At 55.7% G+C, this 53,943-nt stretch carries 64 protein-coding genes (2 of these 64 running past the window's edge); 37 read left to right on the forward strand and 27 right to left on the reverse strand.

The genetic code is table 11. The annotated features are described in order from the left end of the window. The 4 genes from AC2T28_RS15670 to AC2T28_RS15685 form a co-directional block, all read left to right on the forward strand. On the forward strand, nt 1–326 hold the end of the coding sequence (locus tag AC2T28_RS15670) for a glutamine synthetase family protein (RefSeq protein WP_486749571.1). Its footprint begins 1,126 nt before the window's first position; the window shows 326 of its 1,452 coding nt (coding positions 1,127–1,452); its start codon lies off the left edge, out of view; its stop codon occupies nt 324–326. Nucleotides 327–428: 102 nt separating this feature from the next. After that, complete coding sequence (gene gcvH / locus AC2T28_RS15675; RefSeq protein WP_486749572.1) at nt 429–788, forward strand: glycine cleavage system protein GcvH; 360 nt, start codon at nt 429–431, stop codon at nt 786–788. Nucleotides 789–1,010: 222 nt separating this feature from the next. Further along, complete coding sequence (locus tag AC2T28_RS15680) at nt 1,011–2,246, forward strand: acyl-CoA dehydrogenase family protein (protein ID WP_486749573.1); 1,236 nt, start codon at nt 1,011–1,013, stop codon at nt 2,244–2,246. Between the two features lie 135 nt (nt 2,247–2,381). Next, on the forward strand, nt 2,382–2,777 hold the full coding sequence (locus AC2T28_RS15685) for a cupin domain-containing protein (protein ID WP_486749574.1): 396 nt from the start codon (nt 2,382–2,384) through the stop codon (nt 2,775–2,777). Between the two features lie 97 nt (nt 2,778–2,874). On the opposite strand, the gene AC2T28_RS15690 is transcribed toward AC2T28_RS15685, so the two are convergent. Beyond that, complete coding sequence (locus AC2T28_RS15690) at nt 2,875–3,459, reverse strand: hypothetical protein (protein ID WP_486749575.1); 585 nt, start codon at nt 3,457–3,459, stop codon at nt 2,875–2,877. Between the two features lie 68 nt (nt 3,460–3,527). Then, nucleotides 3,528–4,295 (reverse strand): tRNA pseudouridine(38-40) synthase TruA, encoded by a 768-nt coding sequence (gene truA / locus AC2T28_RS15695; RefSeq protein WP_486749576.1) that lies wholly within the window; start codon nt 4,293–4,295, stop codon nt 3,528–3,530. A 122-nt stretch (nt 4,296–4,417) separates the two neighbouring features. Between truA and AC2T28_RS15700 the strand changes: the two genes are divergently transcribed. The 3 genes from AC2T28_RS15700 to AC2T28_RS15710 are packed head-to-tail and all read left to right on the forward strand — an operon-like array spanning nt 4,418 to nt 7,283. Beyond that, on the forward strand, nt 4,418–5,833 hold the full coding sequence (locus AC2T28_RS15700; protein ID WP_486749577.1) for a YcjX family GTP-binding protein: 1,416 nt from the start codon (nt 4,418–4,420) through the stop codon (nt 5,831–5,833). Continuing rightward, nucleotides 5,830–6,297 (forward strand): GNAT family N-acetyltransferase, encoded by a 468-nt coding sequence (locus AC2T28_RS15705; RefSeq protein ID WP_486749578.1) that lies wholly within the window; start codon nt 5,830–5,832, stop codon nt 6,295–6,297. Before AC2T28_RS15700 ends, AC2T28_RS15705 begins: the two co-directional genes overlap by 4 nt. After that, the gene (locus AC2T28_RS15710) at nt 6,294–7,283 is read left to right on the forward strand and encodes a YcjF family protein (protein WP_486749579.1); all 990 of its coding nucleotides are present in this window, start codon (nt 6,294–6,296) and stop codon (nt 7,281–7,283) included. The genes AC2T28_RS15705 and AC2T28_RS15710 overlap by 4 nt, the downstream gene beginning before the upstream one ends. 13 nt (nt 7,284–7,296) lie before the next feature. Here the strand turns inward: AC2T28_RS15710 and AC2T28_RS15715 are convergent, their stop codons facing one another. Beyond that, nucleotides 7,297–7,725, reverse strand: a complete 429-nt coding sequence (locus AC2T28_RS15715; RefSeq protein ID WP_486749770.1) for a group III truncated hemoglobin — start codon at nt 7,723–7,725, stop codon at nt 7,297–7,299. A gap of 47 nt (nt 7,726–7,772) precedes the next feature. On the opposite strand from AC2T28_RS15715, the gene AC2T28_RS15720 reads away from it, so the two are divergent. Together AC2T28_RS15720 and AC2T28_RS15725 are read left to right on the forward strand one after the other, a co-directional pair. Beyond that, nucleotides 7,773–9,092, forward strand: a complete 1,320-nt coding sequence (locus AC2T28_RS15720) for an SDR family oxidoreductase (RefSeq protein WP_486749580.1) — start codon at nt 7,773–7,775, stop codon at nt 9,090–9,092. Beyond that, nucleotides 9,092–9,559, forward strand: coding sequence for a DUF2269 family protein (locus AC2T28_RS15725; protein ID WP_486749771.1), 468 nt, complete (start codon nt 9,092–9,094; stop codon nt 9,557–9,559). The genes AC2T28_RS15720 and AC2T28_RS15725 overlap by 1 nt, the downstream gene beginning before the upstream one ends. A 6-nt stretch (nt 9,560–9,565) precedes the next feature. On the opposite strand, the gene AC2T28_RS15730 is transcribed toward AC2T28_RS15725, so the two are convergent. The 4 genes from AC2T28_RS15730 to lgt all read right to left on the reverse strand — a co-directional run bounded on the left by AC2T28_RS15730 (nt 9,566) and on the right by lgt (nt 13,845). Continuing rightward, nucleotides 9,566–10,348 (reverse strand): Hint domain-containing protein, encoded by a 783-nt coding sequence (locus AC2T28_RS15730; protein WP_486749581.1) that lies wholly within the window; start codon nt 10,346–10,348, stop codon nt 9,566–9,568. A gap of 781 nt (nt 10,349–11,129) precedes the next feature. Further along, nucleotides 11,130–11,885, reverse strand: a complete 756-nt coding sequence (pgeF, locus tag AC2T28_RS15735) for a peptidoglycan editing factor PgeF (RefSeq protein WP_486749582.1) — start codon at nt 11,883–11,885, stop codon at nt 11,130–11,132. Continuing rightward, the gene (locus AC2T28_RS15740) at nt 11,882–12,949 is read right to left on the reverse strand and encodes a class I SAM-dependent methyltransferase (RefSeq protein ID WP_486749583.1); all 1,068 of its coding nucleotides are present in this window, start codon (nt 12,947–12,949) and stop codon (nt 11,882–11,884) included. Before AC2T28_RS15740 ends, pgeF begins: the two co-directional genes overlap by 4 nt. Beyond that, nucleotides 12,946–13,845, reverse strand: coding sequence for a prolipoprotein diacylglyceryl transferase (gene lgt / locus AC2T28_RS15745; protein ID WP_486749584.1), 900 nt, complete (start codon nt 13,843–13,845; stop codon nt 12,946–12,948). The genes AC2T28_RS15740 and lgt overlap by 4 nt, the downstream gene beginning before the upstream one ends. A 97-nt stretch (nt 13,846–13,942) precedes the next feature. On the opposite strand from lgt, the gene AC2T28_RS15750 reads away from it, so the two are divergent. The 5 genes from AC2T28_RS15750 to AC2T28_RS15770 all read left to right on the forward strand — a co-directional run bounded on the left by AC2T28_RS15750 (nt 13,943) and on the right by AC2T28_RS15770 (nt 17,180). Beyond that, nucleotides 13,943–14,191: an accessory factor UbiK family protein gene (locus tag AC2T28_RS15750; protein WP_486749585.1), complete on the forward strand. Its 249-nt coding sequence runs from the start codon at nt 13,943–13,945 to the stop codon at nt 14,189–14,191. Nucleotides 14,192–14,541: 350 nt separating this feature from the next. Continuing rightward, a complete protein-coding gene (locus AC2T28_RS15755; RefSeq protein WP_486749586.1) occupies nt 14,542–15,042 on the forward strand; it encodes a type III secretion system chaperone family protein in 501 nt (166 codons plus the stop codon). Between the two features lie 41 nt (nt 15,043–15,083). Then, nucleotides 15,084–15,899 carry a pyrroline-5-carboxylate reductase gene (gene proC, locus AC2T28_RS15760; RefSeq protein WP_486749587.1) on the forward strand — a complete coding sequence of 272 codons (816 nt, stop codon included), beginning with the start codon at nt 15,084–15,086 and terminating at the stop codon, nt 15,897–15,899. Then, entirely contained in the window at nt 15,892–16,230 is a 339-nt protein-coding gene (locus tag AC2T28_RS15765; protein WP_486749588.1) for a tRNA-binding protein, read from the forward strand. The genes proC and AC2T28_RS15765 overlap by 8 nt, the downstream gene beginning before the upstream one ends. Continuing rightward, a complete protein-coding gene (locus AC2T28_RS15770) occupies nt 16,230–17,180 on the forward strand; it encodes a 2-hydroxyacid dehydrogenase (protein ID WP_486749589.1) in 951 nt (316 codons plus the stop codon). The genes AC2T28_RS15765 and AC2T28_RS15770 overlap by 1 nt, the downstream gene beginning before the upstream one ends. Before the next feature lie 49 nt (nt 17,181–17,229). Here the strand turns inward: AC2T28_RS15770 and AC2T28_RS15775 are convergent, their stop codons facing one another. After that, a complete protein-coding gene (locus AC2T28_RS15775; protein WP_486749590.1) occupies nt 17,230–17,820 on the reverse strand; it encodes a thymidine kinase in 591 nt (196 codons plus the stop codon). Nucleotides 17,821–18,195: 375 nt separating this feature from the next. Between AC2T28_RS15775 and AC2T28_RS15780 the strand changes: the two genes are divergently transcribed. After that, the gene (locus AC2T28_RS15780; RefSeq protein ID WP_486749772.1) at nt 18,196–18,654 is read left to right on the forward strand and encodes a hypothetical protein; all 459 of its coding nucleotides are present in this window, start codon (nt 18,196–18,198) and stop codon (nt 18,652–18,654) included. Between the two features lie 110 nt (nt 18,655–18,764). Here the strand turns inward: AC2T28_RS15780 and AC2T28_RS15785 are convergent, their stop codons facing one another. Beyond that, nucleotides 18,765–19,889, reverse strand: coding sequence for a beta-ketoacyl-ACP synthase III (locus AC2T28_RS15785; protein WP_486749591.1), 1,125 nt, complete (start codon nt 19,887–19,889; stop codon nt 18,765–18,767). Between the two features lie 300 nt (nt 19,890–20,189). Between AC2T28_RS15785 and AC2T28_RS15790 the strand changes: the two genes are divergently transcribed. Both AC2T28_RS15790 and AC2T28_RS15795 read left to right on the forward strand, forming a co-directional pair. Continuing rightward, a complete protein-coding gene (locus tag AC2T28_RS15790) occupies nt 20,190–20,483 on the forward strand; it encodes a hypothetical protein (RefSeq protein WP_486749592.1) in 294 nt (97 codons plus the stop codon). Beyond that, the gene (locus tag AC2T28_RS15795) at nt 20,473–20,742 is read left to right on the forward strand and encodes a hypothetical protein (protein ID WP_486749593.1); all 270 of its coding nucleotides are present in this window, start codon (nt 20,473–20,475) and stop codon (nt 20,740–20,742) included. Before AC2T28_RS15790 ends, AC2T28_RS15795 begins: the two co-directional genes overlap by 11 nt. A 117-nt stretch (nt 20,743–20,859) precedes the next feature. On the opposite strand, the gene carB is transcribed toward AC2T28_RS15795, so the two are convergent. Further along, nucleotides 20,860–24,219, reverse strand: coding sequence for a carbamoyl-phosphate synthase large subunit (gene carB, locus AC2T28_RS15800; protein WP_486749594.1), 3,360 nt, complete (start codon nt 24,217–24,219; stop codon nt 20,860–20,862). 187 nt (nt 24,220–24,406) lie between these two features. Here carB and AC2T28_RS15805 point away from each other — a divergent pair, with 187 nt between their 5' ends. The 4 genes from AC2T28_RS15805 (at nt 24,407) to AC2T28_RS15820 (ending at nt 28,633) form a co-directional block, all read left to right on the forward strand. Next, nucleotides 24,407–25,552 carry an aminodeoxychorismate synthase component I gene (locus AC2T28_RS15805; RefSeq protein ID WP_486749595.1) on the forward strand — a complete coding sequence of 382 codons (1,146 nt, stop codon included), beginning with the start codon at nt 24,407–24,409 and terminating at the stop codon, nt 25,550–25,552. Then, complete coding sequence (locus AC2T28_RS15810) at nt 25,495–26,169, forward strand: aminotransferase class IV family protein (RefSeq protein ID WP_486749596.1); 675 nt, start codon at nt 25,495–25,497, stop codon at nt 26,167–26,169. The genes AC2T28_RS15805 and AC2T28_RS15810 overlap by 58 nt, the downstream gene beginning before the upstream one ends. Before the next feature lie 149 nt (nt 26,170–26,318). After that, nucleotides 26,319–28,172: an aspartate--tRNA ligase gene (aspS, locus tag AC2T28_RS15815; RefSeq protein ID WP_486749773.1), complete on the forward strand. Its 1,854-nt coding sequence runs from the start codon at nt 26,319–26,321 to the stop codon at nt 28,170–28,172. 5 nt (nt 28,173–28,177) lie between these two features. After that, nucleotides 28,178–28,633, forward strand: coding sequence for a thioredoxin family protein (locus AC2T28_RS15820; protein ID WP_486749597.1), 456 nt, complete (start codon nt 28,178–28,180; stop codon nt 28,631–28,633). Here the strand turns inward: AC2T28_RS15820 and AC2T28_RS15825 are convergent. Then, the gene (locus AC2T28_RS15825) at nt 28,630–28,824 is read right to left on the reverse strand and encodes a hypothetical protein (RefSeq protein ID WP_486749598.1); all 195 of its coding nucleotides are present in this window, start codon (nt 28,822–28,824) and stop codon (nt 28,630–28,632) included. The genes AC2T28_RS15820 and AC2T28_RS15825 overlap by 4 nt on opposite strands. A gap of 37 nt (nt 28,825–28,861) precedes the next feature. Between AC2T28_RS15825 and AC2T28_RS15830 the strand changes: the two genes are divergently transcribed. Continuing rightward, nucleotides 28,862–30,142 (forward strand): DUF1800 domain-containing protein, encoded by a 1,281-nt coding sequence (locus tag AC2T28_RS15830; protein WP_486749599.1) that lies wholly within the window; start codon nt 28,862–28,864, stop codon nt 30,140–30,142. Nucleotides 30,143–30,157: 15 nt separating this feature from the next. Then, the gene (locus AC2T28_RS15835) at nt 30,158–31,372 is read left to right on the forward strand and encodes a DUF1501 domain-containing protein (protein ID WP_486749600.1); all 1,215 of its coding nucleotides are present in this window, start codon (nt 30,158–30,160) and stop codon (nt 31,370–31,372) included. Nucleotides 31,373–31,553: 181 nt separating this feature from the next. Here AC2T28_RS15835 and AC2T28_RS15840 read toward each other — a convergent pair whose 3' ends face one another. After that, entirely contained in the window at nt 31,554–31,691 is a 138-nt protein-coding gene (locus AC2T28_RS15840) for a hypothetical protein (RefSeq protein ID WP_486749601.1), read from the reverse strand. Between the two features lies 1 nt (nt 31,692). Then, nucleotides 31,693–32,412, reverse strand: coding sequence for a response regulator (locus AC2T28_RS15845; RefSeq protein ID WP_486749602.1), 720 nt, complete (start codon nt 32,410–32,412; stop codon nt 31,693–31,695). A 178-nt stretch (nt 32,413–32,590) separates the two neighbouring features. On the opposite strand from AC2T28_RS15845, the gene mce reads away from it, so the two are divergent. Together mce and AC2T28_RS15855 are read left to right on the forward strand one after the other, a co-directional pair. Next, nucleotides 32,591–32,995: a methylmalonyl-CoA epimerase gene (mce, locus tag AC2T28_RS15850; protein ID WP_486749603.1), complete on the forward strand. Its 405-nt coding sequence runs from the start codon at nt 32,591–32,593 to the stop codon at nt 32,993–32,995. A gap of 55 nt (nt 32,996–33,050) precedes the next feature. After that, nucleotides 33,051–33,329: a DUF1467 family protein gene (locus AC2T28_RS15855; protein ID WP_486749604.1), complete on the forward strand. Its 279-nt coding sequence runs from the start codon at nt 33,051–33,053 to the stop codon at nt 33,327–33,329. Here AC2T28_RS15855 and AC2T28_RS15860 read toward each other — a convergent pair whose 3' ends face one another. The 3 genes from AC2T28_RS15860 to AC2T28_RS15870 all read right to left on the reverse strand — a co-directional run bounded on the left by AC2T28_RS15860 (nt 33,330) and on the right by AC2T28_RS15870 (nt 35,239). Then, nucleotides 33,330–33,902, reverse strand: coding sequence for an MAPEG family protein (locus tag AC2T28_RS15860; protein ID WP_486749605.1), 573 nt, complete (start codon nt 33,900–33,902; stop codon nt 33,330–33,332). A 69-nt stretch (nt 33,903–33,971) separates the two neighbouring features. Further along, complete coding sequence (locus tag AC2T28_RS15865; RefSeq protein WP_486749606.1) at nt 33,972–34,664, reverse strand: EI24 domain-containing protein; 693 nt, start codon at nt 34,662–34,664, stop codon at nt 33,972–33,974. Continuing rightward, complete coding sequence (locus AC2T28_RS15870; RefSeq protein WP_486749607.1) at nt 34,661–35,239, reverse strand: nitroreductase family protein; 579 nt, start codon at nt 35,237–35,239, stop codon at nt 34,661–34,663. Before AC2T28_RS15870 ends, AC2T28_RS15865 begins: the two co-directional genes overlap by 4 nt. A gap of 175 nt (nt 35,240–35,414) precedes the next feature. Here AC2T28_RS15870 and AC2T28_RS15875 point away from each other — a divergent pair, with 175 nt between their 5' ends. Then, on the forward strand, nt 35,415–35,702 hold the full coding sequence (locus AC2T28_RS15875) for a DUF167 domain-containing protein (RefSeq protein WP_486749608.1): 288 nt from the start codon (nt 35,415–35,417) through the stop codon (nt 35,700–35,702). On the opposite strand, the gene AC2T28_RS15880 is transcribed toward AC2T28_RS15875, so the two are convergent. Continuing rightward, nucleotides 35,678–35,917 carry a hypothetical protein gene (locus AC2T28_RS15880; protein ID WP_486749774.1) on the reverse strand — a complete coding sequence of 80 codons (240 nt, stop codon included), beginning with the start codon at nt 35,915–35,917 and terminating at the stop codon, nt 35,678–35,680. The genes AC2T28_RS15875 and AC2T28_RS15880 overlap by 25 nt on opposite strands. 149 nt (nt 35,918–36,066) lie before the next feature. Here AC2T28_RS15880 and AC2T28_RS15885 point away from each other — a divergent pair, with 149 nt between their 5' ends. The 4 genes from AC2T28_RS15885 to AC2T28_RS15900 all read left to right on the forward strand — a co-directional run bounded on the left by AC2T28_RS15885 (nt 36,067) and on the right by AC2T28_RS15900 (nt 37,813). Next, a complete protein-coding gene (locus AC2T28_RS15885) occupies nt 36,067–36,783 on the forward strand; it encodes a M48 family metalloprotease (protein ID WP_486749609.1) in 717 nt (238 codons plus the stop codon). Nucleotides 36,784–36,786: 3 nt separating this feature from the next. Beyond that, entirely contained in the window at nt 36,787–37,173 is a 387-nt protein-coding gene (locus AC2T28_RS15890; RefSeq protein WP_486749610.1) for a YigZ family protein, read from the forward strand. Between the two features lie 88 nt (nt 37,174–37,261). Beyond that, nucleotides 37,262–37,522, forward strand: a complete 261-nt coding sequence (locus AC2T28_RS15895) for a DUF6455 family protein (RefSeq protein WP_486749611.1) — start codon at nt 37,262–37,264, stop codon at nt 37,520–37,522. 21 nt (nt 37,523–37,543) lie between these two features. Further along, nucleotides 37,544–37,813: a DUF6455 family protein gene (locus tag AC2T28_RS15900; protein ID WP_486749612.1), complete on the forward strand. Its 270-nt coding sequence runs from the start codon at nt 37,544–37,546 to the stop codon at nt 37,811–37,813. A 256-nt stretch (nt 37,814–38,069) separates the two neighbouring features. On the opposite strand, the gene AC2T28_RS15905 is transcribed toward AC2T28_RS15900, so the two are convergent. Then, a complete protein-coding gene (locus AC2T28_RS15905; protein ID WP_486749613.1) occupies nt 38,070–38,312 on the reverse strand; it encodes a CDGSH iron-sulfur domain-containing protein in 243 nt (80 codons plus the stop codon). A gap of 109 nt (nt 38,313–38,421) precedes the next feature. Between AC2T28_RS15905 and AC2T28_RS15910 the strand changes: the two genes are divergently transcribed. Further along, on the forward strand, nt 38,422–38,778 hold the full coding sequence (locus tag AC2T28_RS15910; RefSeq protein WP_486749614.1) for a diacylglycerol kinase: 357 nt from the start codon (nt 38,422–38,424) through the stop codon (nt 38,776–38,778). 86 nt (nt 38,779–38,864) lie between these two features. Here the strand turns inward: AC2T28_RS15910 and AC2T28_RS15915 are convergent, their stop codons facing one another. The 3 genes from AC2T28_RS15915 to rimO form a co-directional block, all read right to left on the reverse strand. After that, a complete protein-coding gene (locus tag AC2T28_RS15915; RefSeq protein ID WP_486749615.1) occupies nt 38,865–39,788 on the reverse strand; it encodes a hypothetical protein in 924 nt (307 codons plus the stop codon). 182 nt (nt 39,789–39,970) lie between these two features. Continuing rightward, nucleotides 39,971–40,210 (reverse strand): DUF1330 domain-containing protein, encoded by a 240-nt coding sequence (locus AC2T28_RS15920; RefSeq protein ID WP_486749616.1) that lies wholly within the window; start codon nt 40,208–40,210, stop codon nt 39,971–39,973. 242 nt (nt 40,211–40,452) lie between these two features. Beyond that, nucleotides 40,453–41,868: a 30S ribosomal protein S12 methylthiotransferase RimO gene (gene rimO / locus AC2T28_RS15925; RefSeq protein WP_486749617.1), complete on the reverse strand. Its 1,416-nt coding sequence runs from the start codon at nt 41,866–41,868 to the stop codon at nt 40,453–40,455. Between the two features lie 353 nt (nt 41,869–42,221). On the opposite strand from rimO, the gene AC2T28_RS15930 reads away from it, so the two are divergent. The 3 genes from AC2T28_RS15930 (at nt 42,222) to AC2T28_RS15940 (ending at nt 44,981) form a co-directional block, all read left to right on the forward strand. Continuing rightward, nucleotides 42,222–42,599, forward strand: a complete 378-nt coding sequence (locus AC2T28_RS15930) for a DUF3969 family protein (protein WP_486749618.1) — start codon at nt 42,222–42,224, stop codon at nt 42,597–42,599. After that, nucleotides 42,596–42,964 (forward strand): DUF3969 family protein, encoded by a 369-nt coding sequence (locus AC2T28_RS15935; RefSeq protein WP_486749619.1) that lies wholly within the window; start codon nt 42,596–42,598, stop codon nt 42,962–42,964. Before AC2T28_RS15930 ends, AC2T28_RS15935 begins: the two co-directional genes overlap by 4 nt. 94 nt (nt 42,965–43,058) lie before the next feature. Further along, nucleotides 43,059–44,981, forward strand: a complete 1,923-nt coding sequence (locus AC2T28_RS15940; RefSeq protein WP_486749620.1) for an AsmA family protein — start codon at nt 43,059–43,061, stop codon at nt 44,979–44,981. A 283-nt stretch (nt 44,982–45,264) separates the two neighbouring features. On the opposite strand, the gene AC2T28_RS15945 is transcribed toward AC2T28_RS15940, so the two are convergent. The 4 genes from AC2T28_RS15945 to AC2T28_RS15960 are packed head-to-tail and all read right to left on the reverse strand — an operon-like array spanning nt 45,265 to nt 49,955. Beyond that, nucleotides 45,265–46,761 (reverse strand): phosphomannomutase/phosphoglucomutase, encoded by a 1,497-nt coding sequence (locus AC2T28_RS15945; RefSeq protein WP_486749621.1) that lies wholly within the window; start codon nt 46,759–46,761, stop codon nt 45,265–45,267. 21 nt (nt 46,762–46,782) lie between these two features. Further along, complete coding sequence (kdsA, locus tag AC2T28_RS15950; protein WP_486749622.1) at nt 46,783–47,616, reverse strand: 3-deoxy-8-phosphooctulonate synthase; 834 nt, start codon at nt 47,614–47,616, stop codon at nt 46,783–46,785. Between the two features lie 4 nt (nt 47,617–47,620). Beyond that, nucleotides 47,621–49,318: a KpsE/RkpR family capsule polysaccharide export protein gene (locus AC2T28_RS15955; RefSeq protein ID WP_486749623.1), complete on the reverse strand. Its 1,698-nt coding sequence runs from the start codon at nt 49,316–49,318 to the stop codon at nt 47,621–47,623. Further along, a complete protein-coding gene (locus tag AC2T28_RS15960; RefSeq protein ID WP_486749624.1) occupies nt 49,296–49,955 on the reverse strand; it encodes an ABC transporter ATP-binding protein in 660 nt (219 codons plus the stop codon). The genes AC2T28_RS15955 and AC2T28_RS15960 overlap by 23 nt, the downstream gene beginning before the upstream one ends. A 306-nt stretch (nt 49,956–50,261) precedes the next feature. Here AC2T28_RS15960 and AC2T28_RS15965 point away from each other — a divergent pair, with 306 nt between their 5' ends. Beyond that, the gene (locus AC2T28_RS15965; RefSeq protein ID WP_486749625.1) at nt 50,262–50,846 is read left to right on the forward strand and encodes a uracil-DNA glycosylase family protein; all 585 of its coding nucleotides are present in this window, start codon (nt 50,262–50,264) and stop codon (nt 50,844–50,846) included. Then, entirely contained in the window at nt 50,843–51,634 is a 792-nt protein-coding gene (locus AC2T28_RS15970) for an SseB family protein (RefSeq protein WP_486749626.1), read from the forward strand. The genes AC2T28_RS15965 and AC2T28_RS15970 overlap by 4 nt, the downstream gene beginning before the upstream one ends. A 33-nt stretch (nt 51,635–51,667) precedes the next feature. Here AC2T28_RS15970 and yghU read toward each other — a convergent pair whose 3' ends face one another. Next, entirely contained in the window at nt 51,668–52,543 is an 876-nt protein-coding gene (gene yghU, locus AC2T28_RS15975) for a glutathione-dependent disulfide-bond oxidoreductase (RefSeq protein ID WP_486749627.1), read from the reverse strand. A gap of 266 nt (nt 52,544–52,809) precedes the next feature. On the opposite strand from yghU, the gene AC2T28_RS15980 reads away from it, so the two are divergent. Further along, the gene (locus tag AC2T28_RS15980; RefSeq protein ID WP_486749628.1) at nt 52,810–53,328 is read left to right on the forward strand and encodes a YHS domain-containing (seleno)protein; all 519 of its coding nucleotides are present in this window, start codon (nt 52,810–52,812) and stop codon (nt 53,326–53,328) included. Nucleotides 53,329–53,377: 49 nt separating this feature from the next. On the opposite strand, the gene speB is transcribed toward AC2T28_RS15980, so the two are convergent. Further along, a protein-coding gene (gene speB, locus AC2T28_RS15985) for an agmatinase (protein ID WP_486749629.1) crosses the window boundary here: on the reverse strand, nt 53,378–53,943 show its 3' portion. It continues 400 nt past the right edge of the window; the window shows 566 of its 966 coding nt (coding positions 401–966); its start codon lies beyond the right edge, outside the window; the stop codon is at nt 53,378–53,380.

Below are 53,943 nucleotides of genomic sequence, written 5' to 3' on the forward strand. Positions count from 1 at the left end.
AGGCAAGCCGGGTGGAAAACCGGGCGCCGGACACCTCGGCCAACCCCTATCTTGCACTGGCTGCACAGCTTGTTTCAGGAGCCGCTGGAATTGAGCAGGGGTTGAAAGCGCCAGCCCCAACACTGTCCCCGTATGAAGGCGAAGGGGATCAGCTGCCGCGTTCACTAGGGGATGCGTTGCAGGCGTTTCAATCCTCCACGCTGTTCCGCCAATCTCTGGGCGATGAGTTTGTGGACTATCTGCTGCATCTGAAGCGGTTTGAATGGAACCGTTATCTGAACACGGTCAGCGAATGGGAACAGGCAGAGTATTTCAACCTGTTTTGAACCCATCGATCAGGGGCTTTCAGCGTTTGCAGCTTGATCGGTGGCATTGCGATTGGTAGCCTATGGGCAACATAAAATCCTTGGATCTGAAGGAAATCGAAGATGAAATTCACCGAAGAACATGAATGGCTGCTGCCCGAGGGCGATTTGATCGTGGTTGGTATTACGTCACACGCCGCCGAGCAGTTGGGCGATGTTGTGTTCATCGAGCTGCCTGAAGCCGGCACCGAAGTGACCAAGGACGAAGAGGTTGTGGTGATTGAGTCTGTCAAGGCCGCGTCAGACATCCTGTCGCCACTGGATGGCGAGATTGTTGAAGTCAACGAGAGCCTGGCCGACACACCCGGTCTGGTGAACGAAGACGCCCAGGGCGGGGCCTGGTTCTTTAAAATCAAGGCCTCGGATCTGTCAGTGATGGATGACTACATGGATGAAGCGGATTACCAAAAATTCATCGGCTAACGCTGGTGCACCGCAGTTGAATTGGAATGATGTGGCGGGCCAAATGGCCCGCCGCTTTGCTTTTTGGCCCTTTTGTCAAAAGGGCGTGTCTCTGGCAGGGATATTTTTGGCCAGATGAAGAGCGGGCTTGGTGTTACGTTTCGTCACTTTGGTAGACAGGTCGGCTGTGTCTGAGACATGCTTGCTTGCAAAGCTTGAGCGGTTGTTGGGAGGCTGGTTCGGATGGATATGAATTTTGGCATGCGGGAGGAAACCCGTGCGTTGCTGGACCGGGTCACGGCGATGATCCGGGATGAGGTGATGCCGCTGGAAGACGATTATCATGCCGAGATCGGTAAAGGTGATCGCTGGAGCTATACCGAGCGACAGGTTGAAATTCTGGAAGGGTTGAAGACCAAGGCCAAGGCGGTCGGGCTGTGGAATTTCTGGCTGACCGACAGTGACAAGGGCATTGGTCTGAGCACCGTGGAATACGCCTATTTTGCCGAACAGATGGGCAAGACCCCACTCGGGGCCGAGGTGTTCAACTGTTCTGCGCCGGACACGGGCAACATGGAGGTGTTTGAGCGGTACGGCTCGGAGGCGATGAAAGAACGCTGGCTGAAGCCGCTGCTGGCCGGGGGGATCCGGTCGGCTTATCTGATGACCGAACCGGATGTGGCAAGTTCGGATGCCACCAATATTTCGATGTCCTGTGTGCGGGACGGCGATGACTATGTGCTGAACGGCGAGAAATGGTGGGCCAGTGGGGCCGGGGATCCGCGCTGTAAAGTCTATATTGTCATGGTGAAAACTGCGGGTGAGGAGATGCCCAAGCACCAGCGCCAGTCGATGATTGTGGTGCCTGCTGATACTCCGGGGATCGAGGTGCTGCGGCCAATGCAGGTCTATGGCCATGACGACGCCCCGCACGGTCATATGCATATCCGGTTTACGGACGTGCGGGTTCCTGCCGAGAATATTCTGCTGGGCGAGGGGCGCGGATTTGAAATTGCGCAGGGCCGGTTGGGGCCGGGGCGCATTCATCACTGTATGCGCGCGATTGGTCAGGCTGAGATTGCCTTGGAACGTATGTGCAAACGGTCCCTGCAGCGCGAGGCCTTTGGCAAGAAGCTGGCGCAGCTGGGGGCGAATTACGATATTATTGCTGAATGCCGGATGGAGATCGAAATGGCGCGTCTGCTGTGCCTAAAGGCGGCTTGGTACATGGATCAGGGGGATGCCCGTGCAGCCGCACCGTGGATTTCGCAGATCAAGGTGGTGGCTCCGCGTGTGGCGCTGAAGGTGATTGATGAGGCGGTGCAGATGTTTGGCGGGCAGGGGATTTCTCAGGATACGCCATTGGCCCAGGCCTGGACCCATGTGAGGACGCTGCGGCTGGCGGATGGTCCGGATGCGGTGCACCGACGCCAAGTGGCGCGGGTTGAGCTGAAGAAATACACGCAGGAGAAGATGTAATATTGGGGCAGGCCAAGTCGCCCCTAACAATCCCAATCTAGAGAAGCCTCACTCGAAAAAAGCATAAAAGTATGATACGATGACGCATCCGTGAGTTCATCGTGTTGAACCGGATTTGCTTTTCAGGAGGACAATATGGCACAGCGATTTATCGCAGCAAGCGTAGCACTTGGCGTTTCGGCAGTTGCTTTTCACGCGCCTGCATTTGCGGAAACGATATCCACCCCTGCGCTTAAAACCTTGATTGAAGGGATGCCGAATACCGAGGCAAATGTCGTTCATTTTGATGTCGACCCAGGTTGGAAAACGGATCACCATTTTCACCCCGGCCATGTGTTTGTCTACGTAATGGAAGGTTCGCTGAGCATAAAATTGGATGGAGAAGATCCAGTGGAATACACTGCGGGGCAGGCATTTTATGAATTGCCAAACGTTGGGATGGTTGGGAGTAACCTGAGTACGACTGAGCGTTCGAAATTTGTCGTGTTCCAGTTTGGTGAAGCTGGCAAGCCACTTATGGTTTCGCAATAGGCTTCTGTTTGACGCCCATTGCCCCCTTAGAGGGATAGCATGTCAAACAAAGGGCGGTCTTTGAAAGCCGCCCCAACTATTGGAAGTGCTGTCTTGCCTATCGCTTGCCCTTGGCAACCTTTGCCACTTCTTGTGAGATAACCTTGCGGATCAGTTTGTCGTAATTCTTGATCTGGGTATCAACCAGTTTGACGTGCCGTTTTTCCATTTCTGAGATGATTTTCTTAAGCTCGGTGATCTTTTTTTCCAGCGTGTTGTCGTGATCGTCGACGTATTTGCGGGCGCGCACCAGAGCTAGACGGTTCTCTTCAGCCTCGGCGGCATTGGCCTTGACCTGAGAACCGATCCCCTTGACCTCGGTGTCGACATATTTTCGCGCCCTGATCAGAGCTTGACGGTTGCCTTCGGTGTCGTCGGTATTGGCCTTGATCTGCGTGTCGTTGGTTTTTAGATGGCTGTCGATCTCGTTGAATTTCTTTACCAATGTTTGCACGTTCTGGGCAGATTGATCCGCCTGACTTACGATCTGGGCTGCGCGTTTGGCATCCTCTTGCTTGTTGGCTTGCAACTTAGCTGTCAGCGTTTTTTCCAGATTTTGAACTTTTCTTTCAAGGGTTTGGATCTCGTCGGGCATGGTCTCACCTGTGGTTTCTATCCCATGTGGTGTTGGCTGTTTGCGCACAGCCTATTGTCTCCAGTTATCGAGATAGCTGGACTTTGGGCGAAGGCAATGCAGGGGGTAAGGAGGGGTTAGTCAAACACCGGTTCAGGGTAGCCAACATGCGCCAGATACAATCCGTGGCCGGGGCAAACCGGGCCACAAGCGGCGCGCTCGCGGGCCTCTAGGGCGTCAGCTACGTCCTGGGGTGTCCACGATCCAGCGCCAACACGCTCCAGTGTGCCGACAAAGCTGCGAACTTGATTGTGTAGAAAACTGCGGGCGCGGACATGGAAATGGATTTCCGGTCCAGAGAAGCCATCAACCTGTTCGATCCGCAATTCGTCCAGCGTTTTGACCGGGCTTTCGGCCTGACAGATGGTTGAACGGAAGGTGGTAAAGTCATGCCGCCCCAGCAACATATCTGCGCCAGCTTGCATGGCGGCAACATCCAGATCGTGTTTCAGATGCCATACCTGGCCTTCATCGTGGGTGGGTTGGGCACGGCGGGTCAGAATACGAAACAGGTACTGGCGCTCCAGCGCTGAAAACCGCGCGTGCCAGTCATCCGCAACCTGAACACAGGCAACGATTGCCACAGGCGCAGGCTTGAGGTGATAGTTCAAAGCTTCGGACAGGCGAAAGGGATCCCAGTCGCGGGTCAGATCACAATGGGCCACCTGACCCAGTGCATGTACACCAGCATCGGTACGCCCGGCGGCGGCAATGGTATGGGGGCCGGGCTCCAGCCGTGCCAAAGCCGTTTCGATCGCGCCCTGCACCGAGGGCTGATCTTTTTGGCGCTGCCATCCGGCAAAAGGCGCCCCTTGATATTCAACTTTCAAAGCAAAACGTGGCATGGCGGGGAATTAGCGCGCCTGACGAAACCGTACAAGCCCCGTCTTTGTTGGTCGTATCGGGCTGGTAACGCGGGCCTTGGCTGACTATCTTAACAGGTAAGGTATTGGGATAGGGTGCTGATTTGGTAATCTCTTCATTGGCCGACGGAATTGCTCGTGGTGTTGAGAGCGTCAGTGATTCCGTTTCGGAACGGTTTTTTGAGCCAACGATCCGGCTGGGTGTGACGGGTTTGGCGCGATCTGGAAAGACCGTGTTTATTACGGCTTTGGTGGCGAACCTGTTGGACCGGGGCCGGATGGTGCAGATGGCTGCCGTGCGTGATGGGCGGGTGAATGCGGCGTTCCTGCAGCCGCAGCCGGACGATACTGTGCCACGGTTTGACTATGAAACTCACCTAGCCATGCTGACCGGTCCTGAACCACAGTGGCCAGACAGTACACGTGCAATTTCTGAGCTGCGGCTGAGCCTGAGGGTAGCGCCTTCTGGGTTGTTGTCTGGTCTGCAGGGGCCGCGCACAGTGCACATCGACATTGTCGACTATCCCGGTGAATGGCTGCTGGATCTGGCTTTGCTGGACAAGAGCTATGACGATTGGTCGGCCGAGGTATTAGAACGGATTCGCAATCGAAGCTGTGCCCGAGAATTTCTGGATTTGGCAAAAACTGTTGATGCCACCAAATCCCATGACGAAGGCACTGCGCAGCAACTGGCAAAAGGGTTCACCGCCTATCTGAATGCAGCGCGCGAAGATGGGTTTTATGATTGCACACCGGGGCGGTTCATTTTGCCGGGGGATCTGGCGGGCTCACCGGTGCTGACATTTGCGCCAGTTCCATTTGTCGGTAAATCGCAGCGCGGATCGATCCACCGTGAAATGCAGCGCCGGTTCGAGGCCTATAAGCGCAAGGTGGTGCAGCCATTTTTTCGCGATCATTTCTCACGAATTGACCGGCAAGTGGTGTTGGTGGATGCGCTCAGTGCGATCCATTCAGGGCCGCGTGCGCTGGAAGATTTGCGCCACGCAATGTCTGATATTTTGTGCGCATTCCGCCCAGGTGGAAATGCATTGCTGTCGCGGCTTTTGCGTGGCAAACGAGTTGAAAAAATACTGTTTGCCGCAACCAAAGCAGATCATTTGCATCATGATCAACACAGAAAAATGACGGATATTATCGAAGCACTAACGCGGGATGCGCGGGATCGGGCGCAGTTCGCTGGCGCCGAAACCGCAGCACTTGCTCTGGCGTCTTTGCGGGCTACAACCGAAGAAATGCGCAGTCACGATGGTGCTGAATTACCCTGTGTGCGCGGCACGTTGCTCGACAGCGGGAAACAGGCAGCATTTTATGCTGGCGCACTCCCCGAAGATCCGGGCCAGCTGCTCGGGCATGCGCGGACGGGAGCCAAAAACTGGTTGGACGGGGACTATCAAGCCATGGCCTTTGCTCCGGCAAAGCTGACTTTGAAACCAGGGGATGGCCCTCCGCATATCCGGTTAGACAGGGCGGCTGAGTTTTTGATCGGTGATCAGTTATGACCAGGGTGATCCGCAAGGCGACAGTGGAAGACGCGCCTTTGGCCGGGGTGATTGTGCATCACTTTCAGCAAAGCACCTTTTGGATGCCCAAGTTGTATTCGGTGGAAGAGGTCACCAAGCTTTGTCGCACCATGATTGAACGCGATTGGGTCACAGTTATTGAACATAATGGGCGGGTGGTAGGATTTCTGGCACGGGACCGAACCGAAGTGTGTTCACTCTATCTGGCAGATGATGTGCGGGGGCAAGGATTTGGCCGCGCATTGCTGGCTGAAGCCAAATCTGTCAGCCCAGAGCTGGTCCTACGCACATTTGAGGCCAATGTGGCCGCGCGCCGGTTCTATCAACGGCAGGGGTTCATCGAAATTGGCCGTGGCGACGGATCCAAGAACGATGAAGGGCTACCGGATGTCTTCTTGCAGTGGGCCCAACATGGTGGCTCTGGAGAGGATGTTAGTGAATGAGCCATAAGCCCGTCATTTTCAACCTGGAAGACCACGAGGCGGTACCGGATGTGACAGCGGCCCCGGTGGTGCCGGATCTGACTGATGTACCTGAGACGTCCGCTTTGCAGCAAGCCGCCCGGCTTGCTGCACGTAAGCCCTCGCGTCTGGCGCGATGGTTCTGGGGGGTACTGGTTGCACTGATGGGCGCGGTGGTTTCCGTGGCTGCCTGGGATTTTGCCACAGGGTTGATCCTGCGCGTGCCTGTGTTGGGTTGGGCGGTAACTGTTGGGCTTGGCGTTGCCCTGATACTGGCTTTGCTTATGGGCGCGCGCGAGCTGGCTGCACTGGCGCGGTTGCGCCGGGTAGATGGAATGCGCCAACGCGCGACCGAGGCAAACAAGGATTTGGTTGCGGCCCAGACCTATGCCGCCGCGATGAGCCGGTTTTACGCCCATCGTGATGAGTTGTCTTGGGGAGGGGCAAGGCTGACCGAGCGACGGGACGAGTTGATGGATGCAGACGCAGTTTTGCAATTGACCGAGACAGAGTTGCTGCTGCCCTTGGATGCCATGGCGCTGCGAGAGGTAGAAGCCGCGGCGCGGCAGGTCGCCACAGTAACGGCGCTGGTCCCACTGGCCTTGGCGGATGTTGTCACTGCGCTGGTGTCTTCGATGCGGATGATCCGACGCGTGGCTGAAATCTACGGCGGGCGTGGTGGGTTCTTTAGCTCGTGGAGATTGACCCGCGCGGTGTTGTCTCATTTGGTTGTAACCGGTGCGGTAGCGGTGGGGGATGATCTGCTGGAGCCCGTTCTGGGTGGAACCGTGCTGTCCAAACTGTCACGCCGGTTTGGAGAGGGGTTGGTCAATGGCGCCTTGACAGCCCGTGTCGGGATCGCAGCGATGGAGGTTTGCCGCCCCATGCCGTTTGGCAAGGATCGCAAGCCAAAAGTACGGGCTGTGGTGAAGCGGGCTCTGACAGGATTGTTCGGCAAGGGCGACTAAGCGGGTTTGATCTTTAGAACAGCTTGGGCGGTTCATCCTTGGGTTGGCGCATCGAAACAAGCCCGGCTCGAAACCCTTCGCCAATGCGGTCAGCAAGGGCACCCCAGCTGTGCGCCAGATGGTCTGGCAAATGTGCGTGAAGGACCTTATGAAACAGTTCCAGCCACAGTGGAAAATGCTCGGCTTTGACATCCGGGCGGGTCAGATGCACCCGCATTGGATTGCCGTTATAGCTCTTCTCACGCAGAATCGCATTGCGCCAAAATCGGGCAATCTTGTCTTCATGCTCGGGCCAGTCATCATCGGCGACGTGGTTGGCAAACACCGGACCCAATACAGCATGGCGGCGAATTCGCGCATAGAATACAGTCACCACGTGATTGATTTGATCCGCGGTGATATCAAAGCGTTTCAAGGGGTTGTCCAGGGTGGTGTCGGGCATGGGCTGGCCTGCATGTGTATTTCGATTGGGCATAGATAGGGGGCCGCATGGCCGAGGAAAAGAGACAAAGCGCCGCGCGTGTTCTGGTGCTGGGGGGCTATGGCTTTATTGGGGCCGAGGTTGTTCGGGCCCTGATGCGCAAAGGGGTAGATACCTGTGCGGCGGGGCGCGACCAAGGGACGGCAGCCCGGGTTTTGCCGGGGGTGGATTTTACCCACCTTGATATGCGCCAGATGCAAGCGGTTGGCGACTGGGAGAGGATGCTCGCGGGGTTTGACTGGGTGGTGAACTGCGCCGGGGTTCTGCAGGACAGTACCCGAGATGATCTGGATGCGGTGCATTTCCAGGCGGTTAAGGCGCTGGGAACAGCAGCTGCGCAGCTGGATATTGGCGTGGTGCAACTGTCGGCCGTGGGGGCCGATAGGGCGGCCAGCACCGAATTCATGCGCAGCAAGGGGCGTGGCGACCAGGCGTTGCGCGAAACGGGTTCGCCAGTTTGGATCTTGCGGCCGGGGTTGGTGATCGGGCAGGGGGCCCACGGCGGTACGGCCCTGCTGCGGATGCTGGCAGCTGTGCCGGTTCTGCAACCCATTGCGCTGGCCAAAGTTCCAGTGCAGTCCGTGGCCTTGACCGAGGTTGCCGAAGCGGTGGTTGCTGCGGCCAGTGGCACCCTGCCGCCGGGGATTTATGATCTGGTTGAAGACGAGGCGCAAAGCCTGTTGCAGGTGGTGGGGGAAACCCGCCATTGGCTGGGATTTGCACCTGCTAAACTGAGCCTGCCAATTCCAAACTGGATGACACGCCTGACTGGGCGTGGGGCAGATTTGCTTGGGAAGCTGGGATGGAGATCGCCGTTGCGGTCCACTGCCATTCAGGTTTTGGAACTGGGCATCAGCGGTGATCCGGAGCCTTACAAGCGTGTCACGGGGCAACAGATGAGCCCCTTGGCAAAAATCTATGCTGATCTGCCAGTGGGACGTGAGCAGAGGCTGGCTGCGCGGATGGATCTGTTGATGCCCGTTTCAGTTGCTGTGTTGTCCCTATTTTGGCTGGTGTCGGGAATCATTGGGCTGTGGAAGGTTGGTGTTGCTGCGGGCACTTTGACGGCAGTGGACTGGCCTATGTGGGCAGCAGTGGCTTCGGTTGTGGCTTGGTCGTTGGTGGATATCGCACTCGGGGGCTTAATCTTGTGGCGCCCTTGGGCGGCTCGGACTTGCTTGGTAATGACTGCGGTATGTCTGGTTTACATGGTCTCGGCAGCTGTGCTGACACCGGGCCTGTGGGCCGATCCGCTGGGGCCGATGGTCAAGGTTCTGCCAGCCATGTTGTTATCTCTGATCACCCATCAACTGGTGCAGGCCCGATGATGGAACTGGATCTGATCCTGCGCTGGCTGCATGTGCTGGGGGCATGTGTGTTGATAGGCACCGGGGCGGGGATTGCGTTTTTCATGCTGATGGCCCATCGCAGCAAGCAGCCCGAGATTATTGCCCATACGGCCGGTGTGGTGGTGTTGGCAGACATGCTGTTCACGGCCAGCGCTGTGATCGTGCAACCGATTACCGGAGCATTACTCGCCTGGCGGTTGGGTTGGAGCCTGACCGAGGGATGGTTGGCGATGTCACTGGCGCTCTATGTGCTGATCGGGCTGTTCTGGTTGCCGGTGGTCTGGATCCAGATCCGCCTGCGCGACCTGGCCCTGCAGGCGGTGAAATCGGATACCCCCTTGCCAGCGGATTACTACCGCCTGTTCGCGATTTGGTTTGCCTGTGGCATCCCTGCTTTTGTCGCCGTCTTAGCCATCGTTTGGTTGATGTTGGCACGTCCATTTTAGGGAGGCTTAGCCGGTCAATGCGTCGATCTGGCCGTCACCAGCCCGTGCGTGGATCAAGGGGCCAAAGTCCGCGTGCTGCTCGATGTGGCTAAACATGTTCAAATAGAGCGTACGCATGGCGTGACTGATCAGCTGCAGCGTTTTGGGACCTGGATGATAGGTTTCAAATTCTAGCCCGCCAATTTTGATGATTGCATGGTTTTCAAGGCAGAGGTGGAACATTTGCACCGGAGCTGGCGGTGCTGTTTCTACTATGTGCATGCCATCGTGAAACTCATCGACTGGGGTCAGCAATGGATCACTGCCTGCGACTGCACGCAAGTGGGGAGGTGTGCGTAGCAGTCGGGCCGCCGGGCCAACCATCACACAGGACATCGGTTTTTGCATGCCGAAACTGTCGGCCATGAAACTGGTGAGCTTATGATTGCGGCCGCGATTGTCGGATCGCCCAGGGATCAGGCTGGTGCTGCCTTTCCACATGAGTGTCTGCAGACTGCCATCTTGGGTCACAAGATCATCGCCAGGCAAAAGATCTTCGACGGCAATGGGACCATTGGCCGTGTCGACCACCGATCCGCGGCAAAAGGCGCAAAACGCTTCTTCGAACAGGGGGAGCGCTGGAGCAATATGTCGGGTTTCGACAATGTTGCCATTGGGCAAAAGGCTGCTGACTTCGTAACGCCGCAATTGGGGGCGGTTGGTCGCGCGCAGGGATGCAGGATCCTGCAACAGGGCCGTTGTTTCAGCTGCGTTTTTCGCTGCCCGCTGCAGCGACTGGGGGATGGTCATAGTAATTGGACCTCACTTATAAGGCATATTCAGATCGGCCCCCACCGAAAATCCAAACTGCACACGAAAACTGTAGGAATGGTTGAGATAATGGGGGCATTTATGTCGAATTGTCAAAAAAACGAGACGATATTGGTTAACGTGTGTTCAAAAACTGGGTGCCTCGTCTGACTGTTTCTTCTTTGCCTAGACTATCGCCAAAAATTCCTAAGATCTGGTTGTTGCGGGACCCCCCCCCGATTGGACTGGAGTGGGCCCCGGATCCCGCTTCGCAATGGGCAGCTTCCGAAGCAGGGCCCTGGCGCAATTGGCACCAGGGAAAACTTGGGTAACGCTAAGCGCTTTTGGCAACCGGGGATGTACTCATTGTAACGTTCAAAGATTTCCCACGGCGGCGGTTAATCGAAACTCGGCGGACCTGTCCGCGTGTCCAAGGCATTGCAATTTCACTGCTTTTTGCAGTTGTAATGATCGAGTTTAAGAACCGTTTTTTTGCGGTCATTGCTCTTCTCCTGCCGGGCATCTAGCCCGCCTGTTGCTGTGACTGCCTTGGTTATGAAGGGGCAATACGCCGCCAATGTGGCCGGTAAAGGGAATTTTATTAAAATTGGATTAACAAGAAGGGCTTGGTGCTAGGCCTTGATAAACAAAGATTTCCCTCGCAAAGCGACACAAACGATGTCTCGGCGCTATGAAATGTGGCGACAATTTTACAAAAATGCCCCATTCCATTGTGCATATCTGGCAGCCAACTGGTCGTTTTAGGCGTTCAGGGGGAACGCTAGAGGCAGATGCAGGAGATTAATCTGCCGTAGTCAGCCTCTTTGGCATGAGTTGCACGACGATAGGAATAAAACCGGTCCGGGTCGGAATAGGTGCAATGACGCGTCCATTCGGCGCTGCTCACTCCGGCTTGGCGTAGCTTGTGCAGCCCAAGTCCTGGAAGGTCGAACAGATATTTCCCGGTGTTCCCATTGGCAAAGAACCTTCCGTACTCTGGGTCCTGTGCAATGAAATCCTCAAAAAACTCTTCACCAACCTCGTAAGAGCGTTGGGAAATAGTTGGGCCGATGACCGCAACAGTGTTTGCGCGCTCCGCTCCGAGAGCTTCCATCGCGTCGAGAGTTGCCTCAAGCACCCCATCTAATGCGCCGCGCCAGCCAGCGTGGGCTGCTCCGATGACACCAGCAGCGGTGTCCGCAAACAGAACCGGCTGGCAATCAGCCGTGAGAATGGACAGGGCAACGCCGGGCACATTTGTCACCAAAGCGTCTGCCTTGGGGCGGTCAATGGTGGGGGCGGTTATTGTGACCACGTCAGGTGAGTGAACCTGGTAGAGGCCAACAAGCGCAGTTGGATCAACCTGCATCGCCTGCGCAACCCGGGTGCGGTTGAGTTTGACCGCTTCGGTCTGATCAGTTGACCCGGCCCCACAATTCAGTCCTTCGAACACACCAGAAGAGGCCCCACCTCGGCGGGTGAAAAAACCATGCCGGATCGGCAATAGGGTTTCAGAGGTGAGAATTTCCAGCGTCATGCGTTCAATCCCGGTGGCGGTGTGGCTTGGTCTGGATAGAGAGCCAGTACTTTGAACAGATTTCCCATTTCTTGCGGATGCGTCAAGCGCCGATGTGCTGAGATAAGGTTATCCAAAGCATCACCTGACAGGGAGGCAGCCAAGGTCTGAGCGCGAGTGGTTATGCCGAGGCGCTCAAGAAAAACACCTTGGGGGGTCACGCGGCTAAAGGCGCAGCCTGCGGATTTAGCGGCTGTTGCCAAGGCTTCAAAGTCGACATGGGCTGTCAGGTCTGCCTCGCCAGGAGAGGTCAGCGCATCGGCGGGTTTGTGGCTGCGCAGCGCTTGCAAGGTATCGCCCAGGGCGCGCCAATCCCCATAGTCGATAATCAGAGCGGCACCGCCATGTTGGGCGATGTGTTTTGAGATTGTCGCAACAATGGGAACTGCTGCTTCGCAGACTTCTACCAAATCGCCGTCTTTGGTGTCGTCCTGCCGGTGGGACAGCGCAGGTTGTGCTGTCAGCGGGCCAAGTCCAAAGGACAGCTCTCCCTTTTGCAGGCCAATGCGTTTTTCTCTCCAGTCTGGGCCGTCACGCAGGAATTGGCGAATGGGGAGGGCATCAAAGAATTCGTTTGCGATGAGCCACAAAGGCTGGTCAGGAAGTGATGTAACCTCATCCTGCCATTGAACATCATAATCGACGAGTGCCTGTTGCTGGGCCGCTTGCAGTGTGGGAGAGGCTTCAACCATCACAATCTGTGCTGCAGCGTGAAAGTCTGGCACGGCTTTGGTTGCGCGCAAGAGGTCGGCCATCAGGGTGCCACGTCCAGGGCCCAGCTCAGCCAAGGTAAATGTGCTCGGTGATCCTTGATCCCGCCAGCTTTGCGCCAGCGACAGCCCGATTAACTCGCCGAACATCTGGCTGATTTCCGGTGCGGTGATGAAGTCCCCGGCGGCCCCTAGCGGGTCGCGGGTGGTGTAATAGCCGTATTTTGGGTTCAGCAGGCATTCATTCATATAGTCCGCAACCGAAAGCGGGCCGTCAGAGTCGATCCGGGCAATCAGATGGTCGCGTAGGCTCATGCCAGCCTCGTAGATTTAGTCAGCGCACGTTGAATGAAGATGATGCCGAGTATGATCATCGGCAGCGAAAGTGCCTGTCCTTGTGTGAGACCAAAGCCATCAATCTGCCAGGCCAGCCCAAGCGGGTTGCCTGGGGTGACAAACTGCGCATCTGGCTGGCGGACAAATTCCACCAGGAAACGTGCTGCGCCATAGGTTGCCATAAACGCCCCAAGCACTAGGCCGGGCTTGTGAAATGCGCCACGGCGATAAGCCAGCCACAGCAGCAGAGCACCCAGCACAAGACCTTCCATCAGGGCCTCGTACAGTTGCGATGGATGGCGCGCGCAAAATTCGCCCAAGGCCTGACCACAGTTTTGTGCCGCTGAACCGGGAAAGCCGACGCCCCATGGCAGGTCAGTAGGTCGGCCCCACAATTCCGCATTCACAAAGTTGGCGAGCCGTCCAAGTAGCAAACCTGGAGCAACCGTGTGGGCGACAAGATCAGCCATGGCCAGTTTGGAGATGTTGTGACGGGCGGCATAGATCCAGCAAGCCGCGATGACACCGACAAAACCGCCATGAAACGCCATGCCGCCTTCCCAAACGCGCAGAATTTCAAGCGGGTCTGTGAGGTAACTCCCGGACCCATAAAACAGGACATATCCCAGACGCCCGCCCAAAATCACGCCAATAACGATCCATGTCAAAAGGTCTTCGACCTGTTCAGGGCGCATGGGCGGGTTTTGGTTTGGCCAGAGAGTGGGCCGCTTCAAGGCCGCCACTGCCAACCGCCAGGCAATGACAATGCCAACGATATAGGCCAGCGCGTACCAGCGCAGGGCAAACTCCATGCCGCCTATGGAAATTGAGAAAATCTCGGGCGAAAGGTCGGGAAATTGGATCAATGCTTGCATGGATGAGTGAATGCCTGTGCTGAGGTAATAAAGTCAACGTCTTGTCGTCGGTCGATTGCTTGCCCATATAGGGGTTAAGCCGGATATGGAGAAGACGATGCAGACTCGAAATAAGATCATGGATGACATTTCGCAGCTTATGACCAACGCCATGGGCGTGGCCCAAGGGGCTAAGGATGAAGCAGAAACCGCGATGAAAAGCCTGATGGACCGTTGGTTGGCTGATCGCGACTTTGTGACCCGTGAAGAGTTCGACGCCGTGCGTGCAATGGCCCAGAAAGCCCGGGAAGAGAACGAAGCGCTCAAGGCGCGTCTGGATGCAATCGAGGCAGGCTCCAAAAGCTGACGCCTGCCAGCGCTGCCTGTGCCCCCTATGAATTGCCCACTGGGGAGATGGCAGCGCTTGGTCCAGCCTGCAAAGGTTGGAAATGAGTACTTTTGGCAAAAGAATTGCTGGGCGTGCCCCTCATAACGTGGCAAGAGTTGTAAATTGAGCCGCTTGCCCGTATATTGCGCTTAAAAGCCAGTCATCCACAACTTATTGCAGTTATCCCCAAGATTAAGGGTTGCCACAGAGCCGCAGTAGCTCCACCATATTTGGTATGGATACGGGGACTAAACCCCGGCCAATAGAGTAATCACCTAGTGATTGAGGGCATCGGTGCCCTTGTATCTAGAGATTCAGTGAGGTGGCTCATGACCCTTTCCGAACATCATTTGGAAGATGATATTCACCCGATTGATATCGTCGAACATCTGGCATCCAATCACGATTGGGAGTTTGATCGTCTTGGTGACGATCAGATTGCCATGGCGGTTGAGGCGCAGTGGCGGACCTATTCGCTCACGCTGGCCTGGTCAAACTATGACGAAACGCTCCGTATGGTTTGCAGCTTTGAAATGGATCCGCCCGAGGACAAAATTCCCAAGCTGTACGAATTGATCAACTGTATGAATGATCAGTGTTGGACAGGGTCTTTTACCTATTGGCCCGAACAAAAGCTGATGATCTATCGCTATGGGTTGATGCTGTCAGGTGGGCAGTTGGCTGGACCAGAACAGATCGATACCATGATCAACAGTGCAGTCAGCAGCTCTGAACGATACTATCCAGCCATTCAGATGATGGTTTGGGGTGACCAATCGCCCAAGGAAGCGATGCAAGTCGCCATTGCAGAGGCCTATGGCCGCGCGTAACACTCTGCCCTGAGCTAATAAGTACAGGGAAGGGCGATCAAATGGATATGTCAGATATTGCAGCACGGGGGCTGGTGCTGCTGGGCTGTGGCAAAATGGGCTCAGCGATGCTGGCGGGATGGTTAGAGGGTGGATTGCCCGCAAGCTCGGTCTCTGTGATTGATCCCTACCCATCCGACTGGTTGCAGGCCAGCGGTGTACATATCAACCAACCTTTGCCAGATTCTCCGGCCATCGTTCTGATCGCTGTCAAACCACAGATGATGGGCGCGGCGCTGCCGAACCTTCAACTGCTGGGCGGCGGCAAGACTTTGTTTGTATCTGTTGCGGCTGGCACATCAATTGCCACCTACGAGGATATACTGGGAGCAGGCACGCCAATTGTGCGAGCCATGCCCAATACGCCCGCGGCGATCAGCAAAGGGATATCGGCGATTATCGGCAACGGCACCGCAACTGTCAATGATCTGGACAGCGCCGAAATGCTGCTGAAGGCCGTAGGGCAGGTTGTACGCCTGGACAGCGAAGCGCAGATGGATGCGGTGACCGGCGTCAGCGGCTCTGGTCCGGCCTATGTGTTCCACCTGATCGAAACCCTGGCTGCTGCGGGTGAGGCTCAGGGGTTGCCTGCTGAACTGGCGATGCAATTGGCCAAGGCAACGGTTGCCGGGGCAGGGGCCTTGGCTGAGGCGGCAGATGAAAGCCCCAGCCAGCTGCGCGTGAACGTGACTAGCCCCAATGGCACCACTCAGGCCGCACTTGAAGTGCTGATGAATGAAGAAAATGGCTTTCCTACGCTACTGAATAACGCGGTCACCGCCGCTACTGAACGGTCCAAGGAGCTGTCTCGTGGCTGAAATTGCATTTGACGATTTTCTGAAAGTAGATGTGCGTGTGGGCAAAGTGATACGTGCCGAACCCTATCCGGAGGCACGCAAACCAGCGATCAAACTGTGGATCGATTTTGGCGACGAGATTGGCGAGAAGAAGACCTCGGCCCAGATCACCGCACACTACCAGCCCGAAACACTGGTCGGGAAGCAGGTGATGGCTGTGGTGAATTTCCCACCGCGCCAGATTGGCAAGTTCATGTCCGAAGTATTGGTGCTGGGGCTGCCGGATGAAAGTGGTGAGATCCGATTGATAGGCCCAGATGGGCCGGTCCCATTGGGTGGAAGGATGCACTGATGCGGGTTTTGATTGCACGCCCGATGACGGATGCTGTTGAGGCACGGGCCAGAGCCGAATTTGATGTTGAGATCCGCAACGATACCACGGTGATGACGACCGCCGAGATGGTCCGCGCCTTGTCTGAATTTGATGTGGTGATCCCCACACTGGGGGATGCATTTGATGCGGGTATCTTCTCTCAATTGCCAGAGCCACGGTGCAAGCTGCTGGCCAATTTTGGGGTTGGTTACAATCACATCGACGTGGCTGCTGCCATGGCGGCGGGGATTGAGGTAACAAACACGCCAGGCGCCGTCACCGATGCGACGGCGGATATTGCCATGACCCTGATGTTGATGTCGGCCCGGCGTGCGGCTGAGGGCGAGCGGTTGGTGCGATGCGGTGACTGGCAGGGCTGGCATCCAACTCAGATGCTGGGGCTGCATCTGACCGGCAAACACGTTGGCATTGTGGGTATGGGACGCATTGGTCAGGCTATTGCACGGCGTTGTCATTTTGGCTTTGCCATGAGCGTGAGCTACATCGCCCGCAGTCTCAAAAATCTGGATTTCGACGCGACACGTGCCAACAGCCTGGCCGAGATGGCCTCGGCCGTAGATGTGCTGGTTGTGGCGGTGCCCGGTGGCGCGGAGACACATCATCTGATCAACGCCGACGTGCTGACGGTGATGAAACCTTCAGCGCATCTGATCAATATTGCCCGTGGCGAAGTTGTGGACGAGGCGGCGCTGATTGCAGCGCTGCAAGATCGTCGGATCGCAGGTGCAGGCCTGGATGTCTATGAGTTCGAGCCAAAGGTTCCATTGGCCCTGCGCGATCTGGATAATGTTACGCTGCTGCCGCATCTGGGCACCGCAACCGAGGAAGTGCGCAGCAACATGGGCCACATGGCGTTGGACAACGTTGCCGCCTTTGTTGCAGGCCAAGAACTGCCCAACCGGGTGTGAACTGGAGCTTAAGCGCAGTTGATCTTGTGACCTGCCTAACGCGCCAGGGTTAGGTGGCAGGCAGGTCCCCGACGGCTTCGCGCCAGTGGCGACGGCACAGCGAAATATAGGTCTCATTGCCACCAATCTGCACCTGATCACCTTCGGTAATGGCATTGCCGTCATCATCCTGGCGGATCACCATGGTGGCCTTGCGACCACAGTGACAAATAGTGCGGACCTCACGCATTTCATCGGCCAGAGCCAGCAAGGCGGCTGAGCCGGGGAACAGTTGTCCCTGAAAATCAACGCGCAGCCCGTAGCATAAAACTGGCAGTTTCAGATCGTCCACCACCCTGGCCAGTTGCCAGACCTGATCATGTGATAGAAACTGTGCCTCGTCGATAAAGACACAGGCAACTCTGCCCAGCATCAGTCGCTGTTCTACCATTGCATAAAGATCGTCGTCAGTACCGAACAGATCAGCGTCACAGCCGATGCCTATGCGCGAGGCAATTCGGCCTACGCCTGCACGATCATCGAACTGCGCAGTCAGCAGATAGGTGTCCATGTTGTTTTCGCGGTAGTTATGCGACGCCTGCAACAGCACCGTCGACTTGCCCGCATTCATGGTCGAGTAATTGAAGTAGAGTTTTGCCATGCCGGGGGTTTATCGCCAGACGCGAAGGGATGAAACAGCAATTAGCAGCGAACTCAGAATTGCGGGGGGAAATAAGAGTCAAAGCAAGCGCTGCCTGATTGCACTTCCATACCGGGCGGAACGACCCTGGGGATGGACGGAATAGGGCAAAACAAGCAGCGCTCTAAGGCCAAAAATCAGCCTAGGATCAGGATACTCACTCACTCCCTGTCCCTGTTGGGTACCAAGATGGAGAAATTCCACCATTGCACTCTTCAAAAATCCCTGAAAACCTGAGGGATAGCAAAGGTATCGCATTTAGCATAGAAGACCATAATGGGAAAAAGATCGGGCGGTTCCCCATGGGACGCCGCACCGCAAGCCGGGATATTATTAATGGCGGAAATTGGCACTTATCTGAAAAAGCACACCGAGGCTCTGGTCAAGGATGTGGGCATTGAAGCGGCCTGTCAGATTACTGGGAAATCCAAGGCAACATTAGGCCGTTACTACTCGGATAACGCTGAACATGCGGACCGATTTATGCCGGTGGATGCCGTTGCCAAACTGGAAGAGGCCTCCTCTTATCCTCATGTCACCTCAGCGCTGGCGGATCTGAAAAACATCACTTTGTCCTACGATGATCGCAAACCGAACTCACCCAGTACAGGTGGGGTGAATGCGGATGTCATTGCCCTGAGCCAGCGATTCGCCATGTTGATGAGCGAATATCAAACGGCGATGGAAGATGGCATCATCACTGTCAACGAGGCCAAGCGCCTGTTGCGCGAAACTGTGAATTTGCAACATGTGCTGATCGACATGAAACTGCACTTGGAAGAAGAAAGCGGCTGAAACGTCTAATTCGATTGCTCAGATCGCAAAAAGCATTTTCAGTTGTTATTAAAGAAGCCGTCCGGGATTACACGAGGACGGCTTCTGGATATTGAATTCCGGTAGAGACTTTAGTCGTGGCGACGCAGAATCACTGATCCGACCGAATAACCAGCCCCGAATGAGCAGATCAGCCCCAGATCATCAGCAGTCAGATCCTCGGAATTCTGCGAGAAGGCGATGATCGACCCGGCCGAGGATGTATTGGCATAGTCCTGCAGGATATTGGGCTGCTCGCCCGGTTCTGGCGTGCGACCCAGCACCTTTTTGCCAATGAAATCATTCATCGCCTTGTTGGCCTGATGCAGCCACAGCCGCTTCAGGTCGGTGTTGGAAATACCGTTGTCTGCCATGTGCTCAGAAATATGCTGGCTCACCATGGGCAGTACTTCTTTGAACACCTTGCGACCGTTTTGCATGAATTGCATGTCGCGGCGGTCTTGTACCCCGTCAGGGCGTGAACGGCGCAGATAGCCGTTGTTGTTGCGGATATTGTTCGAAAATTGGGTGGCGCAACGGGTCGACAAGATTTCGAAATGGGCGCCGGTGGCGTCTTCCTTTCGCTCAATCAGCGTCGCAGTGGCCACGTCGCCAAAAATGAAATGGCAGTCGCGGTCGCGCCATTCCAGATGGCCCGAGCATATCTCAGGGTTGACCACCAGCGCCGCGCGAACCGAGCCCGAGCGTACCATATCCGCTGCGGCCTGAATGCCAAAGGTGGCCGAGGAGCAGGCGACGTTCATGTCAAAGGCAAAGCCGGGGCAGCCCAGAAGCTGCTGGATTTCGATTGCCACAGCCGGATAGGCCCGTTCCAGGTTCGAAGCGGCACAGATCACCAGATCCACATCCGCCGCCGAGCGCCCAGCCTGCTCCAGTGCCTTCTTCGCCGCATCCAGCGCCATTTCAGCCATGATCGACGGCTCGTCATCGCTGCGCTGGCGCAACTGCGGGTACATGACGTCCGGATCCAGCACGCCAGTCTTGTCCATCACATAGCGTTGTTCAATACCGGATGCCTTGAGAATAAACTCCTCAGATGAATGCGCCATCGGATCCATCTCACCTGCGGCAATGGCCTCGGCATTCTGGTTGTTCATCTTGTCGGCATAGGCATTAAACGCCGTGACCAGTTCAGCGTTGGTGATGATCTGAGAGGGGGTAAAGACCCCGGTGCCGGTAATGGCTGGAGTAAACATAGCTTGGCGCTCTGGTTTTTTAAAAGTGCTTACGATTTGGTCATTTTAGAAGGTGGAGGTCAAGGTCGGCAGCAAGGTTCCGCTGGGGAAGGCTACAGGTTTGCTCTGTAGTTAGGTCAGGCGCAGCCCGGCGGTGCCGAGTAGGTGGCATGTTGAGAGCGAAGGCGTACGGCGAGGCTGGAGGAACTCAAGTTCAGGCACTCTAACATTGACAATTATCCTGTATGGATGAAGTGTTCGACATCGTCACACTAATGCACAAGCACGTGCCATACGGTAGCCATTGCGTACCGATCACCTATGCCGAAAAATCGCTATGACGCGTTGTTGGACTTTGTTTGCACCAAACATGGGTTCTGTGGATGTGTCAAAAATGGAAAAAGGCTGCACGTCAATCACTTCACGCCAAGTAGTGGGCCTGTAACCGCAGCTCAGTTTGCTGAATGGGTTTTGTTGGCTGACGATGTAAATCCGAATAGCCCGTCACCAAGAGTACAAAAATGGAAGCGAACCGTCAGAGACGGATTTGTAGAGCATATGGGCGTTGAAATTGTAGAGGCAGGTGAGCTTACTTGGAACTATGATGAACAGTAGATCGGAAAAGAACGTCATTGCCTCTCTGAAGCTGGTTTTGGAACAATGTGAAGAGACTGGCCAGTTTACCGCCAATAGCCGCCGATTTTATGGCGTTGGCGAGTGGCTGCTCGCATTTGAGGGGATCTATAGGTTTGTAGAAGGAAACGTTGCATTCAAAGCCTTCGTTGAACCGGCTTACGGTGAGTTGCTTGAGCTTTTTCGCGATGATTTAGACTTGTCGAGACTACCACCCCGGGCTTGGAAGTGGCGCAAGTGAAGGCATGAAGTTCGATGCTGGAGTCGAGCTTTGAAAACTTGCCTAGAATGCCCGTTGACAATGAAAACCCCGGCCACATGGACCGGGGTTTCTTTATTTTTCAATTGGGGTGTTTGTTTACCCCTGAAGCGATTTTACCTCAACTTCACCCTCGGCCTGCGCCTTGATCGCCAGCGCGGCTGCATTAGAACCGGCGGCAGTGGTAAAGTAGGGGATCTTGTCGTACAGCGCGACCGAGCGCATGTCTTTGCTGTCCTCAACCGCCTGCGCACCTTCGGTGGTGTTCATCAGCAGCTGCACATGGCCGTCTTTCAGCAGGTCCACCACGTGGGGGCGACCCTCGTAGACCTTGTTGACCAGCTCACATTCGACGCCATGACCGGTCAGCCAGGTCTGGGTGCCGCGGGTTGCGATCAGGGTAAAGCCCTGCTCGACCAGAACCTGCGCCGCCTCAAGCATCAGGGCACCCTTGTCGGCGTCCTTGATCGAGATAAAGGCCTTGCCTGTCGACGGTAGTACCATGCCAGCACCCATCTGCGCCTTGAGGAAGGCGCGGGGGAAGTCACGGTCCCAACCCATGACCTCACCGGTCGAGCGCATTTCTGGACCCAGGATGGTGTCAACGCCGGGGAAGCGGGCAAAGGGCATAACGGCCTCTTTGACCGAGAACCAGGGCATGTTGGGATCTGCCAGTGTCATTGGATCACCCAATGGCAGCACGTCGTCATATTTGGCGTCGGCCTTGTAGGGTTCACGCATCGGGAAGTTGCTGAGCGGCTCACCTGCCATGACACGCGCCGCAATCGAAGCGATGGCGCTGTCGGTGGCTTTGGCCACAAACGGCACGGTCCGGCTGGCGCGCGGGTTCACTTCGATTAAGTAGATCACACCGTCTTTGATGGCGAACTGAATGTTCATAAGGCCGACAACGTTCAACCCTTTGGCAAGGGCATAGGTTTGCTCCTTGATCTCGGCCAGAATTTCATCTGACAGCGAGTAAGGCGGCAAAGAACAGGCGCTGTCACCCGAGTGCACGCCAGCTTCTTCGATGTGCTGCATGATGCCTGCAACATGCACGTCTTTGCCGTCACAGATGGCATCCACATCAAGTTCAACCGCGCCAGACAGGTAGCTGTCGAGCAGAACAGGGCTGTCGCCGGACACCACAACCGCCTCGGCGATGTAGCGTTCCAGCTGCGCCATGTCGCGGACGATTTCCATCGCGCGGCCACCCAGAACATAGGAGGGGCGGATGACCAACGGGAAACCGATTTCACCGGCAATTGCCAATGCTTCCTCATCAGTCGAGGCGATGCCGTTGGTGGGCTGTTTCAGGCCCAGCTCATTGACCAGTGCCTGGAACCGCTCGCGGTCTTCGGCCAGATCAATCGCATCAGGAGTAGTTCCAAGGATCGGGATACCTTCGGCCTCAAGCGCATTGGCTAATTTCAGCGGTGTCTGACCGCCGAACTGAACAATCACACCGTGCAGGGTTCCGTTTTGCTTCTCGGTCTCAAGGATTTCCATTACGTGCTCAAATGTGAGCGGCTCAAAATACAATCGGTCCGAGGTGTCATAGTCGGTCGACACGGTTTCCGGGTTGCAGTTCACCATGATGGTTTCATAACCAGCGTCGGTCAGTGCGTAGCAGGCGTGACAGCAGCAATAGTCAAACTCGATCCCTTGGCCGATCCGGTTGGGGCCACCACCCAGAATAACCACTTTCTTGCGGTCGCTTGGGCGTGCTTCACATTCCGCCTCGCCCATCATTGGGGCCTCGTAGGTGGAATACATGTACGGCGTTTGCGCTTCGAACTCGGCGGCACAGGTGTCGATGCGTTTGAATACCGCTGTGACACCCAGCGCGCGGCGGGCCTTGCGCACATCTGATTCGGCTGCTTCTGTCAGATTGGCCAGACGGGCATCGGTAAATCCAAGCATCTTGAGATTGCGAACACTGCCTTCGTCTGTTGGCAGGCCATTGGCTCGGATCTCAGCCTCGGCATCGACGATTTCGCGGATACGTGCCAAAAACCAAGGGTCGAACATGGTGACGCCGTGGATTTCCTCATCTGACAGCCCGTGACGCATGGCCTGGGCAATGGTGCGCATGCGGTCCGGGGTCTGCTGGCTGATCGCCTTGATCACGGCAGCCTTTTCAGAACCCGCGTCATCCCACAGCCCAACCGAGACACCGGGAATGTCGACTTCGTCAAACCCAGTGAGGTCGGATTCCATCGACGCCAGTGCCTTTTGCATTGATTCATGGATGGTACGGCCGATGGCCATGGTCTCACCCACCGACTTCATCGCGGTGGTCAGGTAGGGTTCTGAACCCGGGAACTTTTCAAACGCAAATTTCGGGATCTTGGTGACAACATAGTCGATGGTTGGCTCGAACGAGGCTGGGGTCACCTTGGTGATGTCATTGTCCAGCTCGTCCAGTGTGTAGCCAACCGCCAGTTTCGCGGCGATCTTGGCAATTGGGAAACCGGTTGCCTTGGAGGCCAGAGCGGAGGAACGTGAGACCCGTGGGTTCATCTCGATCACAACCATGCGGCCGTCAGCTGGGTTTACCGCCCACTGAACGTTTGACCCGCCCGTTTCCACACCGATTTCACGCAGAACATTGACCGAGTGGGTCCGCATGATCTGGAACTCTTTGTCGGTCAGGGTGAGGGCAGGGGCCACGGTGATCGAATCGCCGGTGTGTACACCCATCGGGTCGATGTTCTCGATCGAGCAAACGATGATGGCGTTGTCGGCGGTGTCGCGCACAACTTCCATCTCGTATTCTTTCCAACCCAGCAGGCTTTCGTCGACCAGGATCTGGTTCACTGGCGAGGCATCCATGCCGGTGCGGCAGAAGTGAACATAGTCGTCGCGGTTATAGGCTACACCACCACCGGTGCCGCCCATTGTGAACGCTGGGCGGATGATGGCGGGCAGGCCAATGTCTTCCAGCGATTCAAGGGCAATGCGCACACCTTCATCCAGGTCTGCTTTGCCGTCTTCCAGCTTGGGGGCGGTGACGATTGTAGCTCGCGGGTTTTCGATACCCAGGCGGTCCATAGCTTCGCGGAACAACTTGCGATCTTCTGCCATTTCAATGGCATCGCGGGTGGCGCCGATCATCTCAACGTCGAATTTCTCCAGCACACCCATCTCTTCGAGCGCCAGCGAGGTGTTCAAGCCTGTCTGCCCGCCCATGGTCGGCAGCAGCGCGTCGGGGCGCTCTTTTTCGATGATCTTAGCAACAACCTCGGGGGTGATCGGCTCGATATAAGTCGCATCAGCCAAGCCAGGGTCGGTCATGATGGTGGCCGGGTTCGAGTTGACCAGAATGACCCGGTAACCTTCTTCACGCAGCGCCTTACAGGCCTGTGCGCCCGAGTAGTCAAATTCGCAGGCTTGGCCAATAACAATGGGCCCCGCACCAATGATCATGATCGATTGGATGTCGGTTCTTTTTGGCATGGCCATGTTCCTTCGATTTTGCGCGAGTCAGCGGCGCCCCCAAGCGCCCAAATTGTCCTGCGTTATAGGGACCGCGCGGAAAGGTGCAAGAGGGATCGTAAATAGGTTCGAAATTGCCGCAATCACCTCTTTGTGCGATATGCGAACATCTATATAGCGTGGTTACAGACTAATGGAGTGCAACTAAGTGCGAATCCGCTTTGATCAAGGGCCCATGGGGGCGGGAACAGAATTCGAGTCACCGCGACGGATTATTCGTGCGGATGACCCAGGTGCCGTGCCCGCAGCGCTGGAAGCGTTGGATACGACGCGTGATGATGGTCTCTGGCTGGCGGGATATGCATCGTATGAGTTGGGCTATGCACTCGAGCCGAAACTGGCACATTTGATGCCCGCCAAACGTCGTCTGCCACTGATCTGTTTCGGGGTTTATGATGCGCCTGCGAATATACGGCCTGACACCGCGTTGCCAAACTTCGACGCAGGGCTGGGGCAACTAAAACCGCGCTGGAGTTTTGACGACTACCTTGAGCGGTTTTCGACGGTGAATCGCTATATTGGAACCGGTGACATCTACCAGGCCAACCTGACCTTTCCAATTGACGCGGCAGCTTATGGCAGGTCCGAAGATCTATTTGCTGCATTGAGTGGGGTGCAGGCCGTTGGTCATGGCGCACTGGTGTTGCAAGATGGGTTGCCCGATTTGCTATCGCGCAGTCCCGAATTGTTCTTTCGCACCGATACTGCCGGAAATATCGAAACCCGCCCGATGAAAGGAACCCAGCCACGCAGTGCTGATCCGATCGAGGATGCCCAACGTCGTGCGTTTTTGAGATCGGACGAGAAAAACCGGGCTGAAAACCTGATGATCGTAGATCTGCTGCGTAATGACATCAGCCGAGTTGCTGAAATAGGCAGCGTCCACGTACCCGGTCTATTTTCGGTCGAAACCTATGCAACCGTACATCAGATGGTTTCAACTGTACGGGCCAAGTTGCGCCCGGATGCCGGATTGGGTGACATCTTGCGCGCGCTGTATCCCTGCGGTTCAATCACTGGCGCGCCGAAAATCCGTTCCATGGAAGTCCTGAGCGAGTTGGAACCCTCGCCGCGTGATATCTACTGCGGTTCGATTGGCTGGGCGGCTCCGGATGGGCGATCAGAATTCAATGTGGCGATCCGCACCCTAATGGTCGAAGATGGCCGCGCCACTTTGAATGTTGGCGGCGGCGTCGTTTGGGACAGCACCGCCGAGGCGGAATATGAGGAAGCCCTATGGAAAAGCCGATTTGCCCAATTGAGGCAGTCAAATCCGATCCGAGCTTCCGCCTGATTGAAACCTTTGGCTATCATCCAGGGCTGGGGATCGTTCGGGGCAAGATGCACGTAGCGCGCATGGTGGCCTCTGCCAAGGCGCTCGGATTGCGGTGTGATAAAAAGGCCATCGAAAACAAGCTTGGCGAGGTTGTTGGTGATGAGGCGCTCCGTTGTCGATTAACGCTTTCACAGAATGGTCAGTTGGACCTGACATCTGGCCCAATACCCGAAAAGGCAGGCCATTGGCGGGTGCAGATTGCCGAAAATCGGGTCAAGTCAAATGACATTTGGCTGCAACATAAAACAACCAATCGGCATATCTATGATCAAGAACGCGCCAGTCTGCCGGATGGTGTTGATGAACTCTTGTTCCTCAATGAACGTGATGAAGTCTGTGAAGGCACGATAACAAATGTCTTTGTGAAGCTTCGAAACGGACCAACTGTCACTCCACCTCTGGAAAGTGGATGTTTACCAGGAGTGTTTCGTCAGCGGATGCTCGACCGAGGCACGGTGAAAGAAGCAGTCCTTACTGTTCGTGACCTAAGGCACGCCCAATACATCTATTTGGCAAATTCTCTTCGAGGAGAGATCGCTGTGGATTATGTCGGTCCAAGCGGGCCGCTAATTTAAACACGGCTTCACAGTTTCTCCGCTTGAATATGGCCCATTTCACCCGCTTTGCTTGACATCTGAGCCGCAACCCTGTGTATCGGCCCAGACGAATTCCGCGCCCTGAGGCGCATACTCCGAATGACGACCCGATGACGAAAGGTCACGCCATGCACGCCTATCGCAGCCATACCTGCGCTGAACTGAACAAATCCAACGTTGGCGAGACCGTTCGCCTGTCCGGCTGGGTCCATCGTATCCGCGATCACGGCGGATTGCTGTTCATCGATCTGCGCGACCATTATGGCATCACCCAGGTCATGGCTGACCCAGACAGCCCAGTGTTTGCTGATCTGGAAAAAGTGCGCTCGGAATGGTGCATCAAGATCGAAGGCAATGTTCTGGCCCGTGACGAGAGCCTAATCAACAAGGCGATCCCAACCGGTGAAGTCGAAGTCTTTATTCGCGGTCTCGAAGTTCTGGGCCAGTCCGAAGAACTGCCGCTGATGGTGTTTGGTGATCAGGAATACCCAGAAGAAACCCGCCTGAAGTACCGCTATCTGGATCTGCGCCGCGAGGCGATGCAGACCAACATGAAGCTGCGCTCGGACGTTGTGACTTCGATGCGCAAGCGCATGTGGGAGAAAGACTTCCGCGAGTATCAGACCCCGATTATCACTGCATCGTCGCCCGAAGGTGCGCGTGACTTCCTTGTGCCATCACGTCTGCACCCGGGTAAGTTCTACGCGCTGCCGCAGGCCCCACAGCAGTTCAAACAGTTGATGATGGTTGCCGGGTTCGACAAGTATTTCCAGATCGCGCCGTGTTTCCGCGACGAAGATCCACGCGCCGACCGTTCGCCAACCGATTTCTACCAGCTGGATCTCGAGATGTCGTTTGTTGAGCAGCAGGATGTGTTCGACACCATCCAGCCAGTTCTGCAGGGCGTGTTCGAAGAGTTCGGTGGCGGCCGTAAGGTTGATCAGGACTGGCCGCAGATTTCCTACAAAGACGCGGCGCTGTGGTACGGCTCGGACAAGCCCGACCTGCGCAACCCGATCAAGATGCAGGTTGTGTCTGACCACTTCCGTGGATCTGGTTTTGCGATCTTTGCCAGCCTGCTGGAAAACGAAGGCACCGAAGTACGCGCCATTCCAGCCCCCGGTGGTGGTGGCCGCAAGTTCTGTGACCGCATGAACAAGTTCGCCCAGGGCGAAGGCCTGCCGGGAATGGGTTACATCTTCTGGCGCAAGCAGTCTCCGGATTCGATTGCTCAGGAGCGTGGCATCACCGTCAAAGAAGTGAATGCTCTGGTCAAATCCGGCGAGATCACTCTGGGTAACGAAGCCGCCGGTCCGCTGGCCAAGAACATCGGCCCCGAGCGCACCGAGGCGATCCGTCAGCAGCTGGGTCTGGATGTGGGCGATGCGGCCTTCTTCCTGGGTGGTAAGCCCAAGGCGTTTGAGGCGGTTGCCGGTCGTGCCCGTACCGTCATTGGTGACGAGCTGGGTTTGACCGACAAAGACCGCTTTGCCTTTGCCTGGATCGTGGATTTCCCGATCTACGAAGCAGACGAAGAAACCGGCAAGATTGATTTCGAGCACAACCCGTTCTCGATGCCACAAGGTGGCATGGATGCGCTGCTGGGCGATCCGCTCAAGGTGCTGGGCTATCAGTACGATCTGGCGTGTAACGGATACGAGCTGGTGTCGGGTGCGATCCGGAACCACCGCCCGGAAATCATGTTCAAGGCCTTTGAAATTGCTGGTTACGGCAAGGACGAAGTCGAAAAACGCTTTGGCGGCATGGTCAACGCATTCCAGTACGGTGCCCCGCCACACGGTGGTTGCGCTGCGGGTGTCGACCGCATCGTGATGCTGCTGGCAGACGAGGCGAACATCCGCGAAGTGGTGATGTTCCCAATGAACCAGCGCGCCGAAGATCAGATGATGAACGCCCCAAGCAATCCGACCTCGGATCAGCTGATGGAGCTGGGTCTGCGGGTCATTCCACAGGATCAGTAAGCGACATGCGTTTGCTTTCAACACTCACATTTGGGGCTGCCGCTTTGGCAGCCTCTTTTGTTTGGGCCGGTCCGCAAAACACTGGCTTTAATGACGCCGGTATTGAATGGCACGATTTGTCCGAAGGTCTGGCCAAGGCTCAACAAGATGACAAACAGATTTTCCTGTTGGTGCACGCCACATGGTGCCCCGCATGCCGGGAGTACAGGCAGGCCTTTTTCCACCCTAAGATCGAACAGATGGCCGAGCACTTTGTTTTTGTCCTGGTAGACCGCGATCTAGAGCCCGAGGCCAGTGCCCGTTATGCGGAAGATGGTGAATATATACCGCGTTCGATGGTTCTGGATTCCGCGGGTCAAGTACGAAGTGAATTCAACTCAGGCAGACAGGATTTTCGATATTTCCTGAATCCATCCAACCACAAACATTTGTTGAGCGTTCTTAGTCAGGCACTGGACTAAAGCCGTCGGACTGTTGGGGCGAAAATAAGCAGAGATTTGCGCATGTACCAGAGCTGGCTGCCATGCCGCCACAGGTCTGGTACTGTCATGCCAAACAGATTGATTGGTAGGCTATAGATGTTTTCGCCTGAACTTTCGGAAATCCGGTTTGGATGCGGGCTGTCTCCAGACTTGCCTGTTGGCGAGACCATTCAGGGACTTTTGCACAGCACCGCCGGTCCCGACCATATGGCAGCAGCTTATCCTATTGAAGCTTTTAAAAATCAGCTTCCGAAGCTGGCTGCCTTTAATGAAATGCGTCGCAAAGTGCGCAAGGCGCGCGGAACCGCGGCTCATGCCGAACTCAAAGATCAGTTTGATGCTCTGCACGGCATGATCCGACAAGACCGCTTTCACTGGTTTGGCCAAACCTTACTGCGATACAGCCGAACAACCGACGGATTTCGCGAGCGATTGACCTTATTCTGGGCGGATCACTTTACGGCAGAGGGCAAAGGCGGGCTGCTTCGCTACACTGGGGCGTCTTACGTTGAAAGCGCTATCCGACCTCATCTGACAGGTCAATTTTCCGACCTGCTGATTTCTGCGGTGACCCATCCGACGATGCTGCATTATTTGGATCAAACTCGCTCAATTGGTCCCGGCAGCATCCGGGCAAAGCAGCTGCAGAACCGCAAGGGACCGGTTGGGTTGAATGAAAACCTGGCGCGTGAAGTGATGGAGTTGCACACGCTTGGTGTGGATGGTCCATATTCGCAGCAGGATGTCAGACAACTGGCCGAGCTGTTTACCGGGATGATCTTTAACGGAAAACAGGGATTTCAGTTTCGTCCCAAGCTGGCGGAGCCGGGGTCAGAAACCATATTGGGAATTGAATACGGTGGCGACCCGGCGCAATTGGAACCCATTCATGCGTTATTGCGGGACCTGGCCGTGCACCCTGCGACGGCAGATCATATTGCCCGCAAACTGGTGGTTCATTTTGTTGGCGATACCCCAGATCAGGGATTGGTCGATCATGTTGCCGCTCGGTTTCTCCAAACGAACGGGGATTTAATGCAGGTCTATGCTGCTCTACTGGAACATCCTGCGGCTTGGGTGCCTGAGTTGCGCAATGTCAAACCACCATTTGATTTTGTCGCGAGCGCCTGTCGGGCGCTGGCCTTTCGCAGACCTCATTTCTTAGGAATGAAGCCTCGCATGATAAACAGAACACTAATCAGGCCACTGACTATGATGGGGCAAAATTGGGAGCATCCAGGTGGGCCTGATGGGTGGCCAGAAGATGATGCAGCCTGGATTACGCCACAAGGTTTGGCCGCGCGAATCCGTTGGGCCATGTTAGCTCCACAGCGGTTGGTCAAGCCGCTCCCCAAGCCAGATCGGTTTGCCGAGACCAGCCTGCGTGACTATGCGGATGGCCGGGTTCGGTTTGCGGCCAGATCTGCCGAAACACGAGCCGAGGCCATTGGCCTTGTGTTGTCTTCCCCTGCGTTTCAGCGTCGCTAACAGGAGAATATGGACATGAACCTGACACGCCGTAAATTCCTGATCCGTTCGGCCTTCACCGGATGTTCGGCAGCGGCGAGCCCCTTGTTGACACCTGTCAGTTTTGCGTCCGCCCCCTGGGAGACCCGGCTGGTGGTTATTGTTCTGCGTGGTGGTGTTGATGCCCTGGATATGCTGCAGCCTTATGGAGACCCGAACTATGCCGGTCTTCGCACCAAGCTTGCAGGTGGTCCGGAAAATGGTGGGGTGGATCTGGATGGGTTCCACGCGTTGCATCCAGGGTTGCAGCCATTGATGCCACTATGGCGCAAAGGCGAGCTGGGGTTCGTCCAGGCCGTTTCTACGCCCTACCGTAACCAACGCAGCCATTTTGAGGGACAGGACCTTCTTGAGGCGGGGAGCTCTGGTATTGGGCAAGTCCGCGATGGCTGGCTAAATCGCGTGTTGCAGCAGATGCAAGGAGTTGAAAACCGCACCGCTTTTGCCATTGGTCACGGAGAAATGAAACTGCTGCAAGGTGGCGCGCCCATGTCGGACTGGGCACCTGACGCTGCCTTGGTCATGAGCCCTCAAGCTGAATTGCTTGTCGAGCAGCTCATGCATGACGATCCGTTGTTCCAAGCTGCGTTGTCCGAGGCGCTGGAGCTGTCAAAAGATGAAGTCATGGGGGCCGGACTGGCGGGAGATGAATCGGGTATGATGGAGATGACCATGCCGTTACCTAGCCAGGGTAAGTCGCATCTCAAAATCGCCGAGTTTGCCGCCAAACAGTTGCGTGCCGAGACACGGGTTGCGGCCTTTTCGATCAATGGTTGGGATACCCATTCCCGGCAGGCATTCGGGCTGAAGTCGGCGATGGGGCGATTGTCGGACACGATTATTAGCCTGCGCAACGGCGTGGGGGGCGCAATTTGGGAAAAGACGGCTGTTTTGGCGATGACTGAATTTGGCCGTACCGTGCGTGAAAATGGGACAGCTGGTACAGATCATGGCACTGGCGGTGCCATGTTGCTTGCTGGTGGTGCCATTCGTGGAGGGCGCGTCTATGGCCGCTGGCCGGGATTAAGCGAGGTGGACCTGCTTGATCGGCGCGATCTGATGCCAACAGCAGATGTGCGCGCGCAGGCCGCCTGGGTTATTCGGGGTTTGATCGGTGTTGACCAACAGATTCTGGAACAGGTTGTGTTCCCTGGACTTGAGATGGGGGCAGATCCCGGTCTTGTTTTGTAGGAGGGCAATTTACTGAGCGATCGCGGGATGTTCGCGGGCGCAGTGTTTTGCAGTAGAGCTCGCCCGTGCAGGGTGATTCGCAGCTGCATAAGATCTAGACCGAACCCATCGCTCCACATCATCATGTGAAAGCGGGGAAACCACACCAAATTCAAAGGGTGTGGTTTCAAGAGAGGTTTTTCTAGAGATCTTTCGCCAGGTGATCCAGCGGGATAAGACACTCTGATCGGTTACGGCGAATTTCGCCCGCCGCATGGCGGGCTTGACCATACAGAACAATGGCCAAGGTTACACCAACGACCAAGACGACTTCAAACATGTTAGATCGCCAGTTTTTGGTTCAATCGGTCCTGTACCAAACCGGCAATTCGTGCCGCTTCGGTTGTGACGGGATGTCCTGCAGACAAGGCATGTGTCAGCCTAGCCGCGGCATCGGCCAGCGAGGTGTCGCCAACACTGCGGGCCACTCCACCCAGAAATTGGGCAACATAATCAAGAATTTTATCTTCTTGGGAATCGTTCAGCACATCGGCGACATGGGCCATGTCATCCTGAAAGGCCAGCAGGTCTGGATGAATGACTTCATCCTTTAAATTGCGTGGTCCAACCGGTTGGCGATCAGCTGGAAGACGTGACAATATTGCTTCTTGGAACGATGCAAGTGACGTCACTGGTTTTGCCAAAAATCCATCAGCGCCTGCTGCCATCGTGGCGTCTTCGCCTGTGTCATCGCCCGAGGTTCCCAGGACAACGCTAACACGCGGGTTGGCCGACACGGCTTCATTGATCAGATCGGCGCCTGACCCATCAGGCAATCCCAGATCCACGATCAGAACTGATGGGCGATAGACCTGTAGATGCCGTCGCGCTGACTTCAGGCTGTCCGCCCGGCGAATACGCGCGCCACTTCGCAGGCACAGCAGGCGCATGGCTTCACATGCATATCGGCTGTCCTCAATCACCAGAATGGTCAACCCCAGCAGGGGGCGTCGCGACGTAGGCTGGCGGTGGGCAGCGGCAAACAGTTCCGAATCGTCCATAAGTCTTGCTCCTATCGGCAGATGCCATGACGCTAGGGAATCTAGGCTAATTCTGAGTTAACGCGCCGCACGCTTCTGAAAATTGGACGTGTTAACTGAAATGGGCGCTTTGGCGCACTTGCCCCGGCACCAGCGAGCCCGCATAACCTCAGCGTAGTTATAAACGGGAGAAATGATAATGATTGGCAGGTTGAATCACGTGGCTATTGCAGTGCCGGATCTTGAGGCGGCTTCGGCGCAATATCGTGACACCCTGGGGGCCGTTGTCGGCGCACCACAGGATGAACCTGACCACGGCGTGACAGTTGTGTTCATCGAACTTCCAAACACCAAAATCGAGCTTTTGTACCCTCTGGGCGAGGCCTCGCCGATCAATGGCTTCCTTGAGAAAAATCCGGCTGGTGGTATCCACCACATCTGCTACGAGGTCGATGATATCCTGACCGCACGGGACCATTTGCTGGCGCAGGGCGCACGGGTACTTGGCACGGGTGAGCCAAAGATTGGCGCTCATGGCAAGCCAGTACTGTTTCTGCATCCCAAGGATTTCAACGGCTGCCTGGTCGAACTTGAACAGGTCTAAGACTATTTCATCCCGCACGATGAACGCGGGATGACTCAATACGGAGACGCGCGACATGGCAATTACATCGGCACTGGTCCTATATGCAGTGATCTGGTTTCTGACCTTTTTGGTGATTATTCCCATTCGGTTGGAAACCCAGGGTGACAAGGGCAAAGTGGTGCCGGGCACACATTCCAGTGCACCCGAAAACCACTACCTTAAGCAAAAAGCCATTATCACCACCGTTGTCGCTGCAGTATTGTGGGCGGTTATTGCGGGGATCATCCTGTCAGGTGTTATCAGCATCAGCGATTTTGATTGGATGGGCGTCTATAACGAGCCCAACCTGTAATCAGGTCTGGATGATCAAGCTCAGCACAAGGTAGCTGGCCATGCCAAACATGGCCAGCAGGCTCAAACTCATGAATGCACCGCGCATATTATCCCGTCCTGATATATAGCTGTAGGTGTAGCCCAACCGCGCCAAGGCAAATCCAACAATCCAAACCTGAGCCGCCAGGATTACTGGCGTGGTTATCGCCAGAACCCCGGCTAAGAACGCAAAATAGACAGTGTTTTCAGTCGTATTTCGGTGCGCATTGTGGCGACGTTCCAGTTCCTGCAACCCCAGCTCAGGGGCATCCTGAGGCGATGTTTTGCTGTTTTCCCATTCCTCGGGTGTCGCATACATCCGGAATTTTAGCCGCGTCAGTTCGGTTGTTGTCATCAGCCAGGCATGATTGAGGACAAGCAAAGCCCCTGCAATAACCAGTGCTGAAACAATGTCGTACGCGGGCAGGGCAATCACTGCAGGGGCAATACCGAACCCCCACAGGTTTATCGCAAGCCCCGCAATAAGAACCGCAATGGGATAGCCGATCACGATCTTTGCAATGCGGGCTCTTCTGGTATCGGTATTAGCCATGGGTGCTTCTCAAATCAATTACTCTGCAAACAAATCAATGCCGCACCCTAGCAACCCATCAGCTAAGCGTCATCCCCGCCGTTGGAGGGCATGGAAAACATGCGTGAAGGTTGCCGCACCCAGGATCGGAATGACCAAGTTGATCAACGGGATAGTCAGTGGCATCGCCATCAAAATACCGGCCATCCAAATGGTTCCCGCATATTTGCGACGCATTTTTTGTGCCTCAGGCATACCCAAACGGCGTGCTGCAACCAATGTGAAGTACTCACGGCCTAGCAAAAATCCGTTCATGCCCCAGAAGATGAACAAGGCAGCTGGTGGAAAAATCACATAAAGGATCAGTGCCAGCACGTTGGCCGTGACCAGCACGCCCAGAAAGTTCACGGTATCCTTGGCCGCCTCCACAAACGGGGTCTTTTTCACCTTGGGCAAATGCGGGAAATGTTTGTCTTCAACGGCCTGCGCCACATCGTCCAGAAACATCGATGTAATCGCCGAGGCCACCGGGACCATGAGGAAAATCGATAAGATCAACATAAAGATCAGCGAGCCGATGGACAGCAGGTCATCCAGCCAGCGAACTTCACCCAGTACCGGCACCACAGCATCGGGGCCAACCATCCATTGGATCAACACCAGAAAGCTGGCATAGGCCGCAACCAGCAACGCTAGCGTCAGGCCAACGCCAAGCAGCAGAACCTTGCGAAATCGAGGGTCGCCAATTTGCGAGACCGCCTTAAAAAATGAGTCAAAAATCATTCCGATACCCAGGTCGTTTTTGCTGCCAGATCCGGGCGTGGCCGTTCAGGAGGGGTTGCTCGTTCGGTGGCGATATGGATCAGCCCGGCTATGCGCTCATTCTTGGCCAGGTCAAAAGCTTCTTGGCAAAAGCCGCGGTCATGGCTCGCCCAGCCTGACAACCAGTTGGCGCCCCATCCAGCAGCAAGGGCCGCGTTGAGCAGGCTCAGACAAACGGCTCCAGCAGAATAGCTTTGCTCGATCGCCGGTACTTTTTCACTTGGGGTTTGGATTTCAACAACAACCACCGCCAGTTGGCCCAGTTCGAACTGGCTCTGGGCCTTGGCAATATCTGCGGTCGACTTGCCCAGTCGTTCACCGGCCTGAGCCGTTACATCTGCCAACCGCGCCATGGCACCGCGTTCGACAACGATAAACCGCCAGGGTTCCAGCTTGCCATGATCCGGGGTCCGTGCGGCGGCGGTCAGCAACGGCTCCAACTCTTCACGGCTTGGTGCGGGGGCAACCAGAGTTTTGGCGGGGCGCGACCTGCGGGTCAGCAAAAAGTCCAGCGCGGCAGAATTCTTAGGGGGCATATGTAAAGCCTTATTACATCAAGTGGTTCCCATTTCGGCAGCCACGGGCAGAAATTCAAGTGAGAAACGTCAAAGCGCGGCCAAAATTGAGGATCTGCTTCATTTGGCAGAAAATATCCCCGCCCAAGACATAAAGTCCATGTTTTAGATGGCCAAGACGGGCAACAGTCCCATCATGGGAAAGCCGAGACAGAAAGACCTGCCCAACCTTAGGCATCTGGCGCAGCCGGGCGCGGAAATTGCTGTACGCGCCACCCCCAAGGCCAGGCGCAACGCGGTTGAGCTTCGAGACGGAGTGATACGGATCTCTGTCACCGCAGTGCCCGAGAACGGCAAGGGCAACGACGGTGTGCAAAACTTGCTGGCTCACGCCATGAATGTTGCTCCGTCGCATTTGGTACTAAAGCGGGGGCAAAGCGCGCGTGATAAGCTATTTGTCTATTCCGGCGTTTCCCGCAGCTGATACACGCCCTCGGGCAGGTCCAGCGCCACCGACAGATCCCGTAGCTGCTCTTGTGACATGGTAATCACCTGAGTGCGGTCTGTGCGTGGGTCATACTGCTCGATGGTGACACATTCGGCAAAGGAATTGATGATGATATCTTCCTGCAAAGGGGCTTCGCCTTCGTCCAGCAGGGTGATCACAGTGGCGTCAAATTCATGCTCTATGGTAAACATAACCCCAGCTTGCCCTGTGAAAATGGCGCTGGCAAGCCTTCGCGACATTGCGGTGTTTTTGCTCGAAAATGAACATAGGCAAACCAAGCGCGATTGAAGCCGGCGCAAAACACCCTCTATTATGAACCAGAGTAACCAAAGGGTTTTGCATGCGCCGCTTAGTGTTGTTGCTGGTTTTAGTTGTTGCAGGCTGTGAGATCTCGGCACCGCCGTTTCCGGGGCAGGGGGCTCGGGGAGCGGCCAAGCAACAAGGGCTGGGTCAGACAGGACATCTGGATAGTGCGGGTTTTGCAGCGGTGGTGCGGTCGGTTGAACCCGTGGCCGAACGTGAGTGTCAAAGCCGAACAACGGGGCTGAACTGCGACTTTTTGATCCGGGTTGATCCCAACTATAGGGCACCGGCCAATGCCTATCAGAGCCTCACCCGTTCAGGGCGTCCGGTGATCACTTTTACCCAGGCTATGTTGGCGGAATTGTCCAATCGGGATGAGCTGGCTTTTGTGATGTCTCACGAAGCAGCTCACCACATTCGCGGTCATTTGGCACGTCTGCAGCAGAATGCAATATCGGGGGCAATCATCTTTGGTGGCTTGATCACTGCTGCGGGGGGGAGTGTCGGCGACATAGCTGATGCACAAGACCTAGGCGCAATTGTTGGTGCCCGCAGTTACTCCAAGGATTTTGAGCTGGAAGCAGATGAGTTGGGCACAATCATCACCCATAAGGCAGGCTATCGCCCCAGCGTCGGCGTTAAATTCTTTGCACGACTACCGGATCCGGGCGATACCTTCCTTGGCTCTCATCCCTCGAACTATGATCGGGTACAGGCGGTGCAGGCGACCATTCGAAAATACAGGCTGAATTAATTTATGACACAACTTTCTAATTCTGAGCCCGCGCTGGTGCAGCTTGGCGTGGTCCTGACCGATCGCGGCTCAAAATATGCGGTAACGGGGGCTAAAGTGACCACGCGCGCCGAGATCGACGCTGTATTGGCGCAACTGAAATCCGACAAATCCTATGCCAAAGCCACCCACAACACCTGGGCGGCTTTGCTGCCCACTGGCGGGCTCAAGGCGGATGATGGCGAAAGCGGCGCTGGCATGGTGATCTTGCGGATGCTGGAACGTGCCGACCTGCAGAGCCATGTCATCATCGTTACTCGCTGGTATGGCGGCAAGAAACTGGGCGGTGATAGGTTTCGCCGGGTGCAGGATGCAGTGCGCGAATACATGACAGATCAAGGCTACGACTAACCGTACAAATGCGCGATTGACCTGAATCAAGGTCAATTTCCCTCGTGCTGCTATCCAATCTGGGACGCAACCGGACCAGGAGAGAGCTATGCACGATACAGAAACCTTGAAAAAGCACGCGGCGCTTTTTGACGAGATGGGCCGATCTGTGGGGCTGGATCTACAGCAGCAAGCACTTGAGGGCAGGTTGCTGCTGGACGAGATTTCTGAGGCCGTTCTACGCTGTGCCAAATGCTCGCAGCCGGATCACTGCGCTAGTGTCTTGGCCGACCCTGAGACGCAACTGGCCACGCCTCCAAACTATTGCCGCAACCGTGATCTGTTTGATTACCTGCACGAGCAGGTTTGACCGGTTTGGGTGGACTAATACATGCAAGTTTTGGGCAACCCCTTATTGCACCTGCGCCTTCTGGGCCGAATGGGCAAAACCGTTGGCGCCGATTTGGCTCAGGCCTTTGAGGACAACAAGATAGATAACGAGGCCTGGGCCAAGATGATCACCAAATGCCGTGGCTGCGATATTCCTCAGCAGTGTCAGGCTTGGTTGGAGGTCAATGCGCAGGCCGAAACCCCTCCGCAGAGCTGCCGCAACGCTGTGGCCCTGATGCGACTTAGGGGTGAGCTGGGCAAGCGCGAGTAGAAACGTGGCACCGGTTCACAGCTGTACAATGATCTAGAGGTGTACGTTCGGCTCTTTGTCATAGCTGTAATCAAGTGTGCCGCTTCTGTACTGAATTTGGCCGACTGATATTTCCTAAACCAATGGCTCCCGCCCTCGCGCCGTGCCTTGGCTTTGCCAAACCCCGTTGCGATGTTGGGCATGGCGCCGCAAAGCGGCGCTGGGCCCAACGGCTGTAGGCATCTGTGATGCCGCACAGCGGGCGGGAGGGGTGTGTTCATAACCTGCTGTGAGTGCCGTCGCAGAGTGGGGCCTTGCTGGAGTGTTTGCAGCCGCAAAAGAACAGCTTTCCGGTTTTCTCAGCTGTGAATTTCTGAGGGCTGAATTCAGTGTCTTTGTGGGAGCCATCGCAAAAGGGCTGCTTGGAGGACTTGCCACAGGCGCACCAGAAATAGGTTTTCCCTTCAGTCACTTCGACGGCAAAGGGCGCCTTTTGCGCGATGGTTGGCGGGGATGACATGGCTGGGGATCTCCCTTGTTGTTGGTGTTCCACATTGACGTGATATGACTGCGCCCATCGTCAAGTCAGTGGGCTTGTAACTGCCGTGCCTCCACGCCAGTCTGCTGCCATGAAATATTTTTTGAACCGATTGAAATACCGCATTGTCTGGAGCTGGGCTGGCTGTCGTGACGCCTGGATCAACGAACACAGTTTTCGCAGCTGGGTCTGGGTCAATCTGGTCTCGGGCGGTTTTGCCCTGTGGCTGCCGCTGGAAACGGGCGAGCGTGCGCTGATCCTGGCGCTGGGTGTGCTGGTACTGGCGGCCGAACTGTTCAACACTGCGATTGAGCGGATTGTGGACAATATTTCTAGGGAGCAGCACCCGCTGGCCGGGCAGGCCAAGGATGCGGGCAGTGCCGGGGTGGCCGTGGCAGCGGTTGCGGTGGGCGTAGCCTGTGTGGTGGTGTTGGTGGGGTTGGTTTGAGGATCCTGCCGGTTGAAGGTTTCCACTCTTGAAGGAGAGGGATTAATTTGAAAACCTAAAAGTTTACCGTAGTTGCAACAGAGACTTTATTCGATTGAGAAACCAAACTGCATAAGTTTTCTTTTGTTGTTTACACCAATGGCTTGCAGAAATTCGAATTGCTTTTCTGGTGGGACAGCGTTGTGAGGCGCAGGCAAAAGTTCGATGATGTCAACATCATCACTAGTCAGATCCTCACTTGCTGCACCCTTTGTAATTTCGTCAAATCGCTTCTCGTCAACTAATAAAACCAATATTCCAATGCAATAAAGTTCACAGTAGTACCTGAAGTTCTTGATATCCAACTTATCTCTCAGCTTTTCCGGATGGAGAAAAGCGAAGTAACTTCGGTTGGCGAACCTGCGGTGTGAAATTGCCTCAAAAATAAACTGTTGCCAATTTCCACTAGATATCTTGGCTTCGATAGACGTAAGCTCAATAGCTGTACCGTCGAATGTATCCAAAACTCTAATGCCTAGTACGTCAGGGTTACCCCACTTTCCATTCCCCTTTAAACTGGAAATGTCTTTTGCTTGATACTCTTGAGTAATTAACCAGCTCTCAATAACTGGATAAATTCGTTTTTCGCGCTCAACTTTCGGAGCTCTACCAGAAGTGTCGGCGGTATTCGAAATCGCTTCTGGTTCATCGACGATTTCAACGGCAGTACGCTCTTTAAGCCAGTAGTAACCTTTTCGTTTTCCGGCAGAAAAAAGGTGGGATTCAGGCTCTTTAGCTAGATTGGAGAGGTATTGTGAAAAGGTGTTGTCAGCAACACTTCGGAATGCTTCTGGAAACAAACTTCTTGCTTCGGTGCGAATTTCAGGGCCGCTTAATGTTTTGCTTTCAGAGGATTTTTTCTTAGCAATCAGTATGTGTTCAACCGCAGACTTAACGCGTTCAAAAGTGCTCAGTTGAACGAGGGAGTCATCTGTAATATTTTCAAACTGTTGGCTCTCAGAGCTATTCATTTTGTGACCCTTTTAAAGCGTTTCCGAGAGTTATAATTACCGTTTGAATCCGCTTCAACAGTAATCTGTCTCGTAAAATTCACCCACTAGCCCCTCCTAATAAATTGTCACTCACTCATGGATACCGGCCTTGATACAACATTTGACCTTGGCATTCATTGTTCAAACCCAGCAATACCCTTCTAAACCCCTGCCACAATCACCACATGCCCCATCGAACAGAGCTGCCTTAACTCCTTCAACGGAGCATAAGCGTCTGAGCTGAACAGGGCGCGGGCACTGCCCATGTCAGGAAATTGAAACAATACGCTGCGGGTGGGGTTCCAGTTGCCTTCCAGAACCTCGTAGGTGCCAACATGGGCCAGATAGGTGCTGTCCCACTCCTCCACCAAGCTGCCAATGACAGAAATACAATTCCACATTTCCGGTGGAACACCGGGCAGCACCCGCCCGCCCCCCAGGCGGGTGCGTTTGCACCCACCTCGGTCGGGCGCTGCCCTAGGCTTAAAATTTAAAGGCTGAGCATTGGTTGGCGGTTTTAGCGTTGGGATTTGAAGTGGTTAGGCGAGCGTGGCTGAGCTTGCTAAATGTGAGTAAAGCGTTGTTGGGCCAATGTCTTGGGCTCCGCCCGTAAACTCGGGAAATGGCCTTCCAGACCATTTCTTTATCCGAGTTTACCCCATAAATCATATTCTCCAGCCTCATCGACCTCGACAGTGACCAGATCACCGACGTTCAACCCGTCGGTGCCTTCGTCAATGAACAGGTTGCCATCAATCTCGGGCGCGTCGGCCTTGGTGCGGCAGGTGGCGATGCCGTCGGCGTCGATGTCATCCACAATGACCTGCATGGTCTGGCCAACCTTGGCCTGCAGCTTGGCCTCGGAAATCGCCTGCGCCTTCTCCATGAAGCGTTCCCTGCGCTCTTGCTTGATCTCTTCCGCCACGTGGTCGGGCAGGGCGTTTGACCGCGCGCCGTCGACGTTTTCGTATTTGAAACAGCCGACACGATCCAGCTGCGCCTCGTCCATCCAGTCCAGCAGGTGCTGGAACTCGGCCTCGGTTTCACCCGGGTAGCCAACGATGAAAGTCGAGCGCAGGGTGATGTCGGGGCAGATCTCGCGCCAGGCGGCGATCTCGGTCAGGGTTTTGGCACCGGCCGCCGGGCGGGCCATGCGTTTCAGCACATCAGGGTGCGAGTGCTGGAACGGGATGTCCAGATAGGGCAGCACCGCGTTGTCCGGGTCGGCCATCAGCGGGATCAGCTCGCGCACATAGGGGTAGGGGTAGACATAGTGCAGGCGGATCCACAGATCCTGCGCCGCGCCCAGTTTGCCCAACTCGCGGGTGAGGTCGGTGATGTGGCTGCGCACCTCGCCGTCTTTCCACGGATTCACATCATAGCGACGATCCAACCCATAGGCCGAGGTATCCTGCGAGATCACCAGCAGTTCCTTGACGCCAGCGCCGACCAGCTTCTCGGCTTCGCGCAGGACTGCATGGGCTGGGCGTGACGCCAGCTTGCCGCGCATGTCGGGGATGATGCAGAATTTGCACTTGTGGTTGCAGCCCTCGGAAATCTTTAAGTAGCTGAAATGCCTGGGGGTTAGCTGTACGCCAGTGGCTGGCAGCAGGTCCACAAACGGGTGCGGATCAGGCGGCACGGCCGAGTGTACAGCGTCCAGAACCTGTTCGTATTGATGAGGGCCAGTCACCGCCAGGATGCGAGGGTGGTGTTCGCGGATGTAATCCGGCTCGGCCCCCAGACAGCCGGTGACAATCACCTTGCCGTTTTCCTTGAGCGCCTCGCCAATGGCATCCAGGCTTTCGGCCTTGGCACTGTCGAGAAACCCGCAGGTGTTGACGATTACCGCATCGGCGCCGGTGTAGTCGGGCGAGATGCCGTACCCTTCGGCCCGCAGTCGGGTCAGGATCCGCTCGCTGTCGACCAAGGCCTTGGGACAGCCCAAGGACACCATGCCCAGCGTCGGTTGGCCGTCACGCGGTGCCTCACCGATTTGCAGTTTCGGGGCAAGATCGGGGCGGAGCTCTGGCGGATTGCTGGATGGGTTCTGGGTCATGAGCGCGCATATATCAGGAATGCCGCAATAGGCAAGAAATACGGGGGTGATATGTGTGCACCATGCGTGCACCACCTGTGCACCGGGGTGTTGAATTGTGTTTTGGTCTGAGGGTAGGCACTGCGCCAAATTTTGGTTGACCACGCGCGATGCGCACCTTTAACGTGTGGCCCAGGTCCATTTGGGATGACGAGGCAGATTGATGTGGCCTCGATTGCTAAAGCAGCGAAACAGTTCTGCTTCTCATCCACCCTGCACAGCAAAACTGAAATCTTGTCGGTCACGGTTCTCTTATGAAACCAGTCGATCTCAGTGCCTATTCATCAACCATTACCTTTGCACAAAGGACATCAATGACAGATCAATTGAACATAGCCGCTACCGAAAAAACCGTTGCCACTCTGATCCTTGGGATGATCGAGGCGATTAGAACAGGAGCAATTGAACTACGGGATGCAGAGATGCTCATTTTTTCACCAGCTTCGATGCAGACTTTGGAGATGCTAGAGGTAAGCGAAGACCTCATAGATCTTGTTCATCTGGGGACCGAGCTTGAGGATCTCGATGAATATGGACCTAGCGTTTTTGAAGAGTGCTTGGATGAAATAGCGTTAGGGACAACGTCGTTTTTGAAGTCAAACAAGGAATTGAAGTTAGATCATTCGATGTGGCTCATGAGAAAGCTCTTGAGCGATGCTGAGTACAAAGGAAACCAAGGACCGACCAATTGAATATAGCCGCTACCGAAAAAACCGTTGCCACATTTGTCCTTGGTATGGTCGAGGCGATCAGAACGGGAGCAACCGAAATCGATGATGCAGAGTGTCTCATTTTCTCACCGGCCACCATGCGTATTCTAAGAGAGCTTGAGGTAAACGAAGAACTTATCGATCTTGTGCATTTGGGGACTGAGCTTGATGATGTAAGAGAATTTGTGCCAAACGCTTTTGAAAAGAGTTTGGATGAAATTTCTACAAGGGCAATTTTGTTTTTGAAAACAAAAGACGAACTGAAGCTACGTCACTCGTCGTGGCTCATGAGAAAGCTGTCGAACAATGGCGACCGCCTTGGAAGTGGGCGAGGCTCAACCTCTTGATCTGGAAACTGGTTTCCTATTGACCATACCTGCTCCTCATTGCACCCATTTCTCAGCAGGTTAAGCTAGCCTCAAACTGACAAGGAATTGGGTCATGCGATTGTTGTTTCGGATATTTGTTGCCTTGGTGATCACCGCAGTGGTGGTCATTGGCGGTTTGCTGATGCTGCCCGGCGACAAGCTGGCCGAGCTGGCAGCGGATCAGCTCGAGGCGCAGACCGGGCGCAAGCTCGAGGTTCGTGGTGAAGTGGCGTTGAGCCTTTGGCCGGTGCTGGGCGTTAGGGCCGAGGGCGTGAGCCTGTCCAATGCGGATTGGGCCAGAGATCAGCCGATGCTGACGGCCAAGACCCTGTCGATTGGTGTCTCGGCTCCAGATTTGTTGCGCGGTGATGTTCGGATCAAGTCGCTGACCGCCGTGGCCCCGCATCTGAACCTGAGCACCAATGCGGCGGGTCAGGGCAATTGGTTGCTGACCCCGCAAAGCAGCGCTGCCTCTGCAACCGGTAACACGGCCACGACGGACAGTTCACCCACGTCGATGAGCATTGAAAAACTGATGCTGAGCCAAGCCAGTGTCACCTACACAGGTCATGGCGACGCATCGGTGACGCTGCAGGATATGGATCTTGTGCTGAAGTGGCCCGATCCCGAAGGTATCGTTGATCTGTCGCTGACGCTGCGCCCTGCGGGGGAGGTGGTCAAAGTTGAGGGTGAGATTGGCAGCTTTGCAGCCTTCCTTGGCGGTCAGGTGTCCTCGGTTGGGGCAACGCTGATGGCACCGGGGGGGATTGCCCGGTTTGATGGTCGCGCTGGGGTCTCGGGGCAGGCCGAAGGGAGGTTTACCGCCAAGCTAGACGATACAGAACAAGTGCTGCGCGCCGCTGGGCTGGGCCAGGTCGATCTGCCACGTGGTGCTGGGCAGGTCGTGGTTCTGGGAACGGATTTGACCGTAACGCCAGACGGGCGGATTGCGATGCGCGATCTGAGCCTGGATCTGGATGGCAACACCCTGCAAGGCGCGGTAGACCTGCAATTGGGGGCGGTACCCTATTTCACAGCCAAGCTGGAGGCGGGGGATCTGGATCTGTCTGACCTTGCAAGCTCTGGCGGCGGGGATGCTACGGGTGACAGTGGCGACACTGGCTGGTCGCGCGATCCCATTGATGCCTCACCCCTCGCTCTGGCAAATGGCACGCTGGATCTGAATATTGCCAGTCTGAACACCGGCAGCGTTAAACTGGGCACCAGTAAGCTGAGCCTGTCGCTGGACAATTCACGAGCCGTTTTCAAAATGCATCCTGCCTCGGTTTTCGGCGGCACAGTGCAGGGGCAGTTGGTGGCCAACAATCGCAATGGGCTGTCAGTTGGCGGCAACCTGACCTACTCTGGTATCCGGCTGGAACAAGCGCTGGGGCAGTTGGGCGGTTATGACCGTTTGAATGGCGAGGCGCTGGGGGAGTTGCAGTTTCTCGGCGTTGGGAACTCACAGGATGCCATCATGCGCTCGCTCAGCGGCAAGGGCTGGCTGGAAATTGGCAAGGGGTTCTTTACTGGCTTTGACCTCGAAGGGCTGATGCGCTCGGGCAGTGGCAATGGCGGCAGCACGGTGTTTGACGGGCTAACGGCCAGCTACACTTTGAGTGACGGAAACCTGAACAATGACGATCTGCTGACCTCGCTGAAAGGGGTGCGGGCAGATGGCAAAGGGCGCATTGGTTTTGGGGCTCAGGATCTGGATTATCTGTTCACACCCACATTGCTCAACGCAAACAGCGGCAAGGGATTGTCGGTCCCGGTCAAGATCACCGGGCCTTGGGCTGATCCCAAAATTCGCCCAGACCTTGAAGCCGCGCTAGAGAATGAGGCCGCAAGCCAGTTGGAAGAAGAACTGCGTCAAAAATTGAGCGAAGAGCTGAACACCGAAATAACCCCGGACCAAGACGTCGAAGAGGTGATCAAGGACGAGCTGGAGAAACGCGCCAAGGATGCCTTGCTGAACCTGCTCCAGGGCAACTAGGCGTTGTCTAATGCTCGGCGGCGGGTCAAGGATCGCTCAGGCCAGCCTGGGCGACCGGGCAAAGCCCGGCTTGTCCTTGACGCGACATAGGGCTCTCCAAAATTGCAATGGCGCGTGTTAGGGCAGAATGCCCCTTACACCGCCTCCCCAGCAAATTTTGAAAACCTTCGTTCAAGCGCAGCGGCTTTTGTTCTGAGATGTCACCTGCACAAAACAAGCGCGCCCGCCAAAGGCGGGCGCGCGAATCGCCTGCCGCAAGGCAGGGGAAACTATTGTTCAAATATCAGAAGGTCTGATCATATTCGCCAACCGCTGGCTCGGTGCGGATAACGGCGTCGATGTCGGCAAAGATCGCGCGTAACTCTTCCTCGCTTTCGGAGCTTTCACAGACCACCACCAGATTGGGCGTGTTTGACGAGGCCCGTACCAGTCCCCAAGAGCCATTATCAAGGATAACGCGGGCGCCGTTTACGGTGACAACTTCCTTGATGGCGCGGCCAGCTAGGGTTTCACCGGCCTTAACTTTGGCAACCAGTTTGTCGACCAAGCGGGCCAAAATGTCATATTTTTCGGTGTCTGCCGCATAAGGGGACATGGTCGGGGTGGACCAGGTCTTGGGCAGGGCTTTGCGCAGGTCAGACATTTTCATGTCCGGGTTGCGGTCCATCAGTTTGCAGATCTCAACAGCCACCCGCATGCCGCAGTCATAGCCGCGCCCAATTGGCTCAGCCAGGAAGTAGTGGCCGGATTTCTCGAACCCTGCCAGCGCGCCCAGTTCTTTGACGCGCCGCTTCATGTGGCTGTGCCCGGTTTTCCAGTAATCCGCGGTGACGCCGTTTTTCTGCAACTCAGGGTCAGAGGCAAACAGCCCGGTGGATTTCACATCCGCTACAAAGGTGGCGTTGGGATACAGCTTGGACAGATCGCGGGCCAGGATGACGCCAACCTTGTCGGCAAAGATCTCTTCGCCTTCGTCATCCACCACACCGCAGCGGTCACCGTCGCCGTCAAACCCGAGTGCCATATCGGCACCCGAGGCTTTGACGCTGTCCGACATGTCGTGCAGCATTTCCATTGCTTCGGGGTTGGGGTTGTAATGCGGGAAGGTATAGTCGAGCCGGTTGTGGCTATCGACCACTTCGACGCCGATGCGTTCAAACAGCTCGGGCGCGAATGCTGCGGCAGTGCCATTGCCGGTGGCGCAGACAACCTTGAGCGGGCGGGACATTTTGAAGTCACCAACCAGATCGTCAAGATAAGCCTCTTTGACGCCGTCAACAAATTCGTATGAGCCGCCAGGACGCGCCACGCCTTCACCATTCAGCACGATGTCGCGCAGCTCACCCATCTCATCCGGGCCGTGGGTCAGAGGCTTGTCAAAGCCCATTTTAACCCCGGTCCAGCCATTGGGGTTGTGGCTGGCGGTAACCATGGCGACTGCAGGCACATTCAGGTGAAACTGCGAGAAATAAGCCATGGGGGAGACTGCAGGGCCAATGTCTTTGACCTGAATACCAGCCTGCATCAGGCCCAGGATCAGCGCGTTTTTGATGCTGAGCGAATAGTCGCGGTAATCATTGGCGACGGCAATGACCGGATCGATACCACGGGCGTGCATCTGTGTGCCCAGTCCCAGACCCAGCGCGGTGATGCCGGGCAGGTTGATTTCATCCGGGTATTTCCAGCGCGCATCATACTCGCGAAACCCGGTTGGGGTTATCATTGGGTCGCGCAGAAAGTTCCAGGTGTTTGGTGTCACCGGGGCGGTTGGTTTGGTCATGAAAAGCTCTTTTCTCTGAACTTAGATGGAAATGGGGTTGGCCTTAGCAAGTGCGTCAAAGGCCATCAGGGTTTCGATCAGTTTTGGCATCTGGTCGAGATAAATCATGTTGGGGCCATCACATGGCGCATTGTCTGGATCTTGGTGGGTTTCAGTGAAAACCCCGGCAATCCCGGTGGAGACAGCCGCGCGCGCCAAAACCGGGGCAAACTCGCGCTGACCACCCGAGGCACTGCCAAGCCCGCCAGGTTGGGCGACGGCATGGGTTGCGTCCATGATCACCGGATAGCCGGTACGCGCCATTTCAGGCAGGCCCTGCATATCAACAACCAGCCGGTTGTAACCAAACGACGTGCCGCGCTCGGTCAGCATGATGCGTTCGTTGCCGCTGCTTTCGATTTTGGTGACCACATTGGGCATTTCCCATGGCGCCAGGAACTGACCTTTTTTCACATTGATCACAGCACCAGTGCGGCCAGCTGCGAGCAAAAGGGAGGTTTGGCGGCACAAAAAGGCAGGGATCTGCATGATGTCACAGACCTGAGCCACCGGCTCACATTGGTCCGCTTCATGGATATCAGTCAGCACTGGAACACCGATGGTGTCCTTGACCGATTGCAATACGGCCAGCCCTTTATCGAGACCCAGCGCAGGCTTGGCATTGATCGAGGTCCGGTTGGCCTTGTCAAATGAGCCCTTGAACACATATTGCGCCCCGGCTTTGTCACAGGCCTCTTTCAAAAGGCCTGCGATCATCTGAGCGTGATCGGCGCTTTCCAGTTGGCATGGACCGGCAATGAGAGTCAGAGGACGGTCATTACCGATGGTGAGATCGGCGACTTGGATATTTTTCATGATCTTAAGATGAAACCTGTTCACGGAGGATGGACGCTGTAAGCGAAATCATCAGATAGATACCGGAAAAGATCAAGAAAGCCAAAATCGTATTTTCGAACTTACGCGGATATGACGGTTCTTCGCTCGGCACGGGCTGCACCGAGGTGGTCAGATAACGTACCTGCCGGTTAGCCTCTAAACGGGTTTGTTCCACTTGCTGCAAAGCCGATTGCAGCATCAGATCCCTGGTTGCCAGATCCGCCTGAGCCATCTGGATGCGCACGCTGTGACTGGCCAGCGAATTTTCGCCTGCCGAGGCATTGATCATCCGTTGGTTCAGTCGTTCAATGACCGCTTGAAGGCGCGCGATATCAGCACGCGTGCCATCAACCTTGGCCTTGTTGGGCCGTGCGTTGTCCAGCAGCGCAGCCAGTTCCAGCTCATTTTCCTGAACCTTCAGTTCAAAGGTGCTGATCTGCGACCGCAGCGACATGATCACACCCTCGGGATCCAGCACCGACCCTTGTTGCTGCAGCCGAACCAGGGCCTCTTGTGCGTCGCGACGTTTTTGAAACGCAATTTCCATCGCCTGTTCGGCGTCCTTCATTTGATTGCCGCGTTTGTTGACGGACAAACCGTTTGCCATTTCCTCGGCATAGGCAATCAGGCTGCGCGAAAACTGGGCCGAGACCTCGGGATCAGCGGCGGTCACTTCCATTCTGATCGACCCTTCGGTCTGATCATAGCCAACTCTGACATTGCGCTTGTAGACTTTATAGGCCTCTTCGTTGGTGGGTTCAGGGTCCAACCGTTGGATCGGGTCGATCGATTCTTGGGTGAAGTGGGATTTATACCCAATATCTGCATCCAAGCGGAGCATCGCTTCTTTTGATTCCAAATAGCTTTGTACCGCTATGGAATCTTGACTGGTGGCAAACTGGGTGCCACTCAGTAGTCCCCCCATGCCGGAACCACCTGCGTTGTCTGCCTGCAAGATCAAAAATTCTGAGTTGGCGGCGTACATCGGGGTTGCCACTTTGTGGAAATAATACCCGGCAAGGATCGTCGGGAGCATGACGAAAAAGGACAGGCGTGCGGCCAGCAATACCAGTTTGCGGCGGCGGCGTTTGCTGATGTCGCGCTGAATCGTCTGGATGTCACGATCTCGCCGCTCTGCCGGGCTGAGTTCGGTTGAGGGCAGGTTGGTCTTGGCTGCTGGAACGGTTTGCGGCAGCTGGACTGCGCCAGGTGCTTCGGGGCTGCCATCGGGTTGTGCGCTGTTCGGCGGCACAACAAGTTCCAGCATGTTGGATCGTTTGAACGGATCAATGCCCTTTTGGCGCAGCAGTCGCACCGCGTCGAAATCCGAAGTGGCTGGTAGATTGTGTTTCTGTGCAACCCGTCGTGCCATACGCAACTGGCGCCCGGTCAGGCCTTCGTGGCGAATGGTGTCAATGTCGGTTTCCAGCTTGGTTTCCCGCGCCGAACTGACCTGACCGCTTTTCGCGGGCTTATCACCTGCGCCGGGCTGTATCTGCGTCGAGGCCGTTGCGGCACTATCTTGGGGGCCGGGCACGGATTTGGCACGTGCCGGTTGTTCGCTGGCAGCCGTCGTGGGCCGCGCAGCTGGTTTGCTGATCGGTTGTGTCGCGCCTGTCGCAGCCGGTGTTCCGGGATTGCGACGGATGCGGAATTTCTTAGCCTTGGGTTTCGTAGTCATAGAGCTGTTTCGCTTCTTCCAAGGTTTCAAACATATGCAATTGCCCATCCAGCAGCACTGCGGCCGAGCGGGCAAATTTTTCCAACGTCTTTGCCTGATGTGAGACAATGATGATGGTGGTGGTTTGCAGGCGCTCTTCGAGGATGGCACCTGCCTTCTTGTTGAATTCGACGTCGGTGGTTCCGGGCATGCCTTCGTCGATCAGGTACATGTCAAAATCAAGCGCCAGCATCAACGAAAAGCTGAACCGCGCGCGCATGCCTGACGAATAGGTGCCCAACGGCTGATCAAAATATTCACCCAGACCACAAAGCCAGCGGCAGTAGGCTTCAACATAGTCTGGATCCAGACCATAGAGCTTGGCGATGTAGCGGCTGTTCTCAAACGCCGACAATCGGCTGACAACCCCGCCCATGAACCCCAATGGGAAGGACACTTTGCTGGTCCGAGTGATTTCGCCCTCGTCGGGTTGTTCGAGACCCGCCATCATATTGATCAGTGTTGTCTTGCCGGTGCCATTTGGGGCCAGCACGCCCAACGACTTGCCAAGCTCCACCCGAAAGGAGACCTTATCCAGGATCACCTTGTGCTGGGTGCCAGTCCAGAAGGACTTGCTGACATTTACAAACTCAATCATCAGTGTTCCGGTACTGCCCGTCCGGCCCCCGGGATGAGGCTCTTTTCACGGTTGTTGCTTTCGGCATCGCGCCATTACGGTCTTCTATATCAAAGGTGTGTTAACGGCTTACGTGTGGATTTTGACCATATTATGTCGAATTGTAGGATAGTTTATCAATACTTTATTAACGTCTTTATCTGAGCCGAAGGTGCAAAATACTGGCTCTCCAAGGAACTAGGCTGGTGGTAAACCACTTTGGGACAAAATACCATTGTTTCCAGTTTGGCGACAATTGAGTGGTGAAGGGGCAGGTTGGTGGAGGATTTGAGGTCTCTAAAAAATGAGATTAGTGCCTGTCGGTTATGCACGCAGAAATTTGCGGCGACGGCCACTGCGCATGAACCGCGACCTGTGGTCTGGTTCCGGTCAACGGCGCGGCTGTTGATCGCGGGGCAGGCCCCCGGAGCTCGCGTTCACGAAAGCGGGCGGCCTTTTACCGATGCATCCGGGGATAGATTGCGCGACTGGCTGGGGCTGGATGTAGACAGTTTCTATGACAAAGACAGCGTTGCGGTGGTGCCGATGGGGTTCTGTTTTCCGGGATACAATGACAAGGGCAGTGATCTGCCGCCCCCTGCGCTGTGTCGCAACACCTGGCATCAACGGGTGATGGCCCAGTTGCCTGAGGTCAAGCTGAAGGTGCTGGTGGGTGCCCATGCGCAACACTATCATCTGGGGCAGAAGACCCCGGTCAACGAGTTGGTGGCCCATTGGCGCGATCATGCGCCACATGTCTTTCCCTTGCCTCATCCGTCCTGGCGCAATACCGGGTGGTTAAAGAAAAACCCCTGGTTCGAATCCGAGCTGGTGCCGGAACTGCAGGCCAGGGTGAAAGAGGTGTTGAAATGACCAAAGCCACAGCGCTGGACCAAGCCCATGCCGCGATGACAGCCGCGCCCGAGGACGACGCCGCGCGGATGCGGTTTTATGAGCGGCTGGCGGATTCTGAACTGTTTCTAATGCTGAGCAAAGAGGCCAAGGGGGACAATATCTCGCCTGAGATGTTCGATCTGGCGGATGGCTCTTTTGTTCTGTTGTTTGACCGCGAAGAGCGTTTGGCGCAGTTTGCCGACCGGGTGGTGCCCTATGTGGCACTGTCTGGCCGCATGGTGGCGCAGATGCTGGCGGGGCAGGGCATTGGGCTGGGCGTGAACCTTGAAGTGGCGCCCTCATCCATCCTGATCCCTGCCGAGGCGGTGGATTGGCTGCACCAGACACTGGAACATGCCCCAGACCAGGTTGAGGCAGCAATTACCGAGATCCTGCCACCAACCGGTCTGCCCGAAGTGTTATTGACGGCGCTGGATGCCAAACTGGCCAGTGCGGCGGGTCTGGCCACGTCAGCCTATCTGGTGGGCGTTCGTTACGAGGGCGGCGGGCAGGGTCATCTGCTGGGATTTGTCGATGCCAAAGAACCCGCGCAATCGGCGCTGGCCAAGGCTGCAAGCGAGGCGCTGACCTTTTCAGGGATCGAAGCAGGGGCGATGGATGTGGGGTTCTTTGCTGCGACTGACGACATGGCTGCCAAGCTGGCCAAGGTCGGTTTGCGATTTGACCTGCCGCAGCCCGAAGAGCCAAAGGTGTATCAGCCCAAGATACCGGGGAGTGATCCCGAGAACCCTCCAAAGCTGAAATAGGGGATGCCCGGCGCTGCCGCCGGGCAAAAGACTTTATTCCGCAGCTGTTTCCAGCTTGTCCTGGGTGCGGAACTCAAAGTCAGATGCATCATGGCGTTCGCGCAGCTGTGTGTGCAACTCGCCAAAGGCGCGGTTGACCATGCGGCCCTTGCTAACGGCGGGACGCGAGTCGATGGCCTTGGCCCAGCGCATGACGTGGGTGTAGCTTTCCACGTCCAGGAACTCGGCAGCGCCGTACAGACGGCCCAGAACCAATTGGCCATACCAGGCCCAGATCGCCATGTCGGCGATGCTGTAAGTGTCGCCTGCAATAAACAGGTTGTCGGCTAGCTGACGGTCGAGCACATCCAGCTGACGTTTGGCCTCCATCGAGAAACGGTCGATGGGATATTCCCATTTTTCCGGCGCATAGGCGTAGAAGTGACCAAAGCCGCCGCCCAGATAAGGGGCGCTGCCCATCTGCCAGAACAGCCAGCTCATCACCTCGGTGCGCTCGGGGCCGTCTTTGGGCAGGAACTCACCAAACTTCTCGGCCAGATGCACCATGATTGAACCGGATTCGAACACCCGTTGGGGCTCATCGCCGCTGCGATCCATCAGGGCTGGGATCTTGGAGTTTGGGTTGACCTGAACAAAGCCGGAGCCAAACTGGTCGCCTTCGCCAATATTGATCAGCCAGGCATCGTACTCGGCCCCGGTATGGCCAAGTGCCAGCAGCTCTTCGAGCATTACGGTGACCTTGACCCCATTGGGGGTGGCCAGCGAGTAAAGCTGAAGGGGATGCTTGCCAACCGGCAGGTCCTTGTCATGGGTAGCACCTGCAATCGGTCGGTTGATCGAGGCAAATTTGCCGCCGCTCTCCTGGTTCCAGGTCCAGACCTTCGCTGGCGTATATTCGGAATCACTCATTTGCTGGCCTTGTTCTAAAACTGTTGTTCTGTTCAGTATTACTGCATTTGCAGCAAGTTGCATCGCCTGACTTAAGATCCATTTACAATATTCCAATGACTGGAAGGTCGTTTGTAACATCTTTGTGCATTTGATCACGCTGGATCGTGGATGAACACAGGGTCGTGAGAGCTGTTTCGTCGCAGGTTTGATTTGCCTAGTGTCACCCTAAATAGACGCCACCACGAGCATGTATTGGCTGTCTTCCCCTGTGAAAGGATAACTTTATGAAGCGCTTTACCCTGGCCGCCCTGGCCGCAATTTCCCTAAGCCTGCCTGCGTTTGCAGGAGACCAGTATATTGATGGCACTGGTTACGCGGTGTCGGGATATGATGTCGTTGCCTATCGCGGGTTGTCTCAATCTTCCGTTGGCACAATGCAGACGTCGGGCGTTCCCGGTAAGTCTAGCATCACGGTTGAACATAACGGTGCAACATTTGCCTTTGCAACCGAAGCCAACCGCGACAAGTTCCTGCTGAACCCCGGTTATTTTGTGCCTCAGTATGATGGTCACTGCGCTTATGGGGTGTCCAAGGGCGGCAAGGTGCCCGGCAACCCCAACCTATGGCGCATCGTGGACGATAAACTGTATCTGAATATAACTGATGTGGTGGTTGGCTTCTGGGAAGAGGATATTCCCGGTAATATCACCAAGGCCAATGGCAATTGGCCGGAGATCGAAGACAACGGTGCCTCAGGTAACAAGATCCCGAACTTCACCTCAACGGCACCCGCTAAAAACTGACGGTGATTTTGGCCGCCCCAGTGCTCACTCGGACTACTGGCGCGCGCGTTTAGTTCGTGGTCAGATTATCGGCCATGTTACACAAGATTTCGAACATGATCGAAGCACCTAGAAATGCAGTCGCGCCGCCATTGTCAAAGGGTGGCGAAACTTCAACCAGATCTGCTCCCACAATATTCACGCCGTCCAGCAATCGGGCCACCTGGATCGCTTGATATGAATTGGGGCCGCCAACTTCGGGGGTGCCGGTGCCGGGTGCATAAGCTGGATCGACAAAATCGATGTCGTAGGACACATAGGTTTTGCCGCTGCCAACAATTTCTTTTGCCTCAATCATCACATCCTCGACGCTACGCGCATGGAATTCTTCGATGGGGATGATCCGAACGCCAACACTTTTGGCAAAATCACGGTCTTCGCTGTCGTAGGTCGTGCCCCGAATTCCAATTTGTACAACGCGCTTAGGGTCTAGGAGTTCTTCCTCGATGGCGCGTCGAAACGGTGTCCCGTGTGTATACATCGTCCCACCGAAATAGCTGTGGAATAGATCTGTGTGGCTGTCGAAATGGATCATTGCCAGTGGAGCGGTCTTTGCAAGAGCACGTAGTATTGGCA

Source organism: Parasedimentitalea nitratireducens (assembly GCF_057444295.1).

Coding starts and splice junctions, on each gene's coding strand:
- gcvH (WP_486749572.1), top strand. CDS start 429: ATGAAATTCACCGAAGAACATGAATGGCTGCTGCCCGAGGGCGATTTG.
- AC2T28_RS15680 (WP_486749573.1), top strand. CDS start 1,011: ATGGATATGAATTTTGGCATGCGGGAGGAAACCCGTGCGTTGCTGGAC.
- AC2T28_RS15685 (WP_486749574.1), top strand. CDS start 2,382: ATGGCACAGCGATTTATCGCAGCAAGCGTAGCACTTGGCGTTTCGGCA.
- truA (WP_486749576.1), bottom strand. CDS start 4,295: ATGCCACGTTTTGCTTTGAAAGTTGAATATCAAGGGGCGCCTTTTGCC.
- AC2T28_RS15705 (WP_486749578.1), top strand. CDS start 5,830: ATGACCAGGGTGATCCGCAAGGCGACAGTGGAAGACGCGCCTTTGGCC.
- AC2T28_RS15710 (WP_486749579.1), top strand. CDS start 6,294: ATGAGCCATAAGCCCGTCATTTTCAACCTGGAAGACCACGAGGCGGTA.
- AC2T28_RS15715 (WP_486749770.1), bottom strand. CDS start 7,725: ATGCCCGACACCACCCTGGACAACCCCTTGAAACGCTTTGATATCACC.
- AC2T28_RS15720 (WP_486749580.1), top strand. CDS start 7,773: ATGGCCGAGGAAAAGAGACAAAGCGCCGCGCGTGTTCTGGTGCTGGGG.
- AC2T28_RS15725 (WP_486749771.1), top strand. CDS start 9,092: ATGGAACTGGATCTGATCCTGCGCTGGCTGCATGTGCTGGGGGCATGT.
- AC2T28_RS15730 (WP_486749581.1), bottom strand. CDS start 10,348: ATGACCATCCCCCAGTCGCTGCAGCGGGCAGCGAAAAACGCAGCTGAA.
- pgeF (WP_486749582.1), bottom strand. CDS start 11,885: ATGACGCTGGAAATTCTCACCTCTGAAACCCTATTGCCGATCCGGCAT.
- AC2T28_RS15740 (WP_486749583.1), bottom strand. CDS start 12,949: ATGAGCCTACGCGACCATCTGATTGCCCGGATCGACTCTGACGGCCCG.
- lgt (WP_486749584.1), bottom strand. CDS start 13,845: ATGCAAGCATTGATCCAATTTCCCGACCTTTCGCCCGAGATTTTCTCA.
- AC2T28_RS15750 (WP_486749585.1), top strand. CDS start 13,943: ATGCAGACTCGAAATAAGATCATGGATGACATTTCGCAGCTTATGACC.
- AC2T28_RS15755 (WP_486749586.1), top strand. CDS start 14,542: ATGACCCTTTCCGAACATCATTTGGAAGATGATATTCACCCGATTGAT.
- proC (WP_486749587.1), top strand. CDS start 15,084: ATGGATATGTCAGATATTGCAGCACGGGGGCTGGTGCTGCTGGGCTGT.
- AC2T28_RS15770 (WP_486749589.1), top strand. CDS start 16,230: ATGCGGGTTTTGATTGCACGCCCGATGACGGATGCTGTTGAGGCACGG.
- AC2T28_RS15775 (WP_486749590.1), bottom strand. CDS start 17,820: ATGGCAAAACTCTACTTCAATTACTCGACCATGAATGCGGGCAAGTCG.
- AC2T28_RS15780 (WP_486749772.1), top strand. CDS start 18,196: ATGGCGGAAATTGGCACTTATCTGAAAAAGCACACCGAGGCTCTGGTC.
- AC2T28_RS15785 (WP_486749591.1), bottom strand. CDS start 19,889: ATGTTTACTCCAGCCATTACCGGCACCGGGGTCTTTACCCCCTCTCAG.
- AC2T28_RS15790 (WP_486749592.1), top strand. CDS start 20,190: ATGCCGAAAAATCGCTATGACGCGTTGTTGGACTTTGTTTGCACCAAA.
- AC2T28_RS15795 (WP_486749593.1), top strand. CDS start 20,473: ATGAACAGTAGATCGGAAAAGAACGTCATTGCCTCTCTGAAGCTGGTT.
- carB (WP_486749594.1), bottom strand. CDS start 24,219: ATGCCAAAAAGAACCGACATCCAATCGATCATGATCATTGGTGCGGGG.
- AC2T28_RS15810 (WP_486749596.1), top strand. CDS start 25,495: ATGGAAAAGCCGATTTGCCCAATTGAGGCAGTCAAATCCGATCCGAGC.
- aspS (WP_486749773.1), top strand. CDS start 26,319: ATGCACGCCTATCGCAGCCATACCTGCGCTGAACTGAACAAATCCAAC.
- AC2T28_RS15820 (WP_486749597.1), top strand. CDS start 28,178: ATGCGTTTGCTTTCAACACTCACATTTGGGGCTGCCGCTTTGGCAGCC.
- AC2T28_RS15825 (WP_486749598.1), bottom strand. CDS start 28,824: ATGGTCTCGCCAACAGGCAAGTCTGGAGACAGCCCGCATCCAAACCGG.
- AC2T28_RS15830 (WP_486749599.1), top strand. CDS start 28,862: ATGGCAGCAGCTTATCCTATTGAAGCTTTTAAAAATCAGCTTCCGAAG.
- AC2T28_RS15835 (WP_486749600.1), top strand. CDS start 30,158: ATGAACCTGACACGCCGTAAATTCCTGATCCGTTCGGCCTTCACCGGA.
- AC2T28_RS15840 (WP_486749601.1), bottom strand. CDS start 31,691: ATGTTTGAAGTCGTCTTGGTCGTTGGTGTAACCTTGGCCATTGTTCTG.
- AC2T28_RS15845 (WP_486749602.1), bottom strand. CDS start 32,412: ATGGACGATTCGGAACTGTTTGCCGCTGCCCACCGCCAGCCTACGTCG.
- mce (WP_486749603.1), top strand. CDS start 32,591: ATGATTGGCAGGTTGAATCACGTGGCTATTGCAGTGCCGGATCTTGAG.
- AC2T28_RS15855 (WP_486749604.1), top strand. CDS start 33,051: ATGGCAATTACATCGGCACTGGTCCTATATGCAGTGATCTGGTTTCTG.
- AC2T28_RS15860 (WP_486749605.1), bottom strand. CDS start 33,902: ATGGCTAATACCGATACCAGAAGAGCCCGCATTGCAAAGATCGTGATC.
- AC2T28_RS15865 (WP_486749606.1), bottom strand. CDS start 34,664: ATGATTTTTGACTCATTTTTTAAGGCGGTCTCGCAAATTGGCGACCCT.
- AC2T28_RS15870 (WP_486749607.1), bottom strand. CDS start 35,239: ATGCCCCCTAAGAATTCTGCCGCGCTGGACTTTTTGCTGACCCGCAGG.
- AC2T28_RS15875 (WP_486749608.1), top strand. CDS start 35,415: ATGGGAAAGCCGAGACAGAAAGACCTGCCCAACCTTAGGCATCTGGCG.
- AC2T28_RS15880 (WP_486749774.1), bottom strand. CDS start 35,917: ATGTTTACCATAGAGCATGAATTTGACGCCACTGTGATCACCCTGCTG.
- AC2T28_RS15885 (WP_486749609.1), top strand. CDS start 36,067: ATGCGCCGCTTAGTGTTGTTGCTGGTTTTAGTTGTTGCAGGCTGTGAG.
- AC2T28_RS15890 (WP_486749610.1), top strand. CDS start 36,787: ATGACACAACTTTCTAATTCTGAGCCCGCGCTGGTGCAGCTTGGCGTG.
- AC2T28_RS15895 (WP_486749611.1), top strand. CDS start 37,262: ATGCACGATACAGAAACCTTGAAAAAGCACGCGGCGCTTTTTGACGAG.
- AC2T28_RS15900 (WP_486749612.1), top strand. CDS start 37,544: ATGCAAGTTTTGGGCAACCCCTTATTGCACCTGCGCCTTCTGGGCCGA.
- AC2T28_RS15905 (WP_486749613.1), bottom strand. CDS start 38,312: ATGTCATCCCCGCCAACCATCGCGCAAAAGGCGCCCTTTGCCGTCGAA.
- AC2T28_RS15910 (WP_486749614.1), top strand. CDS start 38,422: ATGAAATATTTTTTGAACCGATTGAAATACCGCATTGTCTGGAGCTGG.
- AC2T28_RS15915 (WP_486749615.1), bottom strand. CDS start 39,788: ATGAATAGCTCTGAGAGCCAACAGTTTGAAAATATTACAGATGACTCC.
- AC2T28_RS15920 (WP_486749616.1), bottom strand. CDS start 40,210: ATGTGGAATTGTATTTCTGTCATTGGCAGCTTGGTGGAGGAGTGGGAC.
- rimO (WP_486749617.1), bottom strand. CDS start 41,868: ATGACCCAGAACCCATCCAGCAATCCGCCAGAGCTCCGCCCCGATCTT.
- AC2T28_RS15930 (WP_486749618.1), top strand. CDS start 42,222: ATGACAGATCAATTGAACATAGCCGCTACCGAAAAAACCGTTGCCACT.
- AC2T28_RS15940 (WP_486749620.1), top strand. CDS start 43,059: ATGCGATTGTTGTTTCGGATATTTGTTGCCTTGGTGATCACCGCAGTG.
- AC2T28_RS15945 (WP_486749621.1), bottom strand. CDS start 46,761: ATGACCAAACCAACCGCCCCGGTGACACCAAACACCTGGAACTTTCTG.
- kdsA (WP_486749622.1), bottom strand. CDS start 47,616: ATGAAAAATATCCAAGTCGCCGATCTCACCATCGGTAATGACCGTCCT.
- AC2T28_RS15955 (WP_486749623.1), bottom strand. CDS start 49,318: ATGACTACGAAACCCAAGGCTAAGAAATTCCGCATCCGTCGCAATCCC.
- AC2T28_RS15960 (WP_486749624.1), bottom strand. CDS start 49,955: ATGATTGAGTTTGTAAATGTCAGCAAGTCCTTCTGGACTGGCACCCAG.
- AC2T28_RS15970 (WP_486749626.1), top strand. CDS start 50,843: ATGACCAAAGCCACAGCGCTGGACCAAGCCCATGCCGCGATGACAGCC.
- yghU (WP_486749627.1), bottom strand. CDS start 52,543: ATGAGTGATTCCGAATATACGCCAGCGAAGGTCTGGACCTGGAACCAG.
- AC2T28_RS15980 (WP_486749628.1), top strand. CDS start 52,810: ATGAAGCGCTTTACCCTGGCCGCCCTGGCCGCAATTTCCCTAAGCCTG.